The sequence below is a fragment of the Leisingera sp. ANG59 genome (genome assembly GCF_013317235.1).
In the GTDB taxonomy this organism is placed as follows: domain Bacteria; phylum Pseudomonadota; class Alphaproteobacteria; order Rhodobacterales; family Rhodobacteraceae; genus Leisingera.
Genome location: NZ_WLCM01000018.1, coordinates 1 through 53693, shown reverse-complemented (window position 1 = coordinate 53693; position 53693 = coordinate 1). Strand labels below are relative to the sequence as shown.

Below are 53693 nucleotides of genomic sequence, written 5' to 3'. Positions count from 1 at the left end.
GCAGATCCGCCGCAGAATACCCGGCATGCCCGTGCCTCACCGCACGTTGCCGCCCTGCCCGGACCGTACCGGCACTGGACCTTGCCGCCTGAAGCGCTTACCTCTGGCGCGCAAGGAGACGCCCATGACCAAGCCAGCCCTGACCCTTTACCTCGCCGCCCCGCGCGGCTTTTGCGCCGGCGTGGACCGCGCCATCAAGATTGTCGAAATGGCGATCGGCAAATGGGGCGCGCCGGTCTATGTGCGCCATGAAATCGTGCATAACAAATTCGTGGTCGACAGCCTGCGCGAAAAAGGCGCGGTGTTTGTCGAGGAGCTGGATGAGTGCCCGGATGACCGCCCGGTGATCTTCTCCGCGCACGGGGTGCCGAAATCTGTGCCCGCCGCGGCCGAAGCACGCGAGATGATTTATGTCGATGCCACCTGCCCGCTGGTCTCCAAGGTGCACATCGAAGCCCAGCGACACGCCGAGGCCGGGCTGCAGATGATCATGATCGGCCACAAAGGCCACCCCGAAACCATCGGCACCATGGGCCAGCTGCCCGAGGGCGAGGTGTTGCTGGTTGAGACCGCCGCAGACGTGGCGACGGTTGAGGTGCGTGATCCGGACCGGCTGGCTTATGTAACCCAGACCACCCTGTCGGTCGATGACACCAAGGGCATCGTTGCAGCGCTGGAGGAACGCTTTCCCAACATCATCGGCCCGCACAAGGAAGACATCTGCTATGCCACCACCAACCGCCAGGAGGCGGTGAAATCGGTGGCACCCAAAGCAGACGCGCTGCTCGTGGTCGGCGCACCGAACTCCTCCAACTCCCGCCGCCTGGTCGAGGTCGGGGCCAAGAACGGCTGCGACTACGCACAACTGGTGCAGCGCGCCGAAAACATCGACTGGCGCGCATTGGAGGGCATCCGCTCTGTCGCCATCACCGCCGGCGCCTCTGCTCCGGAACTGCTAGTCAACGAGGTGATCGACGCCTTCCGCGCGCGTTATGACGTCACGGTCGAAGTGGTGGAGACCGCGGTTGAGACCGTCGAGTTCAAGGTGCCCCGCGTGCTGCGGCAGCCTGCGTGATTGAAAGCCCGCTGAAGGCAATCCTGGTTACAGAAATTGCACCCGTTTCGGGCTAACCGTGCTACGCATGAAGTCCCGGGCATTATTTCTGGAGCCATATTAATGATCACGCTGCACTTTCTGATCACCGCCTTTATTGTCGTCCTCGCGCCCGGCACGGGTGTCATCTACACGCTCGCGCTTGGCCTCGGCCAAGGCTGGCGCGCCTCCATCTGGGCCGCGATCGGCTGCACCTTCGGCATTGTTCCGCATCTGGCCGCTGCCACGCTGGGGCTGGCGACGGTGCTGCACAGCTCCGCCCTGCTGTTCCAGATCGTCAAAGCAGCGGGCGTCGCCTATCTCCTGTACCTCGCCTGGCAGGCCCTGCGCAGCGGCGGTGTGCTGGCAGTGGATTCGAAACGCACCAGCCAGCCCGGCTGGAAAATCGCCTGGCGCGGGGCGCTGATCAACATCCTGAACCCCAAGCTGTCGGTGTTCTTCCTGGCGCTGCTGCCGCCGTTCCTGAGCGGCAATCCCGCCAGCGCCACGCTGGAGATGTCCGTTCTGGGGCTGGTGTTCATGGCGATGACCTTTGCCATCTTCGTGCTCTACGGACTGTTTGCCGCCCAGGCCCGCACCTACCTTCTGAACAGCGAGCGGGTGCTGAAATGGATGAGCCGCGGCTTTGCCGCCGTCTTTGCCGGCCTTGCCGCCCGGCTGGCCGCGGAACGCGCCTGAATGCATAGGCCGGAGAAAACCAGATGAGCGACGACAGAACCATCAGCGTCTACGACGACCGTGCCGCGGACTACGCCGAGTGCTTTACGGGCCGCGGGGATGAAGGCGAAGAAGCTGATTATCTCGCTTTCACCGCCCGGCTCCCCGGGGACGGCACATTGCTGGACCTCGGCTGCGGCCCCGGCCATTGGGCAGCGCGGTTCCGGGATGCGGGCTACCGGGTGGCGGCGCTGGACGCCTCGCCGGAAATGGCGGAAGCCGCCCGCGCTGCCTATGGGGTCGAAGTTACGGTCGCTGGGTTTGAGGCCTTGGACGCAGAGGCGGTCTTTGACGGCATCTGGGCTTACTTCAGTCTGCTGCATGTGCCGCGGGCAGAGCTGGCCATTCACCTGTCCGCCGCGCACCGGGCCCTGACTGCTGGCGGGACACTATGCCTGGCGATGAAACTGGGCGAGAGCGAGGGCCGCGATGAACTGGGCCGGTTCTATGCCTACTACAGCGAGGAAGAGCTGCGCGGAAAACTCGAAACCGCCGGTTTCACGGTCCTTGGCAGCCGCCGCGGCGAGGGCAAAGGACTGGCTGGCACTGTCCAGGCGTTCGTAGTACTGACGGCGCATGCCTGAATTATTTGCTTATACCGACGGCGCCTGCTCTGGAAACCCCGGCCCCGGCGGCTGGGGCGTTCTGCTGCGCGCCATGGACGGTGACACCATCGTCAAAGAAAAAGAACTCAGCGGCGGCGAGGCCGAGACCACCAACAACCGGATGGAACTGCTGGCCGCGATCAACGCGCTGGAGAGCCTGGCGCGGCCGTCCACGATCACCGTGGTCACTGACTCGGCCTATGTGAAGAACGGCGTTACCGGCTGGATCTTCGGCTGGAAAAAGAACGGCTGGAAGACCTCCAGCAAGAAGCCGGTCAAGAATGTCGAGCTGTGGCAGCGGCTGGATGAGGCGCAGGCCCGCCACAAGGTGACTTGGGAATGGGTCAAGGGCCACGCGGGCCACCCCGAAAACGAGCGCGCGGATGAGCTGGCCCGCGCCGGCATGGCCCCCTTCAAGAAGAAGAAAAGCGCCTGATGCGCAGGGCCTGCGAATGAGCTTTCTGACCCTGCTCGACTACGCCTCGGTGCTGGTCTTTGCCCTGACCGGGGCGCTGGTTGCCAGCCGGGCGCAGCTCGACATTGTCGGCTTTGCCTTCGTCGCCTGCCTGACGGCGGTTGGCGGCGGCACGGTCCGGGATCTGCTGCTGAACCGTGATCCGGTGTTCTGGGTCGGTGACCCCAACTACATCCTGCTGGCAGCGGGCGCCGCGGTGGCGGTTTTCTTTACCGCGCATCTGGTGGAAAGCCGGATGCGCTGGGTGATCTGGCTGGACAGTTTTGCCCTGGCGGTCGCCGTGCCCGCCGGCACCGGCGCCGCAATTGCCCTGGGAAAAGAGCCGGTGATCGTGGTGCTGATGGGCATGGCCACCGGCTCGCTGGGCGGGCTGATGCGCGATGTGGTCTGCAACGAGGTGCCGCTGGTCCTGAAACAGGGCGAGCTTTACATCACTTGCGCCATGGCCGGCGCAATCACCGCTGTGCTGGCAATCTCGGCAGGGCTGGAGCTGAGGTTTGCCCTGCTCGCCTGCGCCATGGTCTGCTGGACGCTGCGCGCGGGCTCGATCACATTCGGCTGGCACCTGCCGGTTTACAAGAGCCGCCCGCCGCGCAGCTAGACGGGGCTGCTAGCGCTGGACGTATTTCTGCCAAAGCCAGATCAGCAGCAGAGCGCCCAGCACCGCGCCCACGAAACCGGCCATGAAGCCCATCACCGTCAGCAGCGCGCGCAGCACCAGACCGCCGACCAGCGCCCCGGCCATGCCGATGCAGACCGTGGTGATGATGTCGGTTTCCAGTTTCATCAGCCGGGTTGCCAGGAAACCCGCCGCGGCGCCGATGATGATCAGGGCTATTATGGGCATCAGACCCTCCGGTTACAGGCGGCTGCCCTTCGGAACCGGAAAGCCGCGCAGGAATACATCGGGATCCTGCGCGCTTTTGCCCGCCCGTTGCAAGCGCAAGAGCTGCACCGCGCCGGCCCCGCAGGCCACGGTCAGGTTGTCATCCAGCACCTCCCCGGGCGCGCCCTGCCCCTCCGCCAGCCGTGCCGCCAGCAGCTTGACCCGCTGGCCTTCCACTTCACACCAGGCGCCGGGGAACGGGGACAATCCGCGGATCTTGCGGTCCACTTCCGCTGCCCGGCGGGTCCAGTCGACCTGCGCCTCGGCCTTGTCGATCTTTTCTGCGTAAGTGACGCCTTCTTCAGGCTGCACTTCGGCTGCCAGCTCCGGCAGACGGCTCAAGGCTTCGGCGATCAGCGCCGCACCCATTTCAGACAACCGGTCATGCAGCTGGGCGGTGGTTTCTTCCCTGCCGATGGCAGTGGCCTCGCGCAAGAGCACCGGGCCCGTGTCCAGCCCCGCCTCCATTTGCATGATGCAGACGCCGGTCTCGGCATCGCCCGCCATGACCGCGCGGTGGATCGGTGCCGCGCCGCGCCAGCGCGGCAAAAGGCTGGCGTGGATGTTAAGGCAGCCGTGCCGGGGCGCATCCAGAATGATCTGCGGCAGGATCAGCCCGTAGGCCACGACCACCGCCACATCGGCCTTCAAAGCGGCAAAAGCCTCCTGCTCCTTCGCGCCCTTCAGCGAGACCGGGTGGCGCACCTCCAGCCCCAAGGCCGCGGCGCGGGCGTGGACGGGTGTGGGACGGTCCTTCTTGCCACGGCCCGCAGGCCGCGGCGGCTGGCAATAAACAGCGGCAATCTCGTGCCCGGCCTCCACCAGCGCATCCAGCACCGGCACTGAAAAGTCAGGCGTTCCCATGAAAATGATGCGCATCAATGCCTCCGTAGGATGGGCAATCTGCCCACCATTCCCTGCCCCGATTGCCGGGCAGCCTGCTGCCAGGGCGCGAACCGGACCGCAGGCGATCCGGGAATTAAGATCAGCCTCAGCCGTTCAGCTTCTTTGCCTTGCGGATCAGCATGTCGCGTTTCACCTTGCTGAGGCGGTCGAAATACATCTTGCCGTTCAGATGGTCGATCTGGTGCTGGACCGAGGTCGCCTCGATACCGACGAAATCCTTGCGGTCCACCGCACCCTGCTCATTGATGAAGCGGACGGTCACCGCCCGCGGGCGTTTGATCTTGGCGGAGACGCCGGGCAGGTTCGGGCTGGCCTCGTCGTGCTCGCGCAGCTCGACCGAGGCATGCAGGATCTCAGGATTCGCCAGCTTCACGGCACGGCCGCGCTCGGTGGAGCCGTCCACGACGGCCAGCCGCAGCATCACGCCGATCTGGTTGGCGGCCAGACCCACACCCGGCATCGCCTCCATGGTGTCGACCATGTCGTTCCAGATGCCGCGGATCTCGTCGGTGATCTCTGTCACCTCATCAGCCTTGGTGCGCAGGCGCTTGTCGGGCCAGGGCAGGCAGGTACGGACGGTCATGTCTGGTATTCCCTCAGGCGCGGGCGCGTTCGCGCTTCAGCTTCTGCATCTTGCGGGTGATCATCTGGCGCTTCAGCGGCTTCAGGTAATCGATGAACAGCTTGCCGTTCAGATGGTCGATCTCATGCTGCACGCAGGTCGCCCACAAGCCGTCAAAGGTTTCCCGCTGCGCATTGCCGTCGCGGTCCATCCACTCGACCTCCACCACCTTGGGGCGGGTCACCTCGGCATACTGATCCGGAATCGACAGGCAGCCTTCCTCGTAGACGCTGGTCTCTTCCGAAGCGGAGATGATCTCGGGGTTGAACATCACCAGCGGGCGCGGGTCGCCGTCCTCTTCCTTGACGCAGTCGAGCACGATCAGCCGCTGCAGGATGCCGATCTGCGGCGCCGCCAGGCCGATGCCCGGCGCGGCATACATGGTTTCCAGCATGTCGTCCGCCAGAGCGCGCAAATCATCGCTCAGGTCCGGCACGGGCACGCAGACCTTTTTCAGGCGGGGATCGGGATGGATCAGGATCGGTCTTTTCATGTGCTTCATGTATGCGATCAGCAGCCCCATCGCAACGCCCCCCTTGCGCGTGCCGCCGCAACAGTTAGCTTCGCTGCCAATCATACGGGAGTTCACCACATGAATTTTGACAAACCCACTGACCGCCGCGGCACCCACAGTTCAAAATGGGACAAGATGGAGCAGCTGTTCGGCGTCTCCCCCGAGGACGGTCTGGCGATGTGGACGGCGGACTCAGACTATGAAACCGCGCCCTGCGTGATCGAGGCCGTCAAAAAGGCCGCGGAGCATGGTGTGTTCGGCTATTCCTGGCAGCATCCCGAGTATCTGCAAGCGGTGCAATGGTGGATGAAGAACCGCCACAGCTGGGAGATCGAGACCGATTGGATCCTGACATCCCAAGGCCTCGGCAACGCCATCGCGCTCTGCCTCGACGTCTGGAGCCAGCCCGGCGACGGTGTGGTGATCTTCTCGCCCGTCTACCATGAGTTTGCGCACAAGGTGAACAAATCAGGCCGCAAGGTGACCGAATGCCCGCTGGCACGGGACGGCGACACCTACAACCTAGACCTGGACGATGCGCAATCACGTCTGAACGGGACAGAGAAGCTGCTGCTGTGGTGCTCCCCCCAGAACCCTTCGGGCCGGGTCTGGACACCGGAGGAACTGCGCGCAGTGGCGGAATTTGCCAAGCGCAACGGACTGGTCCTGGTCTCGGACGAAATCCACCACGATCTGGTCTACCCGGGCAGCACCTTTGTACCGATGGACGTGGCCGCGCCCGAAGCACGCCCCTGGACCGTGTCCCTGACCGCAGCCTCCAAGACCTTCAACGTCGCAGGCCAGCGCACCGGCAACATGATCATCCCCGATCCGGATCTGCGGGCGGCCATGCGGCACAAGCAGAACACGCTGGACTATGACCCCAGTGCCCTCGGCGTCGCGATGATCACCGCCGCCTATTCACCCGAAGGCGCCGAGTGGGTCGATGCCCAGATCGCGCATCTGGAGGGCAACCGGAAACTGTTCGACGAGACTGTGAACGCGCTGCCCGGCCTGAAGTCGCTGCCGTTGCAGTCGACATATCTGGCCTGGGTCGATTTCTCCGGCACCGGCATGAGCCGCGCGGAAATCATCAAGCGGCTGCGCGAGGACGCCAAGATCGCTACCTCGCCCGGCGACGGCTTTGGCTCCGGCGGCGAATTCATGGAACGCTTCAACCTGGCCACCCAGCGGTCGCGGGTGAAGGAAGCCTGCCGCCGCCTGACCGCTGCCTTCTCGGACTTGCAATAAGGATGCAGCGCCTGCTGCGCCTCTGGGCGCTGGTTCTCCTGACCGGCGCCGCCTGGATGGCCTGGCAGGCCTTTGCCCCGCGCCCAGTGCCGCCGCCGCAATCCGCGGCGGTGGACCGGATCGACCGCATCCTGATCGAGAAATCCGCCCGCCGCCTCACCGCCAGCCGGGATGGTGAGACGGTGCTGGAGTTCCCTGTTGCGCTTGGCTTTGCCCCCGAGGGCGACAAACGGCAGGAAGGTGACGGCAAAACGCCGGAGGGCATCTTCCGGATCGACCGGCGCAATCCCAACAGTGCCTATCACCTGTCATTGGGGATCAATTACCCGCAGCCTGAGGACCGCGCCCTGGCCAGGGCCGCAGGGATCAGCCCCGGCGGCGATATCTTCATTCACGGGCAGCCGAACGCAGTGGGCAATCTGGTTACCCTGCCCGGCGACTGGACCGCCGGCTGCATCGCTGTCAGCAATGAACAGATGGAAACGCTCTGGCGCCTTGCAGAGGTCGGGACAGAGGTGGAGATCCGGCCCTAAGGCGCCGGATCAGAGTTTGCCCTGCGACTGGTCAAAGGGGATCAGCCCCGCCGGCCCGTCCGGCGACTTGTAAAAATCCAGGGGCGCCTGGTCCGCAGCCGGAGTGGAGCGCTTGAACTCATAGCGCATCTCGCCGCCCTCTTCCTCGCCAGCCACGATCAGGCATTGCGAGACGTGGCGGGCGCCATCGTAGATATCGACCAGCCCGCGCAGCATCGGCGCGGTCTCCGCCTCAACCGAGAAACCGGTCTTCCACAGCCGCAGCACCGGATACAGCTCATTATCCGCCATCACCCGCAAACGGCTCTTGCGCCGCATCCCCTGCAGGCGGGCGGTATCCAGCGCTTCCTGCACGGCTTTGGGTACGTAGGTATTCATAGCAGCGGCCTTCCAGATGCTTCGGTTTACACGGGTCCTTCTTTCAACGGTGCGTCACAAATATATAAAATCAAGTGAACATTTTCGAAAATTTGACGGCCGCGCAATTTTGTTGCTGCTGTGCAGGGGTGCAGAAGGCCTGCGCGCTGGCCTGCATAGGCGCAGGCGCCTTGCCCGCATATGTTTGCCCTGCACAGCAGCAGGAGCAGACGCGATGGGCCTTTTGATCGACGGGAAATGGCACGACCAGTGGTATGATACCGAATCCACCGGCGGCGCCTTCAAACGCAGCGAATCGCAGTTCCGCAACTGGATCACCGCCGACGGCAGCGCAGGCCCATCGGGCAAGGTCGGCTTCAATGCGGAAAGCGGGCGCTACCATCTTTATGTTTCGCTGGCCTGCCCCTGGGCGCACCGCACGCTGATCTTCCGCCAGCTGATGGGGCTGGCAGAGCATATCTCTGTCTCCGTCGTGCATCCCGACATGCTGGGGGAAGGCTGGACCTTTGAAACCGACGACCACGGCGCCACCGGCGACGCGCTGTTCGGCAGCTCCCGTCTGCACCAGATCTATACCCGCGCCGATGCGGAATACAGCGGCCGGGTGACAGTGCCGGTGCTGTTTGACAAGGCACAGAACACCATCGTCTCCAACGAAAGCGCCGAGATCATCCGGATGTTCAATTCGGCCTTCGACGGCATCACCGGCAATAGTGATGACTACTGGCCGGAAGAGCTGCGCGAGCCGGTCGAGGCGGTGAACGCCCGCATCTACAGCACCATCAACAACGGCGTCTACAAATGCGGGTTTGCTACCTCGCAGGAGGCGTACGACGCTGCGGTAGAGCCGCTTTTCGAAAGCCTGGATTGGCTGGAGGACCTGCTGTCGCAGCACCGCTACCTGCTGGGCGAGCGCATTACCGAGGCCGACTGGCGTCTGTTCACCACCCTGCTGCGCTTCGATCCGGTTTATCACACCCATTTCAAATGCAACCGCAAGCGGCTGACGGACTACCCGAACCTCTGGGCCTACACCCGCGAGCTGTACCAGTGGCCAGGGGTGGCCGACACCGTGGGGATGCAGCATATCGTGCGCCACTATCATTACAGCCACGACACCATCAACCCGCACCGGATCATCCCCATCAACCCCGAGATCAACTGGCAGGAGCCGCACGGGCGCGGCTGACGCCACACCGAGGCGTTGCCCCGCCGTAAATAGGGAGTTCACGCCCCGCGCAGCATAGGTTAATACGCGCAGTGCCTCAGATGGCATCCGGTCCAGGCCGGAATGAACTCTCACCGGTGGCGACCGCGATGCATGACCTCTCTCACGACCCCGCAGCCCAGCCCCGCGATCATGGCGGCAACCTGAGCGCCGCCATCGCCGAATTCGGCGGCGGCCGCGACGGCTGGATGGACCTGTCCACCGGCATCAACCCGCACCCCTACACTTTGCCGGAGTTCTCCGCCGGCGACTGGGGCGCGCTGCCGGATGCGGACGCGCTGGCCGATCTGGAACAAGCCGCCCGCAGCTTCTGGAACATCCCGGATCAGGCTGCGGTTCTGGCGGCGCCCGGCGCCTCGGCTCTGATTGCCGCATTGCCCGCCCTGGCCGAACCGCGCTGGGTGCAGATCACCAAACCCACCTACAATGAACACGCCGCCGCCTTCGAGGCCCGCGGCTGGATCGTCAGGGTGCATGGGCCGGCAGAAGCCAAGGTTGCGGTGCATCCCAACAACCCGGATGGCCGCATGTGGCGCGAGGATGAGCTGCAGGCGCCTCTGACGATCATCGACGAGAGCTTCTGCGATGTCTGCCCGGGTGAAAGCCTGATCCGCATGGCCGCCCGTCCCGGCGTGGTGGTACTGAAGAGCTTTGGCAAGTTCTGGGGCCTCGCCGGGCTGCGGCTGGGCTTTGCCATCGGCGACCCCAAGCTGATTGCGCAGCTGGCCACCTGGCAGGGCCCCTGGGCGGTGTCCGGCCCGGCCCTGCGCACAGGAGCGCTTGCCTTGCAGGATCACGCCTGGGCAGAGGCAACCCGCACCCGGCTGCATCAGGATGCGGCCCGGCTGGATGAGCTGCTGCTTGCCAAGGGCGCCAGCCTGGCGGGCGGCACCGATTTGTTCCGCCTTTACAATGTGGATGACGCCGCCGCCTGGCAGCGGAAGCTGGCCCGTGCCCATATCTGGAGCCGCATCTTTCCCTACTCGAAAACCTACCTGCGTCTTGGCCTGCCGCCCGCGGACGGCTGGGACCGGCTGGAGACCGCGCTATGACCACTGCCGGAATGCTTGCTGTTGCCCTGCTGCTGGATGCCGTTTTTGGCGAGCCGAAATGGCTGTGGTCGCGCCTGACCCACCCGGCGGTGCTGATGGGCAGGCTGGGCGGCTTTCTGGACCGCAAGCTCAACACCGGCCCCAGCCGCCGCATCAAGGGCGTGCTGGCGGCTGCGGCCCTGGTTCTGGCAGGGCTCATCGCGGGCAAGCTGCTGGCCCTGCCCGGCACCCTGGCGGAGATCCTGGTGGCGGCAATCCTGATCGCCCAGCGGTCCCTGACCGAACATGTCGCCGCGGTTGCCAAGGGCCTGCGCAGCGGCCTGGAGGAAGGCCGTGAAGCCGTGGCCATGATCGTAAGCCGCGACACCGGCGCGATGACCGCACCGCAGGCCGCGCGTTCCGCCATCGAAAGCGGCGCCGAGAACCTGTCGGACGGGGTCATTGCACCTGCCTTCTGGTTCCTCATCGCCGGGCTGCCGGGGCTGATCATCTACAAGATGGTCAACACCGCAGACAGCATGATCGGATACCGCAACGACCGCTACCGGGACTTTGGCTGGGCTGCCGCCCGGCTGGACGACCTGCTGAACCTGATCCCGGCGCGGATCACCGGGTTGCTCATCGCCCTGGCCGGCGGCCAGTTGAAGCACTGGCGTGCCATCGCCGGGGATGCCCGCAAGCACCGCTCGCCCAATGCCGGCTGGCCGGAGGCTGCAATGGCGCGGGCGCTGGACACCTCCTTGGCCGGACCGCGGTCTTATGACGGCGAGATGCGCGATTTCCCCTGGGTCCACGCCTCGGGCGCCAAAAGCGCCAGCGCCGAAACCATCACCCGTTCCGTTACGCTCCTTTGGCAGTCCTGGGCGCTTACGCTGGCCCTGACGGTTGCCATTGCCGTGGTTTTCTAGCACTAAGACCGTGTGGGAGCGGTAAGACCAAGGAGCGCCAGAACCATGCGCCTATTGCCCTTTGTCCTCGCAGCGGCCCTGCTGCCTGCTGCAGCGGCGGCCCAATGCGGCGGCGGTTTTCAGAACTTCGTGGAACTGATGAAGGAAGAGGCGGTGCAAGCCGGCTATGACACCGCGACGGTCAATGCCTTCTTTGCCGGCACCCGTCAGGATTCCCGCGTGCTCAAGGCCGACCGCGGCCAGGGCGTGTTCCAGAAACCTTTCATCGACTTCTCCCGCCGCCTGATCTCGCAGAACCGGCTGAAAACCGGCCGCCAGATGGCGCAGAAGCACGACGCCACCTTCCAGCGGATCGAGAGCACCTACGGCATCGACCGCGGCGTGCTGCTGGCCTTCTGGGCGTTTGAGACCGACTACGGCGGCTATCAGGGCGATTTCAACACCCGCGACGCGCTGGTCACCCTGGCCCATGATTGCCGCCGCCCGGAATTGTTCCGGCCCCAGGTCTTTGCCGCGCTGGAGCTGTTTAAACAGGGCAACTTCGACCCCAAGCGCACCACTGGCGCCTGGGCAGGCGAGATTGGCATGGTGCAGATGCTGCCGGGTGACGTCCTGCAGCACGGCGTCGACGCCGATGGCGACGGCAAGGTCAGCCTTAAGACCTCCGCCCCCGACGCACTGATGTCCGGCGCGCGGATGCTGTCGCACCTGGGATGGCAGCCGGGCCAGCCCTGGCTGCAGGAAGTCACCATCCCCGGAGATCTGGACCTGTCCCTCAGCGGCACCGCCCAGAAGAAATCCGTGGCGCAGTGGCGCAAGCTGGGTGTCTCGGCGCGGAAGGGCAACCTGCCGGACCCTGCAATGCGCGCCTCGCTGCTGCTGCCGCAAGGCCACAAAGGGCCGGCCTTCCTCGCCTATCCGAACTTTGACGTCTATTTCGAGTGGAACCAAAGCTTCACCTATGTGCTGACCGCCGCCTATTTTGCCAACCGGCTGCAGGGCGCGGACGTCTACGCGGCTGGCAAGCCCGACAGCGGGCTGACCGGCAACCAGATGAAGCAGCTGCAGCAGAAGCTTCAAGCCCGCGGCCACAACGTGGGCGATATCGACGGCATCCTTGGCGCCCGCACCCGGATCGCCGTGCAAAAGGAACAGGCCCGGCTTGGGCTGCCCGCCGATGCCTGGCCCACTCCAGCACTGCTCAAAAAGCTCTAACGCACCGGAAATCGCTGGCCCTGCTGGGTGATCAGGATGACCCGGCCGCTGTTGCGCACGTACAGGTCGCAGCGGCTGAAGCCGTTGGTGAAATCCACGCAGATGCTGCGGTCACCGGCGATCCTGTAGGTGCCCCAGGCAGTGCCGCCGCCGTTTTCAGCGGAATAGGTATAGGCATAGGCCCCGCCGCTGCCGTACTGCGACTCGCCGCCGTCAAAAAAGCGGAAGGACCGGCCCGGCAGCGCGTCCAGCTCCGCTTGAGTAAAAGGCGTGTCACCGGGGCGCAGCGGCCAGTCACCCGCCCCGGCGCTGGCTGCGATCAAGCAAAGGAAAAGGGGCATAATCCGTCTCATGCCCCCACCCTAGCGTTTGATCTTGCAGCCTGTTGTCACGATGCGGTGACAACCGGGCCTTAGTTCCAGTCGATGAATTCTTCAAAATCCTGCATCGCGCGGTTCCAGAGCCCCACCGCATCGGCAAAATCATCCGGTGCCATGCCGTCATTGCCCAAGAGCACGTCCATCTCGATCCGGGCTGAGCCTTCCTCGGAGACATAGGCACGGGCAAAACGGTTGTTGGTGTTCCATTCGTTGATCTTGGACAGGCGCACGCTGCCATCAGTCTGGTAGCCGGAGAAGAACTGGATCGCCTCGCAGTTGGTGTTGTCGCTGCAGCCGTAATAATAGACCGAGAAGTCGTTGCCGTAATATTCGACCTTGAGGTTCGGATCTCCGACGCTGTCGGTGGTCACTTCGACCTTGGCACCTTCGTCCTTGAAGAAATTGGCGACGCTGTCACCGGTCTTGGCCACCACGTTTTCCGCCATCGCGGCAGCCGGGGACATCAGCACCGCAGCAGCGGCAATTGCTTTCAGCATATTCATTTGTCACTCCACAAAACTTTGTCTTTGCAAACAGCCTCCGGCACAGATCCCCGCCGAGCCGGAACTCAAGCCACCATCGCCTCTGCTTTCTTGAGGTCAACCGAAACCAGTTGGCTGACGCCCTTTTCCTGCATAGTGACGCCAAAAAGCCGGTCCATCCGCGCCATCGTCACCGCGTGGTGGGTGATGATCAGGAAGCGCGTGTCGGTCTGGCGGCACATCTCATCGAGCAGATCGCAGAATCGGGTGACGTTGGCGTCATCCAGCGGCGCGTCGACCTCGTCCAGCACACAGATCGGCGCCGGGTTCGACAGGAACACCGCAAAGATCAGCGCCATCGCGGTCAGCGTCTGCTCGCCGCCCGACAGCAGCGACAGGGTCGACAGCTTTTTGCCCGGCGGCTGGCACATGATCTCAAGCCCCGCATCCAGCGGGTCGTCGCTCTCGACCATCACCAGATTGGCCTCGCCGCCGCCGAACAGATGGGTGAACAGCATGGCAAAGCTGCTGTTGACCTGCTCAAACGCGGTCAGCAGCCGCTCGCGGCCCTCGCGGTTGAGGCTGGCAATACCGTCGCGCAGGGTCTTCACCGCGCCTTCCAGGTCCAGTTTCTCGGCGACCAGCGTGTCATGCTCGTTCTGCACCCCGCGGGCGTCTTCCTCGGCCCGCAGGTTGACCGCACCCAGTGCATCGCGCTGGCGCTTGTAGCGGTCCACATCGTGCTCCAGATCGTCCGAGGCGGGCATCTCATCCGGCGACACGCCCAGCTTCTCCAGCAGCGCCTGCGGGGTGATCTGCTGCGCCTCGATGATGCGGCCTGCGGCCTGGGTGACGGCTTCCTTGGCCGCATCGCTGCGCGCCTCGGACCGCGCCCGCGCTTCGCGTGCTTCCGACGCCAGCCGCTCGCATTCGCGTTCCTTGTGGACAGCCTCGCGCAGTTCAGCCTCAGCCGCGATCAGCGCCTCAGTGGCTGCTGATTTCCGCGCTTCAGCCTCCGAGATCGCCTCGTTCAGCTCTTCGCGTTTCTCGGCGATTTCCGCCGGAACCGCATTGGCCTCTTCCAGCTCCTCCTGCGAGGCCTCGCGGCGCTCGGCCAGTTCCTCGATCCGCGCCTCGGCGCTTTCCAGACGGTGGCGCCAGCCGGACAGCTCCTTGGTCACCTCCTGCGCGCGCTTGGTGCGAGCCTCGCCCTCACGGCGCAGTTCATCATGGCTGGAGCGGTGGGTCAGCATGGTGATCCGCGCCGCCTCCACCGACTGCTTGATGTCCTCGACCGCGCTGCGGGCCTGGTCCAAATCGCCAAGTTCCCCCAGCGCCTTTTCGGCTTCTTTCAGCTGCAGGCTGGCGTTCAGCGCGTCTTCCTCGTGTCGCGACACCGCAATGCCCAGTGTTTCCAGCTTGCCCTCCGCCAGGTTGCGGTCGGCCTCGGCCCGGCTGAGGGCGCGGGCCGCATCCGCCACCCGCTGATCCGCCACCCGCCGCGCCTGGCGGGCGTTCTGGTCGGCCAGCGTCACTTCTTCCAGCTTGCGCAACAGCATCTCATGAGCGGCGCGGGCGCCGTCGGCTGTGGCACTGACGCGCTCCATCTCCTGCTTCAGCGCTTCCAGCTTGTTGAGCTGCTCCAGCCTTAGCGCCGCAGCACTTGGCGCATCCTCGGCCCAGGCGCGGTAGCCGTCCCAGCGCCACAGATCGCCCTCGACCGTGACCAGCCGCTGACCCGGCAACAGCTGCGCCTGCAGGCCGGCTGCCGCATCGCCGTCCACCAGGCCGATCTGCGCCACCCGGCGCGACAGCGCATCAGGGCCGGAGACAAACAATGCCAACGGCTCAACACCTTCCGGCAGCGCCGCATCGTGATCATAACCTGGCAGGGCAACCCAGCCGGTCGGCCCGTCCGCTTCCGCCAAGGGCGCGCGCAGATCATCCGCCAGCGCCGCACCCAGCGCCTTTTCATAACCCGGCGAAACGGTCAGCTCGTCCAGAACCTGGCCGCCCTCGGCAGTGTCGCGTTCCACCAGCTTTGCCAGCGCGGTCACCTCGGCGCGCAGCGCCCCCAGCTCACCCTCGGCCTCGGAGCGCTGCGAGCGCGCTTCGGCCTCGCGGCTCTGGGTTTCGGTGCGCGCCTCGTCAGCTGCCGCCAGCGCCTCCTCCGCCATTTCAGAAGCTTCGCGGGCCTCCTCCTCGGCAGCCACCGCTGCCTCGAACTTCTCTGCCGCCAGCTCCAGCGCCTCCTGCGCCTCGCCCTGTGCGGCGCGGGCTTTCTCCGCTTCACCCTCGGAGCGGCCAAGCGCACGCTGGCAATCCTCGACCGCGCGCCGCGCCGACTGGTGGCGGGCCGCCAGACGGGCCACATCCTCGGTCACCTGCGCCAGGTGATCCTCGCGCGCCTGCAGGATCGACCCCGCATCGCGCGCCAGTTCCGCGGCCTCGGCCAGCTTGCCGTCATGGCCGTCCCCGGCCTTGGACAGCTCGCGCTGCTCCCATTCCAGCCGCTCGATGGTTTCGCCCGCGTCCTTGTTCAGGCCGGTCTCGCGCTCGATATCGTTGCCCAGCTGCACGATCCGGCTGCTGAGCCGCTCGATAGTCTGACGCGCCTGCGCCTCCTGGTCGCCCAGCGAATCGCGCTGCACCACCAGCCGCTGCAGGATGGCGGCCGCGATGGCCTCTTCCTCGCGCAGCGGCGGCAGTTTTTCCTCAAACGTGCCGCGCTGCGCGGCAGCTGCACGCACCAGCGCCTCCGCCTTGGCGGCCTGCTCGACCCGCACCCGCAGCTCATCCTCGGAGGTCAGCCGCGCCTCATCCGCCTCGCGCCAGCGGCGGTAGAGCAGCATGCCCTCAGCCAGCCGCAGCTTCTCGCCGATCTCGCGGTAGCGCTGCGCCTGCCGCGCCTGTTTGGCCAGCTGCGCCAGCTGGGCGGCCAGCTGCTCGATCACGTCATCGACCCTCAGCAGGTTGGCCTCGGTGTTCTTAAGCTTCAGCTCGGCCTCGTGGCGGCGCTGATAGAGACCGGAGATCCCCGCAGCCTCTTCCAGAATGCGGCGCCGTGCCTTGGGCTTGGCGTTGATCAGCTCGGCGATCTGGCCCTGCCGCACCAGCGCCGGCGAATGCGCACCGGTGGAGGCATCGGCAAACAGCATCTGCACATCACGCGCCCGCACGTCCTTGCCGTTGGATTTATAAGCGCTGCCCACATCGCGGGTGATGCGGCGCACGATCTCCAGCCCGTCCGCATCATTGAACCCCGAGGGCGCCAGCCGCTCGGAGTTGTCGATGTTGAGGCTCACCTCGGCAAAGTTGCGCGCGGGCCGCGATGAGGTGCCGGCAAAAATCACATCCTCCATGCCGCCGCCGCGCATCGCCTTGGCGCGGGTTTCCCCCATCACCCAGCGCAATGCCTCCAGAAGATTGGATTTGCCGCAACCGTTTGGACCCACAACCCCTGTCAGCCCATCGGCAATGACCAGTTCGGTGGGATCAACAAAGCTTTTGAAGCCGTTCAGCCTGAGCTTGGAAAACCGCAAAGCTGCCCCTTCGTGATTCCGTATCGAGAAAGTTCAGCGGTTCCTACCCGTTGAGTCAACGCTCCGCACCCCCAAATCGGGGCGAATTCTGCTCAAACCACACCATATCTTGTGGATAACCCGCAAGATCCGGCGGTGTTTTGCCCAGTTTGCGGCGGCCAGGCCTCAGACGGACCGCAACAGCCGCCCCAGCCGGGCAATCCCCTCCCCGATGGCGGTGTGGTTGGAATTGGAGAAGCTCAGCCGGATCGTGTTGCCCCCGCTGCCATCGGCAAAAAATGCCTGGCCGGGAACAAAGGCCACCCGCTCCGTCTCCAGCGAGCGCGCCAGCATCTGCGCCCCGTCCATTTCTTCCGGCAGGGTCACCCAGACGAACATACCGCCCTCGGGCCGGGTCCAGTCCACGCCCTCCGGCATGTGTTCTTCCAGGGCCGACAGCATCACGTCCCGGCGGCGCTGATAGACCGCGCGCAGCTGCTCCACGTGATCATCGAAACAGGCTTCTGCAACGCCATGCACAGCCATCTGGTTGATCGACGAGGTATGCAGGTCGGCCGCCTGTTTCAGCAGCACCATCTGCGCAATCACCGGCTTGGCCGCCACCGCCCAGCCGATCCGCACACCCGGCGCCAGTGTCTTGCTGAAGGTGCCGCAATAGATCGTCCGGCAGTCCTCGATCATGCCCTTCTGCTCAATCTCCAGCGCCAGCACCGGCGGCACCGGCTCCCCGTCGTAGCGCAGCGACTGATAGGCCGCGTCCTCGATGACCGCACAGTCCAGTGTGTCCGCGATGTCCAACAGCCGCAGCCGCCCGGCGCGGTCCAGCGTCTCACCGGTTGGATTGGCGAAGTCCGGCGAGAGATAGGCGAATTTCACCGCACTGCCTGCCTCTGCCGCGCCTTCGGCATAGCTTTCCGCGGTGCGGTTCCCGTTCAGCGACAGCCGGTCATAGCGCGGCTCATAAGCGTTGAAGGCCGCCAGCGCACCCAGGTACGTCGGCCAGCCGACCAGTGCGGTATCGCCCGGCGACAGGAACAGCTTGCCCAGGTAATCCAGCGCCTGCTGGGAGCCGGAGGTGATCAGCACGTTCTCGGCCTCGCAGACAATGCCGATCTTCGCCATCTCCGCCACGATCCACTGGCGCAGCGGCAGATAGCCCTCGCTCACTGAATACTGCAGCGCCTGCGCCTGCCGCTCCGGTCTCAGCGCCGCCTTGTAGGCCTCTGCAAACTCATCGGCCGGGAACAGAGCCGGATCCGGAATTCCGCCGGCAAAGGAGATGATATCCGGCTGGTCCAGCAGTTTCAGCAGCTCGCGGATTTCCGACGCCTTCATCCGGCTGTTGCGGGTAGCAAAGATCTGGTCCAACTGCATCGCGGCGCTCCTGGCTTATTGGCTCGTCTGGCTTGTGATCTAGGGTCACGGTAGGCGGGCGCAAATTAATGTCAATAATACTGACCTATTGTTACAACCTTCGTGATGCCGCCAGCCCTTGCGGCTGAACCTCCCGCGTGGTCATATAAATTGACCAATCCGCCAGAGCGACGAAATGCCCTTCCAGAAAGTCCAGCCCGAAAAACTCTCCGCCTCCGTCGTCAAGCAGATCGAGCAGCTGATCCTGCGCGGCATCCTGTCGCCGGGCGAACGGCTGCCTGCCGAACGGGAACTGGCGGAGCGGCTCGGTGTTTCCCGCCCCTCCTTGCGCGACGCCATTGGCGAACTGCAGGCCCGCGGGCTGCTGGCCTCCAAGGCCGGCTCCGGCGTCTTTGTGGCCGATGTCCTGGGTTCCGCCTTCTCCCCCGCCTTGATCCAGCTGTTCGCCACCCATGACGAAGCGGTGTTCGACTACCTCTCCTTCCGCCGCGACATGGAGGGGCTGGCGGCAGAACGCGCCGCCCGGTTCGGGTCGGACTATGACCTGCAAGTGATCCAGGCGATCTTCGACAAGATGGAGGCAGCCGGCAATCCCGCCGTGTCCGAGGAAGCGGCCAAGCTCGACGCCCAGTTCCACTCCGCCATCATGGACGCCAGCCACAACGTGATCATGCTGCACATGATGCGCTCGATGTTCGACCTGTTGCGCGAGGGTGTGTTCTACAACCGCCGCATCATGTTCCAGCAGCACACCACCTATGAGGCGCTCCTGGAACAGCACCGCGCCATCAACGCCGCCCTGCAGGCCCGCGACCCGCAAAGAGCCCGCACCGCGGTCGAGGCGCATCTGGACTATGTGAAACAGGCCCTCACCGACCACCAGCGCGCCGAGCGCAACGCCGAAGTTGCAAAGCAGCGGCTGCAGCATGAGACCGGTAAGGGGTAAAGGAGTTATGCCTTGGCAGTCGAAAAAGAGACGTACATTTGGGCAGTAAAATGCCTAAACGGGGAAATCTCGCCCGAGATGAGAATGGTTGCGCTTCAATGGAAAGGCTCAAATGTAAAGTTCAGGTACTACCTGGACCGGGAACCAACAGACTTTATCCGCGAAAGAGCAGAGATCGTCGCAGTGAACTTTGATTCCGGACTCAGCCACCCGCTTGATACCCTTGATATCGAATTCATTTTTTCGGGAGCGCCCCTTGGAAAACTTGATTGTCTAGATGCGGTCCTTTTCCGGCGGTGGGAAAACGAAGCCGGCACCACCTCACCGGACTAATAGCCAAGTTGGCTTTTCTCTCAGCACAGCAAAAAACCCGGCCACTCGGACCGGGTTCTTTTAACTCGTCAGCGTCCGCCAGAGCTTAGTGCAGCTTGGCGTCCACATCCGCGATGGCGGCGTCGATCAGCTTATTGGCCTCGGTCGCGGTCATCTGCTTGGAGATCACCTGATCCGCAGCGGCAACAGCGATGGAGATCGCCTGGTCGCGCACTTCCTTCACAGCCGAAGCTTCTGCCGAAGCGATCTGTTCCTCGGCTGCCGCCAGACGGCGGGCGATGGAGGTTTGCAGATCGGCCTTGGCCTGCTCAGCTGCGCGGGCAGCTTCGTCACGGGCGGCAGCCACGATCTGATCGGCCTGGGCCTGAACTTCCTGCTGCTTGCGCTCATAAGACGCCAGAACGGTCTGGGCCTCTTCACGCAGGGCGCGGGCTTCGTCCAGTTCCTTCTGGATGCCTTCGGCGCGGTTGTCGAGCTGGCCAGCCAGCAGCGACGGCACCTTGGCAAACAGCAGGATGCCGATGAACAGGATGAACGCCAGCGCAACAACCAGGTTGGTGTTGGACAGGTCCATGCCGCCGCCGGCCGCAAACGCTGGCGAAGCTGCGCCAAAGGTCAGGGCAAGAGCGAGAATATTGCGCATGTCCTTATCCTTTCGTCCGCTCGGCAACTGCCGTGGCAATTGCGTCTTTGTCTGCCGAACCGCCCAGAGCAGAAACCAGCGCTTCTGCGGTATCGGTGGCCACGGCCTTCACGCTTTCCAGCGCGCCAGCCTTGATTTCGGCGATAGCCTTTTCGGATTCGGCGGCCTTGGCAGCGATCTGCTCGTCTGCTTTGGCAATGGCCTCATCCAGCCCGGCCTGAATTTCTGCGCGGGTCTCGGCAGCGATGCGCTGCGCTTCCGCACGGGCATCCGCCAGAGCTTTGTTATATGCGTTTTCGGCCTCGACAGCCTTGGCTTTCAGGTCTTCAGCCGCGGCGAGGTCGTTGGTGATGGTCCCCTGACGCTCGGCCAGCACCGCAGCGATACGGGGCAGCGCGACGCGCGACAGAATGAGGTAGATCACGACCAGGGCGACCACGAGCCAGAAGATCTGGTTCCCGAAGGTCGAGAAGTCCAGCTGCGGCATTGCGGACCCGCCGCCGTGTGCTGCCTCTTGCGTATTTGATGCCATGTCGTCCTCCCAGGAACTTGCCGTTACACCGGGCAGCGCAGGATCTGCACTGCCCGGCCGTAAGGAAATAGGTTCCTAAGGTCTTAGACGGCGAACATCAGCAGCAGAGCGACCAGGAACGAGAAGATGCCCAGTGCTTCTGCAAACGCGATGCCGATGAACAGGGTTGCGGTCTGGCCGGCTGCTGCCGACGGGTTACGCAGAGCGCCTGCCAGGAAGTTGCCAGCCACGTGGCCCACACCGATTGCGGCTGCGCCGGAACCGATTGCTGCCAGGCCTGCGCCAACGAACTGACCGAGTTGTGCGATATCGCCTTCCATGATTTCTCTCCTTACGATGGAATGTGGTGATTTCTAGGGTGGGCGGGGCCGCTCAGGGCGCCGCCCGGTAAGCTTTCAGATCCTGGCCTTAGTGGCTCGGGTGCAGTGCATCCTTCAGGTACACGCAGGTCAGGATGGTGAAGACGTAGGCCTGGATGAAGGCCACCAGAACTTCGAGTGCGTAAACTGCGGTGATGGCAAAGATCGGCAGGAAGCTGAACATGCCCAGTGCTGCGGCAAAGCCTGCGAACACTTTCAGAACCGCGTGGCCCGCCATCACGTTACCGGCAAGACGGATGGAGTGGCTGACGGGGCGCACGAAGTAGGAAATCAGTTCGATGATGGCCAGGACCGGGCGGAGCGCCAGCGGCGCGCTCGACACCCAGAACAGGCCCAGGAAGCCAACACCGTTCTTGACGAAGCCAACCACGGTCACGGTCACAAACACCAGCGCCGCCAGAACCGCGGTCACCGCGATGTGCGAGGTGGTGGTGAAGGAGCCCGGGATCAGGCCCAGAAAGTTGGCCATCACGATGAACATGAACAGGGTCATGATGTAGGGGAAGAACTTGACGCCGTCCTTGCCGGCCACATCCTCAACCATCTTGTAGATGAAACCATAAGCCAGTTCCGCAACCGACTGGGCGCGGCCCGGCACGATAGCGCGGCGCGAAGAGCCCAGAACCAGCAGCGCGAACACGGCAGCAACGGCCAGTGCCATCCACAGGGTGACGTTGGTCGGGGTGTACCAGGAGATATGATCGCCGAACAGCGCGCTCACCTGGAACTGATCCATCGGGTGGATCGCCAGCTTCGCTTCCGCCGGAGCGAAAATCAGACCCGACACGACCACCAGTGCCAGAGCTGCGTAAAAGAAAATTTTGCCCATCGGTCCGCTTCTCCTGTCGCCGGTCGCCGATCCCGTCGGATCAGTCCCGGTCTTGCGCATTTTTGTCGGCCTCATCGGCCAGTTTCTGTTCCTGGATCTCCTGCGCGGTGCGAAGCATCGTCTTCACCCCAGCCGCCAGGCCCAGCATTATGAACAGCACCATGAAGATGGGCAGGGTTCCAAACAGGTGGTCCAGCCCGTATCCGATGCCAAAGCCGATCGCGAGACCGGCCACCAATTCGATCACCATCCGCCAGGCCTGATTGGCCAGGGAATAATGCTCATCCGCGCGCGGCTTGGGCTCCTGGGCCTTACGCGCCGCCGCCAATTTCTCCTCCAGCTGCGCCATGCGCTGCTTTTGGTCGTCATCGGTCACGGGCGCCATCCTCACGCGAATTTCTATCCAGGGTGCTAAGGCCACGGGGCTTAGGAGTCAATTACAAGGATTGAAGATTCAGATTGCGCCTAACATGTTGTTTTATAACGAACTCACCCCAGTCTGCGCGCACCGCGCCGCTCTGCCGCGGCCGCAGTTAGCGCCAAACCTGTCCGGAATCCATATTCAACCGAAAGGTTGATTTTAGCGGACAGGCCGCTTTGCCAGCCGCCAGGGCACGATCCGCCCGTCGATCAGCAACAGCCCCAGCAGGATCGCCGCCATGCCCCACAGATGCTCCGCCAGCAGCGTCTCGCCCAGAATGTACGTTCCCAGAAACAGGGCCGAGACCGGCGCGATCAGTGTCGGCATGGTAATGTTGGTCGGCCCCACCTTGGGCAGCACCCAGTAGAAGGCAATGAAGGCCGCCGAAGTTAGCACAAAGCCGATCACCAGCAGCGACGCCCAGGTCTCTGCCCTGGTGATCACCGGCAGCCCTTCGCTCCACAGCGCCAGCGGCGCGATTGCCGCGGTTGACCCAGTCAGCGCAATCGCCACCAGCACCACCGGCTCCATGTCCCGGAAGCTGCGGGCTATATTGACCGAGAAGGCATAACACAGCGGCGCGCACAGGGTGATCAGCACCGCCCAGACCTCCGACGGTTGACCGCCCTGCAGCAATGGCAGCGACAACAGCACAATGCCCAGGAACCCGCAGATCACCCCCAGCGATTTCAGCACCGTCGCCCGCTCGCCGCCGGGCCAGAAATGCGAGACCACCACCGCCAGCGCCGGCGTGGTCGCGTTGACGATGCCCGCCACGCCGCTGGCTATATGCTGCTGTCCCAGCGCATAAAAGGCAAAGGGGCCGGCATAGCTGAGCGCGCCGAACCCGAACAGAGCCAGCCAGCGCCCAGCGCCTGCAGGCACCTTCTTCCGCGCCGCCAGAACATAGATCCAGCAGCCCAGCGCGCCGAACCCGACCCGCCCCATGGAAACCGACAGCGGCCCCAGCTCGCGCAGCAGGATGGCATTGAACATGAACGACATGCCCCAGCCGATGCCGAGGATGAAAATCACCAGCCAGTACTTCAATGCCATGCCATCAATCTCCGCGCCTGAAAGGCGCTACCATGACGGCTCGGGACAGATTGTCAAATCCCCGGGCTGTGGATAGGAGTGGAGGCATGAGCGACACCCTAGACACCGTCTTTGCGGCCTTGGCCGACCCGACCCGCCGGGCGATCCTGACCATGCTGCTCGAGGACGACATGGCCGTGACCGACGTGGCAGAGCCGTTCGAGATGTCGCTGGCGGCCATATCCAAGCACCTGACCATCCTGACCCGTGCGGGCCTCATCGCGCAGGAAAAGCGCGGCCGGGTCAAATGGTGCAAGCTGCAGCCCGACGCGATGCGGGCAGCCTCTGTCTGGATGCAGGGCTTCGGCCAGTTCGAGCCGGTGAACCTGGATGCTTTCGAACGTTTCCTGGAGGCGGAGCACCTGTCAGAGGATACCCCGTCCGAACCCTAAGGACCGAACCCTAGCGGACGACGAACACCGAAATTTCGGAATGCAGCACCAGGTGGCTGGCGTGGGATGAAAACACATAGTCCAGGATACCGGGCATATGCGTCGCGATCACGATCAGGTCCACCTCCAGCTCCTTCGCGGTCCGTGCCAGGATGGAGTCGATCTCTGATCCGACGTCCACGGAATGGATCGGCAGCGCTTGAACCCTTGCGCCGCTGCTCTCTGCCATCTCGCTGGCAAGTGCTGCCAGCTCCTCGCCGGACGGCCCCAGGGTATGCGCGCCTTCGACCTGCTGATCCGTCACGTGCACCAGCGTCACCCGCGAATCGTGGTTCTTGGCAAAATCCGCCGCCACATTCAGGGCCTTCTTGACCGCCGGGGGCATGTGCAGGTCGACGGGCACCATGATATGCTTGAACATCTTTCCCTCCTTCTCCTGACGCGTCCCTCGGAACCAGTATAGCGGAAAAGATGGGTTTCCGGTTGATTTGCCGCAAGTGCGCGGGGCGGTACTCAGGCGCGCACCGGCTTGGCGTCGCCTTCCAGCAGCATCACCAGCGCGGCCACCGACATCACCACCCCGACCAGCACCATGCCCGGCGGCGCGCCGCGGCCCAGCGCGATCTCCCACAGGATCACCCAGCTGGGGGTCAGGTAGGTATAAGCCATCACCTTGGCCGAGGGCAGCCGCAGGGTGGCGTATTGCAGCAGCACAAAGGTGGCAGAGCTGGCAAAGACCGCGAGGTAGACCAGACCGATCCAGACAATGCCCGGCAGCCGCATCCAATCGGTGGCCAGTATATCCTGCCAGCCGAACGCCGCCAGCAGCGCGCCGCCCGCCAGCAGCATCCCGAAGGTGAACACCACCGCAGGCTCCCCGCGGTTCAGCTTGCGCACCATCGGCGTGTAAATGGCATGCAGCAGGCAGCCCCAGAAATAGATGATCTCCCCCTGGCCGATCTGGAACGCCGCCAGCGCCTGCAGGTCGCCGCGCACGATCACCCAGACCGCGCCCGCCGCACCGATTGACAGCGCCAGCGCCATCCAGCGGGTGGTCACCTGCCGCAGCAGCAGCCAGCCAAAGGCCGCGCTCATCACCGGTACCAGCGTGAACACCGCCGCGGCACTGACCGGCGCCGCAGTCTGCAGCCCGTAGAACATCAGCACGAAATAGCCGCCGAACAGCCCGCCCAGCAGCGCGAACCGCCAGGGCGCCTGAAAATGCACCCGCTGCATCCCGGTGGTTGCCAGCGCCGCGACGCCGATCACCACCGCGGCGATGCCGAACCGCGCCGCGTTCAGCGCCGCTGGCGCAATCTCATTTGCCACCATCACGCCCAGCGAGAACGATCCCGCCACCAGTGCCGAAAACAGCAGCATCGCCAGATGCCCGCGCAGTGCCTCGTTCACAGCTGCCAGTCCTTTGCCTGTTCCTTCAGGAATTTCAGGAAGGTCTGCACCTTGGTTGTGCGGTGCAGATCCACATGGGTCACCAGCCACAGGGTGCCCGACCATTCCTCGTCCGGCGCCATCATCTCCACCAGATCCGGCTGCTGCCGCGCTTCCCAGGCCGCCATGAAGCCGATGCCCGCGCCGCTGCGCACCGCATGCTGCATCGTGAACCCGTTGGAGCAGCGGAAGGAGATCGCCTCGGCCGGCGCATTGGCCCGCAGCCAGCGCGAAAACGGCGCACGGCTGTTTTCATCGTCATTGCCGATGAAACGGTGGTTGGCCATGTCCTCCACCCCCTTCAGCACGCCGTATTTCCCCACGTACTCCTTGGACGCATACAGCCCGATCTGCTGCTTCATGAAGGGCTGCACCACATTGTCCGGCTGGTCCGGCGCATTGCCTGCACGGATTGCCACATGGGCCTCACCGTACTCCAGCCGGAACAGCCGGTCGCCGGTCAGGTAACGGATGATCAGCCCCGGGTGCACGTCCTGAAACTCCTTCAGCGCCGGCACCATCATCGGCGCAAAAGACGCCAGCGAGGTCACCACCAGCTCGCCCGAGACATCGTCGCCCTGCCCCTTCAGGCGGCCGACCAGCTGGCTGAACTGATCATCGGTCGCCTGCGCCACCCTGAGAAGATCCTGGCCGGCCTCTGTCGGCGTGTAGCCGCGGGCGTGACGCTGGAACAGCTTCACGCCCAGCCGCGCCTCGATGGCGTCAATATGGCGGATCACCGTGGCATGGTGCACGCCCAGCACCTCTGCAGCACCGCTGACCGTGCCCATCCGGGCCACCTGATAGGCGGTGCGCACCTCATCCCAATTGTCCATGGCTGCCTCCTTGCCAATCCGCGCGACATGCGCACATGCGCACAATTGGTGTTACTTTTGCAGCGTTGCGTTCACAAATGCAATAACCCAAATTCCTGTCAGCAACAAGCACAGGAACATCAAAATGACCCGCACCGTTCTGCACATCGACTCCTCCGCCCGCACCGAAGGCTCGGTGACCCGGGACCTCTCCGCACAGATCGTCAGCCGCCTTGGCGCCGGCAATGTGGTCCGCCGCGACCTGGCCGCGCCGCTGCCGCTGCTGGACGGCGCCTGGATCGGCGCCAACTTCACCCCGGCGGACCAGCGCAGCGACGAGCAGAAACAGCTGCTCGCCCTCTCCGACTCGCTGATTGCGGAGCTGAAGCAGGCCGACACCATCGTGATCGGCGCGCCGATCTACAACTTCTCGGTGCCCTCCACGCTGAAGGCCTGGATCGACCTGGTGGCCCGCGTCGGCGTCACTTTCCGCTACACGGAATCCGGCCCCATCGGCCTGCTGGAAGGCAAACGCGCCATCGTCGCGGTGGCCTCCGGCGGCACCCAGGCGGGGTCCGACATCGACTTTGCCACCACCTACCTGCGCCACGTGCTGGGCTTCATCGGCATCACCGAGGTTGAGATTGTGGCCGCAGACGCCATGTCGATCGACGCCGAGGGTGCCCTGGCCAAGGCCCAGACCCAGATCCAAGCGCTGGCGGCCTGATCCCCCTGCACCGCCCCGCGCTCCTGCCGCCAGCCCTGCCCGGGCTGGCGGTCTTTTACGTTTGGCAGCGCGGCCGGGCCTGTGCCACTCTGGCCGCACCCGCATTTCAAAGCACAGGCATTCCCATGAAGAAGATCGGCATTCTCGGCGGTGTCGGCTGGGCCTCCACCCTCGATTACTACCGCGCCATCTGCGAAGGCGCCGGACGGTTCTTTGCGGACCGCGGCGCCAGCTCGCCGCTGCCGGTGCCGCCGATCACCATCGAATCCGTGGTGCAGGCGCAGACCCGCGCCTTGCGCGGCCGCCCGGGGGATGAGGCCAGCTGGGCCGCTTTTGATGCCGTCTTCCGCGAGGCGATGCTGACGCTGGAGCGCGCCGGCTGCGATTTCGCCCTGATCGCCTCCAACACCCCGCACGCGCGGCTGCATGCGATACAGGAGGGCGTGATGATGCCGGTCCTCAGCATCTTCGACGCCACCGCCAGGGCCACCGCCGCAACCGGCGCCGCCCAGGCGCTGGTGCTGGGCACGGCGGTCACCATGCAGGCCCGCAACTATGCCAATGTGCTGGCTGAACACGGTGTCAACGCCAACGATCCCCTGCCGGAGGCTGAGATCGCCGAAATGCAGGCCATGATCGACGAGGATTTCTACGGCGGCGCGTCCAGTGGCGCGCAAGCCCGCCTGCTTCACTTCTGCACGAAACACGCCAAACCCGGCACCGCCGTCCTGCTGGCCTGCACCGAGCTGCCGCTGGCCTTCCCCGGCCATATCGACGACGTCAGCTTCGAGGCCGGCGGTTTCCTGTTCGTGAACCCCTCCGCCGCCCATGTGGCCGCCGCGCTGGATCTGGCGCTGGCGGAGGAAAAGGCGGGTTAGACCCAGTTCACCTCGACGCCAGTCTTCTCGAAGAACGCCATCACATCATCTCGCTTCATCGCCACGGTGCGGTCATTGACCAGCGGATGCATATAGATCACGTCCGCCTCCTGCGCCTGCGCGTCCATAAAGAAGGTCACGCCCTTCTCCGCGCCGGTGATCATCGCCAGCGGGCTGACCGCGCCGGGCCGGATGCCCAGGTTCTCCAGCAGCCGGTCCGCCGAGCCGAACGACAGGTTGCCTGCGCCGATCTCCGCACCCAGTCCTTTCAGGTCGATCTCCCGGTCCTGCTGCAGCGTCACCAGATAATTCCGCTTCTTCTTGTCCCGCAGGTACAGGTTCTTCAGCCGCAGCGCGTTTTCGCCCGGCACCATGAACTGCGCCTCGACGCCCTTGGCGTCCTCCACAGTTCGCAGCGGCACATGGGTGTGCAGCCGGTAGGCAATCCCCCAATCGTCCAGCTGCTTCAGCAGCGCATCCGAGGAGACGGGCAGGCTGTCCTGATAGGCCGATGACGCATCCATGATCTTACTCCGCAAGCCAGTGTCGAGTTGCTGCGCAGATCGCAGAAAACGGCTGCGGGGCGCAAGAGCTGTTCCGCCCCCTGCGCCCCGATTTGCGCCAGCTCGCCTTTACGCCTCGGCGAAATCCGCTCTTCGCGCCTCCTCGTAGTGGTCGAAATCGGTGCTGAACCATCCGGTGCCGCGGGTGGCGCTGGCCAGGGTGCTGCACAGATCGTCCTGCGCCGACATCGGCAAGAGCGTCTCGAACACGTCCCAGCCCGCGGCGCCCTCTTCCGCCTCAAAGCCCAGGATCTGTCCCTTCATGCCGCTCACCACCGGCACCAGCCCGCCGGTGAACACCGACGGCACATGGATATGCACCCGCATGATCGGCTGCAGCAGGGTCAGCCCGGCCTCGCCCAGCGCCTCCTTGACCGCGTTCTTGCCCGCGGTGCGGAACGCATAGTCGGAACTGTCGACCGAATGGTGCTTGCCGTCCTTCAGCGTCACGCAAACATCCACCACCGGATGCCCGTTCGGCCCCTGCGCCAGCGCTTCGCGCGCGCCCGCCTCGACCGAGGGGATATAGTTCTTGGGCACCGCGCCGCCCTTCACCGTTTCTTCGAACACGAACCCGCTGCCGCGCGGCAAGGGTTTCACCTCTATAACCACATCGGCAAACTGCCCGGCCCCGCCGGACTGCTTGCGGTGGCGGTGATGCACCTGCACCGGTTTCTTGATGGTCTCGCGCAGCGCCGGCGGCACCGGCGCCTCCTCCACCTCGACGCCGAATTCATCCTTCAGCGCCTGCTTGATCCGGCGCATGTGCAGCGGCCCCTGCAGGTTCAGCAACACATGGCCGCTGGCCTCGTCCTGCCCCACCACCAGCGCCGGGTCGATTTCCGCCAGCCGCTCCAGAGCGCCCGACAGCCGGGCGTCGTCCTTCTCATGCACCGGAGTGATCACCCGACGGAAGGTCGAGGGCCGCGGCTGCGCCCAGTCCGGCAGCGGCGCCGCGCCATCGCGGCCATAGGCAAAGCCGAGGTTCAGATGGTCCGACTTCACCGCTTGCCCCATGTCCCCGGGCGTCAGGCTGGTGTTTGCGGCCGATCCGACACCGGTCAGCGACCCCAGGGCCGCGCCCCCGACCGGGGTGCCATTGCCAACACTGCCGTCCAGCGCCCGCACCAGCACTGTCTTGCCCAGATGCTTCACCAGATCCGCCATGCAGCCGACCGCGACCACCTTGCCGCTCTGCGACAGCCGCTCCAGCGCAGCGCCCACATCCGGCGCCTCGTGGCGCAGTGATTTCATCAGCCGCATGATCCCGTTCTTGTGCTCCGCGGACCCCAGCAGCGCCGGAATCAGGTCGTTGTGCTGCAATACCTTGGTGGCCACCTCATAGGCCTCCTCCGCCATCACTTTCTGATCCTCGATCAGCTCCTCCAGCAGCGTGTCGTCAAAATCCGCCAGCGCCTCCAAAAGCTCGGTGCGGGCCTCCTGCTCACGCGCGTACATCGCCACCGGCAGCTCGATCAGCGCCGAGGGCTTGCCCTCCTGATACTGCCAGGCGCGTTCGGAAATCAGATCCACAGCACCCACAACCTGGCCATCCTCGCGGATCGGCACCTGCCGCAGGATGATGTTGTGGCTGCAATAGGCCTGAAGCGCGGCAACGATCTCCGCCACCCGGTCCGCCGCCTGGTCCATGCGGTTGACAAAAATAAAGGCGGGGATGCCCGCCTCCTCCAGCTTGCGCAGATACGGCGCGCTCAGCACCGCAGCGCCGGCGTCAGCCGGAACGCAGAGGACAGCAGCGTCACTGGCGGCCAAGGCCGGCCCCGCCTGCGCCAGATTGTCGGCCCCGCCCGCGATGTCGATCGCAGCCCAGTCCTCGCCCATAAATGAAAAAGGCTGCAAAGCGGCGACGCCTGCAACCTCCTGCCTCTTGCCCGCGGCACTGTCCAGATTGGCCAGCGCCGAGGCCAGAGTTGATTTGCCGGACTGCGACGGTCCCAGAATAGTGAAAACGCGCATGTTCTCAGATCCTCCCTTAGCTGATGCGGCTGCCCGCCAAGGTGCGCGGACCTTGCGGTTCGCGTGAATTGCCTGTGCTAAAGATCTGCCTCGCGGCTCATTCGAGCCGGCCCGTCCGGTGAGTGATTTACGTTGGGCCACCGTGTGATGTTGGCCAAGCGCCCCCCTTCGAGTCAAGCACGCAGAGGACGTATAAGCGCCGGCTTGCGCGCATATCTGATGCAAAGCCCGCCAAATTCCCCTGAAGGGCCGCATTCCCCAAGGTAAGCTGCCCGCATGAAAATCACCCGCAACACGCCTGAACAGCTGATCCTCGCAGATACGCCCTGGCTGATCGGCATCATGCTCGTCTTTTTCATCCTGACCTTTGCAGCCACAGGCCTCGGCATGCTCAGCCAGGGCGGCGACCTGATCTGGCCCGGCCTCCTTTGCACCCTGGCAGGCGGCGGCATGGGCACGCTGGCCTTCTGCCTTTTCGTGCGCCGGGTGCAGGTGATCCTCGACCGCCCCGGTGGCAGCATCGTGATCCGGCGCCAGTCGGTGTTCGGCTACAGCCAGGTAGAGCACCGCCTCGCCGATCTCTCCCACGCCGAGGTGGAAAGCACCACCAGCCGCAGCGAGGACGGCCCCCGCACGCTCTACCGCCCCGTGCTGGTGCTGGACGGCGGCATGAGCGTTGGCCGCCACCCGGTGGTGGAGGCCTACACCAGCGGCCGCGGCCCCCAGCGGCTGAGTGAAGCGATCAACGCATGGTTACCTGCTAGCGAACAAGAGCAGGAATACTGTCAGTAACAGCCAGGCATCTGCGCAATCCCGTTCCTCCCAAGTATTTCAATTTGAAACTCCCGCGGTTGTCGGAACTACTGATCCCAGACCGCATTGCCTCCGAAATCTCCTGAGCGACTCCCCCTCCGCCAAGCAAGGCACACCCACAGATGCAGATCACCCGTGAAACACCAGATCAATTGATTTTGGAGTATCAAGACTGGCTGGCGCCAGTTGTGACGAGCATAGTTGCACTGGTCCCAGCCTATTACTGTCTGAGGTGGGTTTGGCACGGAGATATCTCCATTGCTGCGATACTGGCAGCGGGAACGGTTGTTTTGCTCGGACTGGCAGTATTGAGCCTGGATCGAAGCCAGCTGATATTCGACCGGCAAAATAATCAAATGACCCATCGCAGAAAGACAGCTTTCCAATTCGATGAACTGAAGGTCCCATTGGCAGCGGTAGAAACCTACACCCTCGACATTGCCGCATCGGAAACGGGCAAACCGGAATACCAGCCGACTCTTCTGATCAAATCGGATGAAGGCTACTTCTTCCGCCCGCTGATCTCTCGCCCCGGCACTTCCTCTGCACATATTGAAACAGCAAACCGCGTCAATGACTGGCTGGAAGCCGCAAAGGTTGACTCCGGCCCCCAATCCGCGTAACGCCTGCCCAAACATCCGGAAGCAGTGAGTCTTCCGGTCCCTGCCCGTGCCAGGGATCGCCCCCCACCAGCGTGTTACGCCCGTGGGGGCAAACTCGTTTGGTTTGCCCCCACGAGTGACACCAGGACCGGCGGGCATTTGCGCATGGTTCGCTTGTCCCCTACATACGGGGGCGCCACACGTTGAAACCGGCATTAGGAGGCCGCAGGCATGTTTGAAAATCTATCCGAACGCCTTTCCGGCGTCTTTGACCGGCTGACCAAACAAGGCGCCCTGAACGAAGAAGACGTCAAATCCGCCCTGCGCGAAGTCCGCGTGGCGCTGCTGGAAGCCGACGTCTCGCTGCCGGTTGCCCGCGACTTCATCAAGAAAGTGCAGGACCAGGCCACCGGCCAGGCGGTCACCAAATCGGTGACCCCGGGCCAGCAGGTCGTGAAGATCGTGCATGACGCGCTGGTCGACGTGCTGCGCGGCGACGAGGATCCCGGCAAGCTCAAGGTCGACAACCCGCCTGCCCCGGTGCTGATGGTCGGCCTGCAGGGCTCCGGTAAGACCACCACCACCGGCAAGCTGGCGAAACGGCTGAAGGAAAAAGAAGGCAAGAAGGTCCTGATGGCCTCGCTCGACGTCTACCGCCCGGCGGCGATGGACCAGCTGGCCGTCCTCGGCACCCAGATCGGCGTCGACACCCTGCCCATCGTGCCGGGCCAGAAACCCGTCGACATCGCCAAGCGCGCCAAGCAGCAGGCAACGCTCGGCGGCTACGACGTCTACATGCTCGACACCGCCGGCCGCCTGCACATCGACGAGACCCTGATGCAGGAGGTCGAGGACGTCCGCAACGTGGTCTCCCCGCGCGAGACCCTGCTGGTGGTCGATGGCCTGACCGGCCAGGTTGCCGTCGAGGTGGCCGAGGAATTCGACGCCAAGATCGGCATCTCCGGCGTTGTGCTCACCCGGATGGACGGCGATGGCCGCGGCGGCGCGGCGCTTTCGATGCGCGCCGTCACCGGCAAGCCGATCCGCTTTGTCGGTCTGGGCGAGAAGATGGACGCGCTCGAAACCTTCGAGGCGGACCGGATCGCCGGCCGCATCCTGGGCATGGGCGACATCGTGGCGCTGGTCGAAAAGGCCCAGGAAACCATCGAGGCCGAACAGGCCGAGAAGATGATGAAGCGCATGATGAAGGGTCAGTTCAACATGAACGACCTGAAGATGCAGCTTGAACAGATGCTCCAGATGGGCGGCATGGAGGGCATGATGCAGATGATGCCCGGCATGGGCAAAATGGCCAAGCAGGTGCAGGACGCCGGCATGGACGACAAGGTGCTGAAGCGCCAGATCGCCATGATCCAGTCGATGACCAAGAAGGAACGCGCCAACCCCGCCCTCTTGCAGGCGTCGCGCAAGAAACGCATCGCGGCCGGCTCCGGCATGGAGGTCTCCGACCTCAACAAGCTTCTGAAGATGCACCGGCAGATGGCCGATGTGATGAAGAAGATGGGCAAGATGGGCAAAGGCAAGATGCTGAAGCAGGCCATGAAGGGCATGTTCGGCAAGGGCGGCATGCCGGATATGGGCGGCATGGACCCCAGCCAAATGGACCCCAAGGCGCTGGAAGCCGCGGCAAAGGCCATGGGCGGCAAAGGCGGCCTGCCCGGCGGCCTCCCCGGTCTTGGCGGCGGCATGGGCCTGCCCGCGGGCCTCAGCGGATTTGGCAAGAAGAAGTAAGCCATGCAGCTCCCCGCCATCCCTCAGCTTGAAACCGAACGCCTGGTCCTGCGTGGACCGGAGGCGGCGGACTTTGGGCCGGTGGCAGCGTTCTTCGCGGATGAAGCACGCTCCTGGGGATTTGGCGGGCCGCTCGACCGCAACGAGGCCTGGCGCTGGTTCACCATGTCGGTGGGCCACTGGGCGATGCGCGGCTTCGGCTTCTGGACCATCACCTGCAAGGAGACCGGCGAGGCGCTTGGCATCACCGGCATCTGGCAGCCCGAAGGCTGGCCGGAACCGGAACTGGGCTGGGTCGCGTTTCCGGCGGGCGAAGGCCGCGGCGTCATGGCCGAGGCCGCGCTGGCGGCCCGCACCCACGCCTATGATGTGATGGGCCTGCCCGCACTGTGCTCCAACATCTTCCCGGGCAACACCCGCTCGGTGGCGCTGGCCGAACGGCTGGGCGCGGTGTTTGAAGCTGAATTCGACAACCCCAAGCACGGGCGTGAGCTGGTCTACCGCCACCCTGCCCCGGCTGCGCCCTGCGACGGCGGGATGGAGGCTTACGCATGACCTCCCGTCAGTTCGCCGCTCCCCTGGGCACCGCCGCCTGCGCCGCACCCGGTTTAACGGAAAATTACGCAGTCTCATCGATACTCCTTCACCGGATGGGTGAAAAAGACACCGGGCGGCCTGCTGCCCGGGCAATGGGGTATGACATGAAAGACGCGCAACGGCGGTATCCGAGGCTGGTTTCCAAGCGGCTGATGCTGATTTCTCCGGCGGATCCGGAGTTTGACGCCCAGGCCGCTTTCCTGGCACCGGACTCCCCGCGTTTCATCAATGTTGCGGATGATGCCGATTCGCTTTGGTGGTCAATTGCCACCATCATTGGCCACTGGCATCTGCACGGCTACGGCCTGTTTGCCGTGGTGGAACGCAGCACCGGCAGCACCGTCGGCCTGGTCGGCCCCTGGTTCCCCAAGGGATGGCCGGAACCGGAACTGTCCTGGCACCTGATGGAAACCGGCGAGGGCAAGGGCTATGCCAGCGAAGCCGTGCAATGCGTGCTGGACTGGCTGTTCAACGCGGCCGGCTGGGACACCATCGTCTCCTATGTGCCGGAAGAAAACACCGCATCCATCGCGCTGGCCCGCCGCGCCGGCGCCAAGCCGGAACGGCTGGTCTCCTTCCCGCTGCAGCCGGCACCCGGCCTGCGCTGCTGGCGCCATCTGCCGCAGGGCCGCGGCACCGGCCCGCAACACGCACAGGGGCTTTTGCACTGATGCGCCCCGCTGCTTTCATATCCCGGCGCCGCCGCGCCCTTCCGCAGGAAGGAGCGCGCTGATGCCGTTTGACATTTCGGTGATCGAAACCCGCCGCCTGGAGCTGCGCGGCCCCGAAGCGCAGGATTATCCCGACTTCAAGGCCACCTTCAGCTCCTACCGCTCGCGTTTCATGGGCGGACCGCTGAACACCTACGAGGCCTGGATGCTCTATGCCGCCGAGATTGGCCACTGGCAGGTGCGCGGCTTCGGCATGTGGATGATCCACGACAAGGCAAGCGGCGAGACCTACGGCATGGCCGGCGGCTGGCAGCCTGCGGGCTGGCCCGAGCGCGAGATCGCCTGGATCATCTGGCCCGGCGCGGCCGGCAAGGGCTATGCGCTGGAGGCAGCACATGCCGCCCGCCGCCACTTTTATTCGGAACTGGGCTGGGAGACGGCGGTCAGCTATATCGACCCGAAGAATCTCGACTCGATCCGGCTCGCGGAACGGCTCGGCGCCACCAAGGACCATGGTGCCGCCACCATCGACGGCAACGACGCCGTCTACCGCCACCCCGCGCCGGACGCCCTGAAGGACAGCCAGATTGCGCATGGCATCGACATGGAAATCAGCCATTACGCCGATCCGCTCTTCAAACCGGAGGGCTGGGCCATTGACTGATATGCGCGCGATTTCCCGGATGCTGCACTGCGGCGGTGCACAGGTGGCGCACAGCCGGTGCACGCCTGGCACCCCCTTGACGACACCCCGGCCTGCTGCATTGCGGAGAACCCGATGACAACAGATATCCAAGATCCCGTTGCCCGCGCAGCCGCGCTGCTGATGGGCCACCGCGAAAGCATCGACCGCCTGGATGCGATCCTCGTCTATACCCTGGGCGAGCGGTTCAAGCACACCCAGGCGGTGGGCCGGCTCAAGGCCGAACACGACCTTCCCCCGTCCGATCCCACCCGCGAAGCGGCGCAGATCGCACGGCTCGAAGACCTGGCGCAGCAGGCCGATCTGGACCCTGAATTCGCCAAGGCATTTTTGAACTTCATCATCGATGAAGTCATCCGCCACCACAAGAAACACCAAGAATAACAACGACAACAGGAACAACCGGGGCATACCCCGGACAACGCCATCAAAGGAGATGTACCCATGGCAATGAAAATCCGTTTGGCCCGCGGCGGCTCCAAAAAACGCCCCTTCTACCGCATCGTGGCTGCTGACAGCCGCATGCCGCGCGACGGCCGCTTCATCGAGAAGCTGGGCACCTATAACCCGCTGCTGCCGAAAGACTCGGAAGACCGCGTGAAAATGGACCTGGAGCGCGTGCAGCACTGGCTGGACCACGGCGCGCAGCCGACCGACCGTATCGCCCGCATGCTGGAAGCCGCAGGCGTCCGTGCCAAGACCGAGCGCAACAACCCGAAAAAAGGCACCCCGGGCAAGAAAGCCCAGGAGCGCGCCGAAGAGAAAGCTGCTGAAGCTGCCGAAGCAGCTGCAGACGCGGAATAATTCCGTGGAGCTGCGGGGCGCTTTTCCCGAGGAGTTCCGCAGCCAGCTTGATCTGCTGATGCGGCTCCGGCGCGACGTGCGCCGGTTCCGCAGCGATCCGGTGGAGGAGGCAGTGCTGATGCGCTGCCTCTCTGCCATTCCGCTCGCCCCGTCCGTGGGCCTGAGCGAACCCTGGCGCATCCTGCGGGTGGAAAGCGAAACCGCCCGCGCCGCTGCGCTGAAGAATTTCGAAGCCGCCAATGCCCAAGCGCTGACCGGATATTCCGGTGAGAAGGCTGCGCGTTATGCGGAGCTGAAACTGTCCGGCATGCGCGAAGCCCCGGTACAGCTGGCGGTCTACTGCGACGACGAGACCCTCCAGGGCCACGGGCTGGGCGCCGCGACCATGCCGGAGATGCGCCGCTATTCGGTGGTCACGGCCATCACCCTGTTCTGGCTGGCGCTGCGCGCCGAAGGCCTGGGGCTCGGCTGGGTTTCGGTACTGGACCCGGAGCAGCTGAACCGCGACCTGAATGCACCCGAGGGCTGGCAGCTGATCGGCTATTTCTGCATCGGCTACCCGGAACGGCTGTCGGACACCCCGGAACTGGAAGAAACCGGCTGGGAAAGCCGGATGGCGGATCTGCCGCTCGAAACCCGCTGAGACCGTCATGGGACGGTTGATAAGGCTTGTGTTTTTTGTTGCAGTGGCCTTTACCGCGGGCATCTTCTTTGAACGCAACCACCAAGTGGAACTCTGCGAACAATCCGGCGGCCAATGGCTGCGCGCAGGGTTCTGTGCAAAGGACTGACACCATGAGCGATCTGATCTGCGTAGGCGCGATTGCCGGATCCTTCGGGGTGCGCGGCGAGGTGCGGCTCAAGAGCTTCTGTGCGGTCCCGGAAGAGATCGAGGATTACTCGCCGCTCAGCAATGAGGACGGATCCAGGACCTATTCCCTGACCATCACCCGCCCGATCAAGAACGGCTTTGCCGCGCTGCTGGGCGGTGTGGAGACCAAAGAGGACGCCGACGCCATCAAGGGCCTGCGCCTGTTTGCCCGCCGCGATCAGCTGCCGCAACTGCCGGACGACGAATTCTACCACGCCGATCTGATCGGGCTGGAGGTCTATGATACCGGCGGCACATTGCTGGGCTCGGTGAAATCTGTGCAGAACCACGGCGCTGCGGACCTGCTGGAAATCCACGGTCCCGGCCTCAAGGCAACCGTGCTGCTGCCCTTCACCCTGGAAGCGGTGCCAACCGTAGACCTGACCCAGGGCCGCATTGTCGCCGATCCGCCTGAAGGGCTGTTCTAGGGAGGCAGGTCAGTCTGCCTCGTCTGCCAGCAGGGCATCAAATATTTGAACAGCCCTGATCGCAACCTCTGCATTTTTTAGCTTCTGGCTTGTCGGCTTGCGGCACAATCCCGCCCAAGTTCTGAACAGGCGGTGGGCATAAAAGAAGCGGAAAACGGGATCATTCACTAGATCCGCGCCGTACCCGTCCTGAAACGCATCCCAATCGGCCTGCGCAACCAGTCCGAACCCGGGCGTGCGGCCTTCCGCGGCCAGATGGTCAGGGCAGTTTGCAAGCCAGAGATTGGCAAGATCGCGCTGCGGAAAGATGCCGTCATGATTTGAAAAATCGATAAAGGAGACGGTGGTCTCTGACATAAGGATATTGCGCAGATGCAGGTCGCCATGCTCGACCGCGGCGCGAAAGGAATACCCCCGCGCACGCCGTGCCGCGCGGTGCAGATAGGCGCAAAGCCCCAAGAACTTGTTGGGTTTCGGAACCGGCAACCTCCCGTCGCGCACAGCCTGAGCCTGGCTTGAAACCCAGGTCAGAAACGGCCTTGGCCAAAATTGCCGTTCTCCGGCGCCGGACACTCTGTGCAAGGCGGCAACCGCAAGTCCGATGCGCCGCAAAACACTGCCCCGGTCCCCGAACCCGTATTCCGTGAGCGCCATTTCACGGTGCGCCGTATCACCCTGGACAAATTCCATCAGGGCGGCGGGGCTCTGCGTGTCCCGCCAGAGGAGTTCTGGCACCGCCACGCCTGATATCGCCTTTAAGCTTTCTGCAGCAGCCTGATGCCGGTCCAGATATCTGGACTGCCGAAGCGGATTGGACGACTCGAAGTCGGCGCGCAAGACAAAACTGCGCCCGCCAGCGGTCCTCACCTCCAAGACACAGCGGCGATGCTCCACACCGCTGTTGACCTGCATTCTGCGAAAGACCGCGCCGTCTTCAGGCACCCCGGCGGCCGATGCCGCCTGAGGCCACAGTGCCTGTGTGCGGGCCTGCACTGCGTCCATCGCAGCAAACGGATCGTCTTCGGGCAACGCAGGCGGCCTCTCGGAATTCATTCAAACACCAAAGCTTTGTATTGCGTGAAAATCTGACTGAACTAAACAGCATCATTATGACAGCACCAAGCAAATCTCATGGCCGCAAGGCCATCCGCCCGACCCTGAAGCCGCGCGAGCTGATGACGCCGACCCCGGATCTGGCCGGTGTGTGGAAGGCCAAGATCATCACCCTCTTCCCCGCGGCCTTTCCCGGTGTGCTGGGCGAAAGCCTGACCGGCAAAGCCCTGCAGGAGGGGCTGTGGCAGCTCGATACCACGGACCTGCGGGAGTTTGGCGTTGGCAAGCACCGCAACGTGGATGACACGCCCGCCGGCGGCGGGGCCGGCATGGTGCTGCGCGCCGATGTGCTGGGTGAAGCAATCGAGCACACGATGGCAGATACCCGCGGCAACTGGCCGCTGATCTACCTGACGCCGCGCGGACGGCCGATGAACCAGCAGATGATGCAGACCTTTGCCCGATGCGACGGTATCACGCTGTTGTGCGGGCGCTTTGAGGGCGTCGATGAACGAGTGCTGGAGCATTACGGCATCCAGGAAGTTTCGCTGGGGGACTTCGTGATGACCGGCGGCGAGCTGGCGGCGCAGGCACTGATCGACGCCACCGTGCGGCTGATTCCGGGGGTACTGGGCAACCACGCCTCTACCGAGGAGGAGAGCTTCTCCTCCGGCCTCTTGGAGCACCCGCAATACACCCGCCCCGCCGAATGGAAGGGCCGGGAAATCCCAGAGGTGCTGATGTCCGGCCACCACGGCAAGATCGCCGAGTGGCGGCACGAGATGAGCGAAGAAATCACCAAGGCCCGCCGCCCGGACCTGTGGGAGGCCTATGTCCGCGCCAAGGACCGCGGCAAGGCGTAGCGCAAGTGGTGCACCAGCTTGGCTTTTCCCCTGGGCAGGCCGTTGCCGCAATGGAAAACCCATGCTTTACTCTTCCTGCATAAGTTAAATGACAGGAGACAGCAGGGTGGCTGGGAAATTTGAACTCTACACTGACAACGCAGGCGAATTCCGCTTCCGCTTGAAGGCAGGCAACGGCGAGAACATTCTGGCCAGCGAAGGCTACAAGCAGAAGGCCAGCGCCGAGAACGGCATTGCATCGGTCAAGAAGAACGCAGGCGATGATGCGCGCTATGAGCGCAAGGAAACCGCGGCCGGCAAGCACATGTTCAACCTCAAGGCCACCAACGGCCAGGTGATCGGCACCTCGCAAAGCTATGCCAGCGCCTCTGGCCGGGATAACGGCATCGAGTCGGTCAAGAAGAACGCGCCGGATGCAGCCATCGACGATCAGACGGCCTGATCCGCACCAGACCTTTCACCGCAAGGGCCAGTCTGTGTGAACAGGCTGGCCTTTCTGGTTTCCCGCACCCGCAAGCAGAAATCCCCGGTGTGGCATCCGGCCTTTTGAGGTCTTCTTCAATTTGGCCTTATAGCTTTGTTCGTTGTTGAAAATGTCCATTTTTTTGAATGGCATGCTGTTTCCCTCCCTGTCGAGGCACGCCCGTTGGTCGGGTTTTCCTCCTGCAACGTGAACCAATGTGTTTGGACGGTAACCGCAGACCCGCAGCCGGTTAAAAGGAAATCACCGGTTGCGATCCGGAGTGCGGCCGCAGAATTCCCTTGAAACATTGGCCCGGCAGGCCTAAAAGCCGCTCGTCTGGTGCCGGGAATCGGCCCCGGGCCGCTGGCTGTTGGATCAGCCCCGGAAATCTTCTTCGGTTTCCTTCAGGATCCAGCCCGCCAGCAGCAAGGAACAGACGGCGTGATCTCTGGCGGGCTGCCAATTGGCGGGACCCGGTGAAGACCAGGAGCTCTCATGACGGCACAAACCTCTGCGGAGTGAACCGCAGGCAATTTAGGAGAGTTGCGATGGACCTGATCGCACAGCTGGAGGCGGAACAAATCGCCGCCCTGGGGAAAGAGATCCCCGACTTCAAAGCCGGTGACACCATCCGTGTCGGCTACAAGGTGACCGAAGGCTCGCGTTCGCGCGTGCAGATGTACGAAGGCGTTTGCATCAGCCGTAAAAACGGCTCGGGCATTGCCGGTTCGTTCACCGTCCGCAAGATTTCGTTCGGCGAAGGCGTGGAGCGTGTGTTCCCGCTGTTCTCGACCAACATCGACTCGATCGAAGTGGTGCGCCGCGGCCGCGTCCGCCGCGCCAAGCTGTACTACCTGCGCTCGCGCCGCGGCAAGTCGGCCCGTATCGCAGAAGATGCGAACTACAAGCCCAAGAAAGCCTGAGGAGCGGTATCATGAAAAAAGACACCCATCCCGACTACCACTTCATCGACGTCAAAATGACCGACGGCACCATCATCAAGATGCGCTCCACCTGGGGCTCCGAGGGTGATCAGCTGGCACTGGACATCGACCCGACCGTGCACCCGGCCTGGACCGGCGGCACCTCGCGCCTGATGGATGCCGGCGGCCGCGTGTCCAAGTTCAAGAAGAAATACGAAGGCCTGGGCTTCTAAGCCGCCTGCCGTATTTTGCAGAACTCCCGAAGGCTGCCCCGGACGGGCAGCCTTCTTTCTTTTTCTCCTGACGCTGGGGCCGGATGCGCGCCCCGCGGGAAAGACAGCCCCCTCGTGAAACAAGCCCTGGCCAACGCACTGCAAGAGCGCGGATATGAAACCCTGACCCAAGTGCAGGAGGCTGTGACCCAGCCCGAGGTGGAAGGGCGCGACCTGCTGGTGTCTGCACAGACCGGATCGGGCAAGACCGTCGGCTTTGGCCTGGCTTTGGCCCAGGACCTGCTGGGTGACGATGAGGCGTTCGGCGAGGCCGCGGCGCCGCTGGCGCTGGTGATTGCCCCGACCCGCGAACTGGCGCTGCAGGTGAAACACGAGCTGGGCTGGCTCTACCGCGAGGCAGGCGCACGGATCGCCTCCTGCGTTGGCGGCATGGACATGCGCGATGAGCGCCGGGCGCTGGAACGCGGCGCTCATATCGTGGCGGCCACTCCAGGCCGTCTGCGCGACCACATCGCGCGCGGCTCCATCGACCTCAGCCAGGTGCGCGGCGTGGTGCTGGACGAGGCCGACGAGATGCTGGACCTCGGCTTCCGCGAGGATCTGGAATTCATCCTGGGCGAAGCTCCCGAAGACCGCCGCACCCTGCTGTTCTCCGCCACCGTGCCGCCGGCAATCGCCAGCCTGGCTGAGACCTTCCAGCGCGATGCGATGCGGATCAAGACCGCGGGCGAGACCAAGCAGCACGCGGATATCGAATACCGGCTGATGAGCGTCGCGCAAGCGGACGCGGAAAACGCCATCATCAACGTGCTGCGCTACTATGAGGCGCCCAGCTCCATCGTCTTTGCCAACACCCGCGCCGCGGTGAACCGTCTGGCTGCACGCCTGACCAACCGCGGGCTGCCGGTGGTGACCCTGTCGGGCGAGCTGTCCCAGACCGAACGCAGCCACGCGCTGCAGGCAATGCGTGACGGGCGCGCCCGGGTTTGCGTGGCCACCGATGTGGCGGCCCGCGGCATCGACTTGCCGGGGCTGGAGCTGGTGGTTCATGCAGAGCTGCCTTCGAACCACGAAACCCTGCTGCACCGCTCCGGCCGAACCGGCCGCGCAGGCCGCAAGGGCGTCAGCGCCCTGATTGCCCCGCCCAAGGCACGCTCCAAGGCCCTGCGCCTGCTGAAATGGGCCAAGCTGACCGCTGAGCATTGCGAAGCGCCTTCTGCCGATGACGTGCTGGCCCGCGACGAAGAGCGGATGCTGGCCGATCCGGTCTGGCAGGAGCCGGTTGCCGAAAACGAACAGGCAGGCGTGCAGACCCTGCTGGACACATTCACACCCGAACAGATCGCCGCAACCTATCTGCGCCTGTTCCGCAGCCGCCACTCGGCGCCTGAGGATCTGCGCCCGGCGGACACGCCCGAGCCGCGCAAGGAGCACAAGGAACGCAAAGCCTTCGGCCCCTCCGTCTGGTTCTCCCTGTCGGGCGGCCGCGAGGCGGGTGCCGACCCGCGCAAGGTGCTGCCGATGCTGTGCAAGGCCGGCAATATCGACCGCGACGCCATCGGCGCAATCCGGGTGCAGGATAACGAGACCTTTGCCGAAATCAGCGAAGGCGCGGTTGAGGGCTTCCTGAAGGCGCTGGACGGCAAGACCGAGCTGGAGCCGGGTGCCGTGCTGACGCAGCTGGCCGAAGCACCGGAACTGGCCCCTGCCCCGCGCCGCGGGCCCGGCGGGCCGAAGGGCGGCTTCAAGGGCGACCGCAAGCCCAAACCGCACCGAAGCAAGGACGACGCCCCTAAGCCGTACCGCGCCAAAGAGGAAAGCTCCAAACCCTACCGCGCCAAATCCGAGCGCTCCGAGGACAGCCGTCCGCCGCGCAAGGAGTGGAAAGACAAGCCGGCCCGGGAAGAGCGCCGCGAGCCGCGCAGCGACACCCGCCCGAGCAAGCCCAAGCCGGCCGTGACCGCCAAGCCAAAGGGCGCATCGGATCCCTCCAAGCGGATGACCCGCCCCGGCGCCCCGGCGGCCAAGCCGTTCAAGGCGAAAGGCCCCAAGCCGCCGGTCGGCAAGCCGAACAGCAAGAAAAACAAGGCGCGTGCTGCTGCAGCCCTGACTGCAAAGGGCGGCAAGGGCGGTGATGCCCGCCCCAAGCGCAAGCCGGCGGGTCCTGCAAAACACAGGTGATACACTAAGTTTACCAGACTGCCTGCGCGGCTTTTCTTGGCGGAATCCAGAGCCTATACAGGGTCCCAATGCGAAAGACGTGCAAGAAAGCACGAGCGAAGGGACCTGTACATGGCGCATATCATTGTCGTCGGCAACGAGAAGGGCGGCGCGGGAAAATCGACTGTTTCCATGCACGTCGCAACCACCCTTGCCCGCCTCGGCCACAAGGTGGCGGCGCTGGACCTGGATCTGAGACAGCGCTCGATGGGGCGGTATCTGGAAAACCGCAAGGAATTCTGCGTCAAATCCGGTCTGGACCTGCCGATGGTGGAAATCCACGAACTGCCGGAAATTGATCCGGCCAGCCTGCAACCAGGCGAAAACATCTATGACCACCGTTTGTCGGCGGCGGTCTCGGCGCTGGAGCCGGGCCATGACTTCATCCTGATCGACTGCCCCGGCTCGCACACGCGCCTGAGCCAGGTAGCGCATTCGCTGGCCGATACGCTGATCACGCCGCTCAATGACAGCTTTGTCGATTTCGACCTGCTGGCGCATGTGGACCAGAAGGGCGAAAGCATCACCGGGCCGTCAGTCTATTCGGAAATGGTCTGGAATGCCCGCCAGCTGCGTGCTCAGGCCGGGCTGAAGCCGATCGACTGGATCGTGATCCGCAATCGGGTCGGCACCCAGCGCATGGTCAACAAGGAAAAGATGGAGCGCGCCATCAAGATGCTGTCCAAGCGGATCGGCTTTCGCATCGCGCCGGGTTTTTCAGAACGGGTGATCTTCCGCGAGCTGTTCCCGCGCGGGCTGACGCTTCTGGATCTCAAGGACATCGGCGTCAAGCAGCTGAACATTTCCAATATCGCTGCGCGGCAGGAGCTGCGCGACATGATGAAGGAAGTGAACCTGCCGGGGGTTGAGGTCAGCCTTTGACCTGCCCCCAAGCGGTTCAGCTGTCGCAGCCGCAATTGCCGCGGTAGATCGTGTAGAGCTCCATCGGCTCTGCCACGCCGCGCAGCATGTAGCGCCCCAGAGACACCAGGTCATGATTGGTGCCTCTGGCCGCGGTTTTCACATCTTCGGACATGATGATGTTCTGGCCGACAGAGCGGTGCATGCCGGCAATCCGGGCGGTCTGGTTCACCGCCTGTCCGATCACGGTGAAGTCCAGACGGGTCTCCGCCCCGATATTGCCGTACAAAATGTCACCTGCGTGCAGCGCCAGGGTGAAGCCTGCAGTCGGCAGCCCCTGTTCCTCGCGTTCAGTGTTATAGGCGCGCACCTTGCCGCACAGCTCATTGGCGGCGGCCAGCGCTGCGTGTGCATCTTCCTCGATGCTGCCTAGGTTGAACATGGTTAGCATCCCGTCGCCCATGAACTTGAGGATGTTGCCACCGTGCGCCTGGATAGTCTCAACCGCCAGGCCGAAGTAGCCGTTCAGCATCTCGATAAGTTCTGTTCCCGGCAGCCTCTCAGCCAGCTGGGTGAAACCTTTGAGGTCGAACAGGCAGATCACAGCATCGATCTGCTGCGAGGAGCCGCGCTGGATTTCCCCGGACAGCACCCGGCGCCCGGCATCACGGCCCAGATAAACCTGCAACAGATCGCTGGCCATCTGCCGGTTGGATGAAGATTTCAGCGCCAGCCCAAGATGCGGCAAGGTGGTGCGGATCAGATCTAGTTCACGGCCGGTGAACCCGCCGGGCCGGTCAGAGGCCCAGGAGACCAGCATCCCCTCGCGCGGGTGGCGCGGATCATTGGGTTCATCATCCGGAGGCGAGAACCGCACGCCTTTGGCAAAGTAGTCGGTTGCCCCGCGCTCACGAAGTTCGGGCAGCAAGGGAAACTGCTCCGGCGCGCCGTCTTCCAGCCGCTCACGGAACTCCTCCAGATTATGTTCGAGAATGTGGAAGAACGGGCTGCGCAGCCATTCCTCGCGCGGGGACTCCTGATATTCGTAATGCTGATGGCTGATGCCGTCGGCGCGGGTCCAGTTGAAACCGATGCCGCCGAACTTCGGGTGGAACGCCCGCTGCGCCACATGAAACCGCCACAGCGGCACCCCTGCATCCACCAGACGCTGGCAATATCCCTGCAAAAGATCCTGCTGCGGCGCGCCGTGCAGGCCCTGCTCCATCAGCCAGGCAATCAGCGGCCCTGAATTGACATCAATCTGTATCATCGCTTCACCTTCAATCCCGCTGCTTTATCTGGGGTCTGGGCAGTACAATGTCTATGGTTCGATCCCTGCTAAATTGCGCAGCATATACCGCAAAATTGCAACCTCGCCGGTGGTGAAGCGGGCACAGATTTGGGTGTCAAACTCCAGCGCGTGCTCGCGCAGGTCCTTGTAGGCGGCCTCCCCTGCCGGGGTCAGCGCCAGATGTTCGGACCGGCGGTCGCTCTCATCGCGGGTGCGGGTCACGAAACGCTTCTCTGTCAGCTTGGCCACCGCGCGGCTGATCTTGGTCTTGTGGATCTTGGCGCGGCTGCCGATTTCCTTGGCTGTCATCTGTCCGTAATTACCCAGATGGAACAGCACCCGCCACTCGGTGCGCAGCATTCCGTAGCGGTTCTTGTAGTGTTTCTGGAACCCCAGCGAGCTTTCCTCTGCCGCGCGGTTCAGCAGATAGGGCAGGAAATCCTGCAAAGCGAAATCATCTTTTTCGTCCATATTCGTCCCCTTTCCCTTGTTAGTTACAAAAACAACTAATATCCCGCAAGCAGCAAGAGGAGAAACGCGCGATGAATCGGCCAGCCGATCCCCATGAAATGATCCAGGCCCCCTCTCTTCAGGGGCCGCACGAGGGCTATATGCCCGGCTTTGCAAACGACTTTGAAACCGAGGCGCTGCCCGGCGCGCTGCCGCAGGGCATGAACAGCCCGCAAAAGTGCAACTATGGCCTTTACGGCGAGCAGCTGAGCGGCACCGCCTTTACCGCCGATGTGCCGGAGCGAACCTGGTGCTACCGCATCCGCCCGTCGGTAAAACATTCGCACCGCTATGAAAAAATCGACCTGCCGCATTGGAAGTCTGCACCTTGCGTCGATCCAGACGTGATCTCGTTGGGCCAGTACCGCTGGGACCCGGTGCCGCATTCGGATGAAGGCCTCACCTGGCTCACCGGCATGCGCACCATGACCACCGCGGGCGATGTGAACACCCAGGTCGGCATGGCCAGCCATATCTATCTGGTCACCGAGTCGATGGTGGACAGCTACTTCTTCTCCGCCGACTCGGAACTGCTGGTGGTGCCGCAGGAGGGCCGTCTGCGGTTTGCAACAGAACTGGGCATCATCGACCTGGCACCGCAGGAGATCGCGATCATCCCGCGCGGGCTGGTGTACCGGGTGGAGGTGCTCGAAGGCCCCTGCCGCGGCTTTGTCTGCGAGAACTACGGCCAGAAATTCGAGCTGCCGGGCCGCGGGCCCATTGGCGCCAACTGCATGGCCAACCCGCGCGACTTCAAGGCGCCGGTGGCGGCGTTCGAGGACCGCGAGGCGCCGTCGACCGTGACAATCAAATGGTGCGGCCAGTTTCATGAGACCAAAATCGGCCACTCGCCGCTGGATGTGGTTGCCTGGCACGGCAACTACGCGCCCTATAAATACGACCTGACCACCTATTGCCCGGTCGGTGCGATCCTGTTCGACCACCCGGACCCGTCGATTTTTACCGTGCTGACCGCGCCGTCGGGCGTGCCGGGCACCGCCAACATCGACTTTGTGCTGTTCCGCGAGCGCTGGATGGTGGCTGAAAACACCTTCCGCCCGCCGTGGTACCACAAGAACATCATGTCGGAGCTGATGGGCAATATCTACGGCCAGTACGACGCCAAGCCGCAGGGCTTTGTGCCGGGCGGCATGAGCCTCCACAACATGATGCTGCCGCACGGGCCGGACAAGAACGCCTTTGAGGGCGCGTCGAATTCCAACCTGGGGCCGGAGAAGCTGGACAACACCATGTCCTTCATGTTCGAGACCCGCTTCCCGCAGCATCTGACCGCATTTGCAGCCAAGGACGCGCCGCTGCAGGATGACTACATCGACTGCTGGAGCGACATCGAAAAGAAATTCGACGGCACCCCCGGCCTGAAATGAAACGGTGAGGGGGCGCTGCCCCCTCTGGGCCGGACCGGCCCATTCACCCCCGGAGTATTTCCGGCAAAGATGAAAAGGATCTGCGGATCCGGAAATTGGAGACACGATGCCTCTGCTGAAATCCTGGGTGGCCTCGGCCAATGATGCGAACCACCCGTTCCCGCTGAACAACCTGCCTTATGGCGTGTTTTGGACACCTGAGAAAATTCAGACGCTCGAATGGGACACCCCTCGCTGTGGTGTGGCCATTGGAGACATGATCCTTGATGTGACCGCTCTCGAAGGCGAGTATTTTGAATATGGCGACCCTGTTTTCGATGCCGGGTGCTGGAACGGTTTCATGGAGTTAGGCTCGGATATCTGGGCTGAATTCCGCGACAAACTCACGGAAATGCTCAAAGAAGGTTCAGCCTATCAAGCTGAGATTGAGCCTCATCTATACCCAATCGCAGATGCTCAGATGGAACTGCCCATCGCTGTCAGCGAATACACCGACTTCTACGCGGGCAAGAACCACGCCTTTAACGTCGGCACCATGTTCCGCGGCCCGGAAAACGCGCTGCCGCCGAACTGGCTGCACATCCCGATCGGCTATAACGGGCGCGCCTCTTCGGTCGTGGTATCGGGCACCGATGTGCGCCGCCCTTGGGGTCAACTGAAGGGCCCCAATGATGACAAGCCGCGGTGGGCGCCCTGCGCGCGCTTCGATATCGAGCTTGAGATGGGCGCGATTGTCGGCACCCCATCGGACGGCCCGATCACCGTGCAGGAAGCCGACGATCACATCTTCGGCTACGTGCTGCTGAACGACTGGTCGGCGCGCGATATCCAGGCCTGGGAATACCAGCCGCTCGGCCCGTTCCAAGCCAAGGCAACCGCCACCTCTATCTCCCCCTGGATCGTGACCAAGCCGGCGCTGGAGCCGTTCCGCTGCGCCACTCCGGAACGCGAGGTGGAGCTGCTCGACCACCTGAAGGACTGCGGGCCGATGCTCTATGACATCGATCTGGAGGTCACGATGGCGCCGGAAGGCAAAGCGGCCACCACCATCGCGCGGACCAACTACAAGGAAATGTACTACTCCGCCGCGCAGCAGCTGGCGCATCACACCACCTCTGGCTGCCCGATGAACGCAGGCGACCTGCTGGGCTCCGGCACCATCTCCGGCCCGGTGAAGGAAAGCCGCGGCTCGCTGCTGGAGCTGAGCTGGGGCGGCAAGGAACCGCTGACGCTGGACAGCGGCGAGGAGCGCTCCTTCATCGCCGATGGCGACACCCTGACCCTGAAAGCCGCGGCCAAGGGCGACGGCTACACCATCGGCTTCGGCGACTGCACCGGCACCGTCCTGCCCGCGCTTGAAGACCCCTACGCAAGATAAGGAAGACCACCATGGCAAAGGCTTTTGCGTCCCAAGGGGACATGACCGAAAAGAAAATTACCTTCGATGAGATCGGCGAAGGGCTCTATGCCTTCACCGCCGAGGGCGACCCGAACTCCGGCGTGATCATCGGCGATGACAGTGTGATGATTGTCGAGGCGCAGGCCACCCCGCGGCTGGCAAACAAGGTGATCGAATGCGTGCGGTCCGTGACCGACAAGCCGATCACCCATGTGGTGCTGACCCACTACCACGCTGTGCGGGTGCTGGGCGCCTCCGCCTTCGGCGCGCAGAACATCATCATGTCGGACAAGGCGCGCTCGATGGTGGTGGAGCGCGGACAGGAGGACTGGGACAGCGAGTTCCAGCGATTCCCGCGTCTGTTCGAAGGCCATGAGAGCATTCCCGGCCTGACTTGGCCGACCACCACCTTCAGCGACTCGATGACCGTCTACCTCGGCAACCGCCGCGTCGACATCAAGCACGTTGGCCGCGCCCATACCGCAGGCGACGCGGTGATCCATGTGCCGGATCAGAACGTGATGTTCACCGGCGACATCGTCGAATACCACTCTGCCTGCTACTGCGGCGACGGGCATTTCAGCGACTGGGGCCGGACGCTGGACAACATCAAGGCCTATGACGTTGACGCCATCGCGCCGGGCCGCGGCGATGCGCTGGTGGGCAAGGAGATGGTCAACGCCGCCATCGAGAACACCCGCGACTTCGTCGAGAGCACCTACCGCCCGGCGGCCAAAGTAGCGGCCCGCAACGGCACCCTGAAAGAGGCTTGGGACGCGGTGCGCGCCGAATGCGATCCAAAGTTCGCAGACTATGCAATCTATGAGCATTGCCTGCCCTTCAACGTTGCCCGTGCGTATGACGAGGCCCGCGGCATCGACACCCCGCGGATCTGGACCGCCCAGCGCGATCTGGAGATGTGGGAGGCCCTGCAGAGCTGAGCCTCGGGCAGAAATTGCAACCGGGGCGGTTTGATCCAGATCGTATCGCCCCGGCAGAACCTGTGAGACGCTAGGCCATGCTCCCGGCTGCCCCTGCCGGGAAAGGGTTGAGCTGTGCCTGACGGCACCCGGATATTGGGAGGAGACCTGATGAACAAGATCTTTGAAGTCCCGTTGTACCCCTACGCGCACCACGCGGATCAGGATGCCCCTGCCCCCGTGCGCCGTAAGGTGGTGGTGATCGGGGCAGGCCCCATCGGCCTGGCAGCGGCCATCGACCTGGCCCAGCAGGGTACCGAAGTGGTGGTGCTGGACGACAACGACAAGGTGAGCTTCGGGTCCCGCGCGATCTGCTTTGCCAAGCGGCCGCTGGAAATCCTCGACCGGCTCGGCTGCGGCCAGCCGATGGTCGACAAGGGCGTGCAGTGGCACACCGGAAAGGTGTTCTTCGACGATCGCCAGGTCTATGAGTTCAACCTGCTGCCGGAAAAGGGCCACAAGCGCCCCGCCTTCATCAATCTGCAGCAGTATTATTTCGAAGAACACCTGGTGAACCGGGTCCGCGAACTGCAGGAGCAGGGCGCGCCGATCGAAATCCGCGGCCGCAACAAGGTCTCAGCCATCGGCACCCATCCCAGCCATGTGACGCTGGAAGTCGACACGCCCGAAGGCCCCTACAATCTGGAAGCCGACTGGCTGATCGCCTGCGACGGCGCCGGCTCCCCCACCCGGCAGATGCTGGGTCTGGATTTCGTCGGCCGGGTGTTTGAGGACAACTTCCTGATCGCCGATGTGATCATGGAGGCGGACTTCCCGACCGAGCGCTGGTTCTGGTTCGACCCGCCCTTCAACAAGGGCCAGTCGGCGCTCTTGCACAAGCAGCCTGATGGCGTTTGGCGCATCGACCTGCAGCTGGGCTGGGACATCGACAAGGAGCGCGAGAAACGCCCCGAGAACGTGATCCCGCGGCTTCAGGCGATGCTGGGAGAAGATGTGAAATTCGAGCTTGAATGGGTCTCGATCTACACTTTCCAGTGCCGCCGCATGGAAAAATTCCGCCACGGCCGGGTGATCTTTGCTGGCGATTCCGCGCATCAGGTGTCACCGTTTGGCGCCCGCGGTGCCAACTCCGGCCTGCAGGACACCGATAATCTGTGCTGGAAGCTGAAGCTGGTGATGGACGGCAAGGCGCCGGAAAGCCTGCTTGACAGCTATGACGTGGAGCGCATCCACGGCGCGGATGAAAACATCCTGAACTCCTCGCGCTCCACCGATTTCATCACCCCGAAATCGGAGATCAGCCGGGTGCTGCGCGACGCGGTGCTGGATCTGTCGGAACAGTATGAATTCGCCCGCCCGCTGGTGAACTCCGGCCGCCTGTCGGTGCCCTGCACCTATGACGGCTCGCCGCTGAACTCGGCAGATGCGCTGAACGGGCCGGAGCGCACCCGCCCCGGCTCCCCCTGCCCCGACGTGCCGCTGGCCGACGGGTTCCTGCTGGACAAGCTGGGAGACAGGTTCACCCTGCTGACCATCGACGCCGACGCCCCCGATGAGATCGAGGAATCCGGCATCAAAGTCACCCGGCTGGCGCTCTCCATCAAGGATGACAAGACGCTGGCGCTGCAGGAACGCTACCTGGGCAAGCTCGAAAGCGGCGTTTACCTGATCCGCCCGGACCAGCATGTGGCCGCCCGCCGCCCCAGCTTTGACGAAACCCAGTTCCGGCACGCAATCCGCCGGGCCATCGGCAAGGAGTGACCGCCATGACCGAGACCGATCAGCTGATCCTGACTGCCAACACCGAGCGCGCTGACGATTTCTATGCCGATCTCCTGGCCGCGCATGAAGGCCTCAGCAAGGACGAAAGCGATGCGCTGAATGCCCGTTTGGTGCTGGTGCTGGCAAATCACATTGGGAAACGCGCTATCCTGAAACAGGCGCTGGCCGCTGCCGCGCTGAAAACCGGGGAGGACTCCGCTTGAAAATCGAACAGATCCACCACGTCGCCTACCGCTGCAAGGACGCCAAGGAAACGGTGGAGTGGTACAACAAGATGCTGAAGATGGACTTTGTCCTGGCGATTGCCGAGGACCACGTGCCGTCGACGCATGAGCCGGACCCCTACATGCACATCTTCATGGATGCAGGCAACGGCAACGTCCTGGCTTTCTTCGAGCTGCCGACCAAGCCGGAGATGGACCGCGACCGCAACACGCCGGTTTGGGTGCAGCACATCGCCTTCAAGGTGAAGGACCGCGAGACGCTGATCCAATTCAAGAAGCATCTGGAAGCCAACGGCGTCGAAGTGCTGGGCGTCACCGACCACTCGATCTTCCACTCGATCTACTTCTTCGATCCGAACGGTCACCGGGTGGAACTGGCCTGCCCCGACCCGGAGGAAGAGGCGCTGCTTAAAAAGCTGGACTCGGTGAAATGGGAGATGCTGGAAGAATGGTCTAAGACCAAGAAAGCCCCCAAGCATGCCGAGTGGCTGCACGCCAAGGAATTGAACAAGGCCTGATAGACTCAAGCAGCCAAGGCAACCCGGCGGGCTGCCTTCTCAGCACGGGAGACCGCCGATGGGCAGCACGATCCTTTATGACTACTGGCGCTCATCGGCCAGCTACCGGCTGCGCATCGCGCTGAACCTGGCCGGGATCAGCTACACCTCGGTTCCGGTTGACCTGGTCAAGGGCGAACACAAGCGCCCGGAACATTTGGCCCGAAACCCGCAAGGGTTCGTGCCGGTGCTGGAGATCGACGGGCTGCGCCTGACCCAGTCGCTGGCGATCCTCGATTACCTGGATGAGACCCGCAGCCTTGGCCTGCTGCCCGCAGACCCCGGCCAGCGCGCCAGGGCACGGGCGCTGGCGCATTCCGTCGCGGTGGATGTTCATCCGGTCTGCAACCTGCAGGTTGCGAAACACGCCACAGCCCTCAGCAGCGGCGCGGACGACATGCCCAAGGCCTGGATGCAGCACTTCATCCGTCCCGGTCTGCACGCCTTTGAAACCCTGCTGGAAGGCTTCAGCCAGGCGCCTTACTGCACCGGCGACACGCCGGGGCTGGCCGACATCTGCCTGATGCCGCAGCTTTACAATGCGCGCCGCTGGGAAGCTGATTTCTCGGACCTGCCGCGGATCTGCGCAGTGGAGGCGGCCTGCGCCGCCCACCCTGCCTTTGCCGCCGCAAGCCCGGCCCCGCCAAGCTGACCGGACCGGGCGTTCTGCCGCATCACAAGGAGCGCAGCAGCACCTTGCTGGAATTCAGCGCCTGGGCGATCCGCTGGTAATGCAGCGCCACATCGTTGTTGCCCTCCGCCGAGCGCAGCAGAACCGTTGTGGTGTCTTCCAGAATTGCCAGCGCCTTGGCGTTGGTTTCAGCCACGGTTTCCTGCTTCCGGTGATTGGCCACCATGCTGTCCACCGCAGCTACCCCGGTGATATCCAGCACCACCACGCGGGCATCCTGATCCCGGATCGCATCAAGGATTTGCATTGTCAGCAAACGAGGCCGGAGGCTGTCCAGCACTCCAACCCGATCCGGCTCTATCCGGGATCACCTTGGGAGAACGGGCACAACGAGCGATTCAATGGCACTCTCCGCCACGAGGTTCTCAATGCTGAATGGTTCACAACAACCCAAAAGGCCCAGGTCGCCATCAATTGCTGGCTCAGACAATACAATCAAATCCGCCCGCATCAGGCACTTAACATGCGCCCGCCAGCGCCCGAAACTCTACTTCGAATTGGCACATGGAAATGGAGCTGGACTAGGCGTCAGGCCTTTGATCCGTCAGAACGATGGCTTCCGGCGCGGGCGGGCGATACCCCAGAACTTTGTGAGGTCGTTTGGTTTTGTAGTGTTTCCTTCATTGCTCGGCCAGGATTTGAGGGTAGTGCCCCGGGAGATGGTGTAGGAACTGGCGTCCACCTGCTTCTTCATGGCTGGTGTTGCTCGTTCACTGGGCGGCGACCATCTTCGCCGTATCGGGATCGTTGCACACGTCAGTCAGCTTTTCCACCGGCATGTAGCGGCGCGAGACGGTCCACTCATCATTTTGTTCCAGCATGAGGGCGCCGACGAGCCGGACGACAGCCGCGCGGTTCGGGAAGATCCCGACGACGTTGGTGCGCCGTTTG

General features: G+C 63.8%; 64 protein-coding genes and 1 pseudogene. 40 read left to right on the top strand and 25 right to left on the bottom strand.

Annotated elements, in window-relative coordinates; translation table 11 throughout:
* Positions 1-124: 124 nt before the first annotated feature.
* From ispH to GKC28_RS15835, 5 genes are all read left to right on the top strand, one after another.
* Positions 125-1075, top strand: coding sequence for a 4-hydroxy-3-methylbut-2-enyl diphosphate reductase (gene ispH, locus GKC28_RS15855; RefSeq protein ID WP_174147994.1), 951 nt, complete (start codon positions 125-127; stop codon positions 1073-1075).
* A 102-nt stretch (positions 1076-1177) separates the two neighbouring features.
* Positions 1178-1792 (top strand): LysE family translocator, encoded by a 615-nt coding sequence (locus GKC28_RS15850; protein WP_174147993.1) that lies wholly within the window; start codon positions 1178-1180, stop codon positions 1790-1792.
* A gap of 23 nt (positions 1793-1815) precedes the next feature.
* Complete coding sequence (locus GKC28_RS15845; RefSeq protein WP_174147992.1) at positions 1816-2415, top strand: class I SAM-dependent methyltransferase; 600 nt, start codon at positions 1816-1818, stop codon at positions 2413-2415.
* Positions 2408-2872, top strand: coding sequence for a ribonuclease HI (gene rnhA, locus GKC28_RS15840; RefSeq protein ID WP_174147991.1), 465 nt, complete (start codon positions 2408-2410; stop codon positions 2870-2872). The genes GKC28_RS15845 and rnhA overlap by 8 nt, the downstream gene beginning before the upstream one ends.
* A 16-nt stretch (positions 2873-2888) precedes the next feature.
* On the top strand, positions 2889-3512 hold the full coding sequence (locus GKC28_RS15835; RefSeq protein WP_174147990.1) for a trimeric intracellular cation channel family protein: 624 nt from the start codon (positions 2889-2891) through the stop codon (positions 3510-3512).
* A 9-nt stretch (positions 3513-3521) separates the two neighbouring features.
* On the opposite strand, the gene GKC28_RS15830 is transcribed toward GKC28_RS15835, so the two are convergent.
* The 4 genes from GKC28_RS15830 to def (GKC28_RS15815) all read right to left on the bottom strand — a co-directional run bounded on the left by GKC28_RS15830 (position 3522) and on the right by def (GKC28_RS15815) (position 5818).
* Complete coding sequence (locus GKC28_RS15830; protein ID WP_174147989.1) at positions 3522-3758, bottom strand: GlsB/YeaQ/YmgE family stress response membrane protein; 237 nt, start codon at positions 3756-3758, stop codon at positions 3522-3524.
* A 12-nt stretch (positions 3759-3770) separates the two neighbouring features.
* Positions 3771-4676 carry a methionyl-tRNA formyltransferase gene (gene fmt / locus GKC28_RS15825; protein ID WP_174147988.1) on the bottom strand — a complete coding sequence of 302 codons (906 nt, stop codon included), beginning with the start codon at positions 4674-4676 and terminating at the stop codon, positions 3771-3773.
* Positions 4677-4788: 112 nt separating this feature from the next.
* Entirely contained in the window at positions 4789-5286 is a 498-nt protein-coding gene (def, locus tag GKC28_RS15820; protein ID WP_174147987.1) for a peptide deformylase, read from the bottom strand.
* 13 nt (positions 5287-5299) lie between these two features.
* Entirely contained in the window at positions 5300-5818 is a 519-nt protein-coding gene (gene def / locus GKC28_RS15815; protein ID WP_174147986.1) for a peptide deformylase, read from the bottom strand.
* 99 nt (positions 5819-5917) lie between these two features.
* On the opposite strand from def (GKC28_RS15815), the gene GKC28_RS15810 reads away from it, so the two are divergent.
* Complete coding sequence (locus tag GKC28_RS15810; protein ID WP_174147985.1) at positions 5918-7090, top strand: MalY/PatB family protein; 1173 nt, start codon at positions 5918-5920, stop codon at positions 7088-7090.
* A 2-nt stretch (positions 7091-7092) separates the two neighbouring features.
* Positions 7093-7623, top strand: coding sequence for a murein L,D-transpeptidase family protein (locus GKC28_RS15805; protein WP_174147984.1), 531 nt, complete (start codon positions 7093-7095; stop codon positions 7621-7623).
* Positions 7624-7632: 9 nt separating this feature from the next.
* Here GKC28_RS15805 and GKC28_RS15800 read toward each other — a convergent pair whose 3' ends face one another.
* Positions 7633-8001 (bottom strand): hypothetical protein, encoded by a 369-nt coding sequence (locus GKC28_RS15800; protein WP_174147983.1) that lies wholly within the window; start codon positions 7999-8001, stop codon positions 7633-7635.
* A 214-nt stretch (positions 8002-8215) separates the two neighbouring features.
* On the opposite strand from GKC28_RS15800, the gene GKC28_RS15795 reads away from it, so the two are divergent.
* From GKC28_RS15795 to GKC28_RS15780, 4 genes are all read left to right on the top strand, one after another.
* Complete coding sequence (locus tag GKC28_RS15795) at positions 8216-9190, top strand: glutathione S-transferase family protein (protein ID WP_174147982.1); 975 nt, start codon at positions 8216-8218, stop codon at positions 9188-9190.
* A gap of 128 nt (positions 9191-9318) precedes the next feature.
* A complete protein-coding gene (locus tag GKC28_RS15790) occupies positions 9319-10281 on the top strand; it encodes a threonine-phosphate decarboxylase (RefSeq protein ID WP_174147981.1) in 963 nt (320 codons plus the stop codon).
* The gene (gene cbiB / locus GKC28_RS15785; RefSeq protein WP_174147980.1) at positions 10278-11189 is read left to right on the top strand and encodes an adenosylcobinamide-phosphate synthase CbiB; all 912 of its coding nucleotides are present in this window, start codon (positions 10278-10280) and stop codon (positions 11187-11189) included. The genes GKC28_RS15790 and cbiB overlap by 4 nt, the downstream gene beginning before the upstream one ends.
* 45 nt (positions 11190-11234) lie before the next feature.
* Positions 11235-12404 carry a lytic murein transglycosylase gene (locus tag GKC28_RS15780; RefSeq protein ID WP_174147979.1) on the top strand — a complete coding sequence of 390 codons (1170 nt, stop codon included), beginning with the start codon at positions 11235-11237 and terminating at the stop codon, positions 12402-12404.
* Here the strand turns inward: GKC28_RS15780 and GKC28_RS15775 are convergent.
* The 4 genes from GKC28_RS15775 to GKC28_RS15760 all read right to left on the bottom strand — a co-directional run bounded on the left by GKC28_RS15775 (position 12401) and on the right by GKC28_RS15760 (position 18182).
* The gene (locus GKC28_RS15775; protein WP_368041132.1) at positions 12401-12745 is read right to left on the bottom strand and encodes a hypothetical protein; all 345 of its coding nucleotides are present in this window, start codon (positions 12743-12745) and stop codon (positions 12401-12403) included. The genes GKC28_RS15780 and GKC28_RS15775 overlap by 4 nt on opposite strands.
* 71 nt (positions 12746-12816) lie before the next feature.
* Positions 12817-13287: a YbjN domain-containing protein gene (locus GKC28_RS15770; protein ID WP_174147977.1), complete on the bottom strand. Its 471-nt coding sequence runs from the start codon at positions 13285-13287 to the stop codon at positions 12817-12819.
* 65 nt (positions 13288-13352) lie between these two features.
* Entirely contained in the window at positions 13353-16808 is a 3456-nt protein-coding gene (locus tag GKC28_RS15765) for a chromosome segregation SMC family protein (RefSeq protein ID WP_174147976.1), read from the bottom strand.
* Between the two features lie 165 nt (positions 16809-16973).
* Positions 16974-18182 (bottom strand): PLP-dependent aminotransferase family protein, encoded by a 1209-nt coding sequence (locus tag GKC28_RS15760; RefSeq protein WP_174147975.1) that lies wholly within the window; start codon positions 18180-18182, stop codon positions 16974-16976.
* 175 nt (positions 18183-18357) lie between these two features.
* On the opposite strand from GKC28_RS15760, the gene GKC28_RS15755 reads away from it, so the two are divergent.
* Entirely contained in the window at positions 18358-19128 is a 771-nt protein-coding gene (locus GKC28_RS15755) for a FadR/GntR family transcriptional regulator (protein ID WP_174147974.1), read from the top strand.
* A 12-nt stretch (positions 19129-19140) separates the two neighbouring features.
* Positions 19141-19461: a hypothetical protein gene (locus GKC28_RS15750; RefSeq protein ID WP_174147973.1), complete on the top strand. Its 321-nt coding sequence runs from the start codon at positions 19141-19143 to the stop codon at positions 19459-19461.
* Between the two features lie 85 nt (positions 19462-19546).
* Here GKC28_RS15750 and GKC28_RS15745 read toward each other — a convergent pair whose 3' ends face one another.
* From GKC28_RS15745 to GKC28_RS15720, 6 genes are all read right to left on the bottom strand, one after another.
* Positions 19547-20104 carry a F0F1 ATP synthase subunit B gene (locus GKC28_RS15745; RefSeq protein ID WP_174147972.1) on the bottom strand — a complete coding sequence of 186 codons (558 nt, stop codon included), beginning with the start codon at positions 20102-20104 and terminating at the stop codon, positions 19547-19549.
* A gap of 4 nt (positions 20105-20108) precedes the next feature.
* Positions 20109-20636, bottom strand: coding sequence for a F0F1 ATP synthase subunit B' (locus GKC28_RS15740; protein WP_174147971.1), 528 nt, complete (start codon positions 20634-20636; stop codon positions 20109-20111).
* Positions 20637-20719: 83 nt separating this feature from the next.
* Positions 20720-20956, bottom strand: a complete 237-nt coding sequence (locus GKC28_RS15735) for a F0F1 ATP synthase subunit C (protein WP_008553903.1) — start codon at positions 20954-20956, stop codon at positions 20720-20722.
* An 88-nt stretch (positions 20957-21044) separates the two neighbouring features.
* On the bottom strand, positions 21045-21845 hold the full coding sequence (locus GKC28_RS15730) for a F0F1 ATP synthase subunit A (protein ID WP_174147970.1): 801 nt from the start codon (positions 21843-21845) through the stop codon (positions 21045-21047).
* Between the two features lie 40 nt (positions 21846-21885).
* Positions 21886-22221: an AtpZ/AtpI family protein gene (locus GKC28_RS15725; protein ID WP_174147969.1), complete on the bottom strand. Its 336-nt coding sequence runs from the start codon at positions 22219-22221 to the stop codon at positions 21886-21888.
* A 204-nt stretch (positions 22222-22425) separates the two neighbouring features.
* Entirely contained in the window at positions 22426-23322 is an 897-nt protein-coding gene (locus GKC28_RS15720) for a DMT family transporter (RefSeq protein WP_174147968.1), read from the bottom strand.
* 86 nt (positions 23323-23408) lie between these two features.
* Here GKC28_RS15720 and GKC28_RS15715 point away from each other — a divergent pair, with 86 nt between their 5' ends.
* The gene (locus GKC28_RS15715; protein WP_174147967.1) at positions 23409-23753 is read left to right on the top strand and encodes a helix-turn-helix transcriptional regulator; all 345 of its coding nucleotides are present in this window, start codon (positions 23409-23411) and stop codon (positions 23751-23753) included.
* A gap of 10 nt (positions 23754-23763) precedes the next feature.
* On the opposite strand, the gene GKC28_RS15710 is transcribed toward GKC28_RS15715, so the two are convergent.
* The 3 genes from GKC28_RS15710 to GKC28_RS15700 form a co-directional block, all read right to left on the bottom strand.
* Positions 23764-24174: a universal stress protein gene (locus GKC28_RS15710; RefSeq protein WP_174147966.1), complete on the bottom strand. Its 411-nt coding sequence runs from the start codon at positions 24172-24174 to the stop codon at positions 23764-23766.
* 92 nt (positions 24175-24266) lie between these two features.
* Positions 24267-25163, bottom strand: a complete 897-nt coding sequence (locus GKC28_RS15705) for a DMT family transporter (RefSeq protein ID WP_368041131.1) — start codon at positions 25161-25163, stop codon at positions 24267-24269.
* Positions 25160-26038, bottom strand: a complete 879-nt coding sequence (locus GKC28_RS15700) for a LysR family transcriptional regulator (protein WP_174147965.1) — start codon at positions 26036-26038, stop codon at positions 25160-25162. The genes GKC28_RS15705 and GKC28_RS15700 overlap by 4 nt, the downstream gene beginning before the upstream one ends.
* 124 nt (positions 26039-26162) lie before the next feature.
* Between GKC28_RS15700 and GKC28_RS15695 the strand changes: the two genes are divergently transcribed.
* Positions 26163-26744 carry an FMN-dependent NADH-azoreductase gene (locus GKC28_RS15695; RefSeq protein WP_174147964.1) on the top strand — a complete coding sequence of 194 codons (582 nt, stop codon included), beginning with the start codon at positions 26163-26165 and terminating at the stop codon, positions 26742-26744.
* A gap of 125 nt (positions 26745-26869) precedes the next feature.
* On the top strand, positions 26870-27622 hold the full coding sequence (locus GKC28_RS15690; RefSeq protein ID WP_174147963.1) for an aspartate/glutamate racemase family protein: 753 nt from the start codon (positions 26870-26872) through the stop codon (positions 27620-27622).
* Here GKC28_RS15690 and GKC28_RS15685 read toward each other — a convergent pair.
* The gene (locus GKC28_RS15685) at positions 27619-28146 is read right to left on the bottom strand and encodes a prolyl-tRNA synthetase associated domain-containing protein (protein WP_174147962.1); all 528 of its coding nucleotides are present in this window, start codon (positions 28144-28146) and stop codon (positions 27619-27621) included. The two genes, GKC28_RS15690 and GKC28_RS15685, sit on opposite strands and share 4 nt — an antisense overlap.
* A 108-nt stretch (positions 28147-28254) precedes the next feature.
* Positions 28255-30162 (bottom strand): elongation factor G, encoded by a 1908-nt coding sequence (locus GKC28_RS15680; protein WP_174147961.1) that lies wholly within the window; start codon positions 30160-30162, stop codon positions 28255-28257.
* A gap of 276 nt (positions 30163-30438) precedes the next feature.
* Between GKC28_RS15680 and GKC28_RS15675 the strand changes: the two genes are divergently transcribed.
* The 10 genes from GKC28_RS15675 (at position 30439) to rimM (ending at position 37403) form a co-directional block, all read left to right on the top strand.
* Positions 30439-30954, top strand: a complete 516-nt coding sequence (locus GKC28_RS15675) for a hypothetical protein (protein WP_174147960.1) — start codon at positions 30439-30441, stop codon at positions 30952-30954.
* A gap of 143 nt (positions 30955-31097) precedes the next feature.
* The gene (locus GKC28_RS15670; RefSeq protein ID WP_174147959.1) at positions 31098-31598 is read left to right on the top strand and encodes a hypothetical protein; all 501 of its coding nucleotides are present in this window, start codon (positions 31098-31100) and stop codon (positions 31596-31598) included.
* A gap of 210 nt (positions 31599-31808) precedes the next feature.
* On the top strand, positions 31809-33329 hold the full coding sequence (gene ffh, locus GKC28_RS15665; protein ID WP_174147958.1) for a signal recognition particle protein: 1521 nt from the start codon (positions 31809-31811) through the stop codon (positions 33327-33329).
* 3 nt (positions 33330-33332) lie between these two features.
* Positions 33333-33884: a GNAT family N-acetyltransferase gene (locus tag GKC28_RS15660; RefSeq protein ID WP_174147957.1), complete on the top strand. Its 552-nt coding sequence runs from the start codon at positions 33333-33335 to the stop codon at positions 33882-33884.
* A gap of 146 nt (positions 33885-34030) precedes the next feature.
* Complete coding sequence (locus tag GKC28_RS15655; RefSeq protein ID WP_254604265.1) at positions 34031-34597, top strand: GNAT family N-acetyltransferase; 567 nt, start codon at positions 34031-34033, stop codon at positions 34595-34597.
* A gap of 61 nt (positions 34598-34658) precedes the next feature.
* Complete coding sequence (locus GKC28_RS15650; RefSeq protein ID WP_174147956.1) at positions 34659-35261, top strand: GNAT family N-acetyltransferase; 603 nt, start codon at positions 34659-34661, stop codon at positions 35259-35261.
* Between the two features lie 114 nt (positions 35262-35375).
* The gene (locus tag GKC28_RS15645) at positions 35376-35684 is read left to right on the top strand and encodes a chorismate mutase (protein WP_174147955.1); all 309 of its coding nucleotides are present in this window, start codon (positions 35376-35378) and stop codon (positions 35682-35684) included.
* A 60-nt stretch (positions 35685-35744) separates the two neighbouring features.
* On the top strand, positions 35745-36104 hold the full coding sequence (gene rpsP, locus GKC28_RS15640; RefSeq protein ID WP_174147954.1) for a 30S ribosomal protein S16: 360 nt from the start codon (positions 35745-35747) through the stop codon (positions 36102-36104).
* Between the two features lie 4 nt (positions 36105-36108).
* Complete coding sequence (gene bluB, locus GKC28_RS15635; protein WP_174147953.1) at positions 36109-36747, top strand: 5,6-dimethylbenzimidazole synthase; 639 nt, start codon at positions 36109-36111, stop codon at positions 36745-36747.
* Positions 36748-36899: 152 nt separating this feature from the next.
* Positions 36900-37403 (top strand): ribosome maturation factor RimM, encoded by a 504-nt coding sequence (gene rimM, locus GKC28_RS15630; protein ID WP_174147952.1) that lies wholly within the window; start codon positions 36900-36902, stop codon positions 37401-37403.
* Between the two features lie 9 nt (positions 37404-37412).
* On the opposite strand, the gene GKC28_RS15625 is transcribed toward rimM, so the two are convergent.
* Positions 37413-38432, bottom strand: a complete 1020-nt coding sequence (locus GKC28_RS15625) for an aminoglycoside phosphotransferase family protein (RefSeq protein WP_254604264.1) — start codon at positions 38430-38432, stop codon at positions 37413-37415.
* An 80-nt stretch (positions 38433-38512) separates the two neighbouring features.
* Here GKC28_RS15625 and trmD point away from each other — a divergent pair, with 80 nt between their 5' ends.
* The 6 genes from trmD to GKC28_RS15595 all read left to right on the top strand — a co-directional run bounded on the left by trmD (position 38513) and on the right by GKC28_RS15595 (position 44040).
* Complete coding sequence (trmD, locus tag GKC28_RS15620) at positions 38513-39319, top strand: tRNA (guanosine(37)-N1)-methyltransferase TrmD (RefSeq protein ID WP_174147950.1); 807 nt, start codon at positions 38513-38515, stop codon at positions 39317-39319.
* Positions 39320-39425: 106 nt separating this feature from the next.
* Positions 39426-39761 (top strand): YegP family protein, encoded by a 336-nt coding sequence (locus tag GKC28_RS15615; RefSeq protein ID WP_174147949.1) that lies wholly within the window; start codon positions 39426-39428, stop codon positions 39759-39761.
* A 569-nt stretch (positions 39762-40330) separates the two neighbouring features.
* A complete protein-coding gene (gene rplS / locus GKC28_RS15610) occupies positions 40331-40705 on the top strand; it encodes a 50S ribosomal protein L19 (RefSeq protein WP_174147948.1) in 375 nt (124 codons plus the stop codon).
* Between the two features lie 11 nt (positions 40706-40716).
* Entirely contained in the window at positions 40717-40938 is a 222-nt protein-coding gene (gene rpmE / locus GKC28_RS15605) for a 50S ribosomal protein L31 (protein WP_027235636.1), read from the top strand.
* A gap of 114 nt (positions 40939-41052) precedes the next feature.
* Positions 41053-43119, top strand: coding sequence for a DEAD/DEAH box helicase (locus GKC28_RS15600; protein WP_174147947.1), 2067 nt, complete (start codon positions 41053-41055; stop codon positions 43117-43119).
* 111 nt (positions 43120-43230) lie between these two features.
* Positions 43231-44040: a division plane positioning ATPase MipZ gene (locus GKC28_RS15595; protein WP_174147946.1), complete on the top strand. Its 810-nt coding sequence runs from the start codon at positions 43231-43233 to the stop codon at positions 44038-44040.
* Between the two features lie 16 nt (positions 44041-44056).
* On the opposite strand, the gene GKC28_RS15590 is transcribed toward GKC28_RS15595, so the two are convergent.
* Both GKC28_RS15590 and GKC28_RS15585 read right to left on the bottom strand, forming a co-directional pair.
* Positions 44057-45289 carry an adenylate/guanylate cyclase domain-containing protein gene (locus tag GKC28_RS15590; RefSeq protein WP_174147945.1) on the bottom strand — a complete coding sequence of 411 codons (1233 nt, stop codon included), beginning with the start codon at positions 45287-45289 and terminating at the stop codon, positions 44057-44059.
* A 51-nt stretch (positions 45290-45340) separates the two neighbouring features.
* Complete coding sequence (locus GKC28_RS15585) at positions 45341-45781, bottom strand: MarR family winged helix-turn-helix transcriptional regulator (RefSeq protein ID WP_174147944.1); 441 nt, start codon at positions 45779-45781, stop codon at positions 45341-45343.
* 71 nt (positions 45782-45852) lie between these two features.
* Here GKC28_RS15585 and hmgA point away from each other — a divergent pair, with 71 nt between their 5' ends.
* From hmgA to maiA, 7 genes are all read left to right on the top strand, one after another.
* Positions 45853-47208 carry a homogentisate 1,2-dioxygenase gene (gene hmgA / locus GKC28_RS15580; protein ID WP_039190879.1) on the top strand — a complete coding sequence of 452 codons (1356 nt, stop codon included), beginning with the start codon at positions 45853-45855 and terminating at the stop codon, positions 47206-47208.
* Between the two features lie 106 nt (positions 47209-47314).
* Positions 47315-48586 (top strand): fumarylacetoacetase, encoded by a 1272-nt coding sequence (fahA, locus tag GKC28_RS15575; RefSeq protein ID WP_174147943.1) that lies wholly within the window; start codon positions 47315-47317, stop codon positions 48584-48586.
* A gap of 11 nt (positions 48587-48597) precedes the next feature.
* A complete protein-coding gene (locus GKC28_RS15570) occupies positions 48598-49548 on the top strand; it encodes an MBL fold metallo-hydrolase (protein ID WP_174147942.1) in 951 nt (316 codons plus the stop codon).
* Between the two features lie 150 nt (positions 49549-49698).
* The gene (locus GKC28_RS15565) at positions 49699-51309 is read left to right on the top strand and encodes an FAD-dependent oxidoreductase (protein WP_174147941.1); all 1611 of its coding nucleotides are present in this window, start codon (positions 49699-49701) and stop codon (positions 51307-51309) included.
* A gap of 5 nt (positions 51310-51314) precedes the next feature.
* On the top strand, positions 51315-51533 hold the full coding sequence (locus GKC28_RS15560) for a DUF2783 domain-containing protein (RefSeq protein WP_174147940.1): 219 nt from the start codon (positions 51315-51317) through the stop codon (positions 51531-51533).
* On the top strand, positions 51530-52072 hold the full coding sequence (locus GKC28_RS15555) for a VOC family protein (protein WP_174147939.1): 543 nt from the start codon (positions 51530-51532) through the stop codon (positions 52070-52072). Before GKC28_RS15560 ends, GKC28_RS15555 begins: the two co-directional genes overlap by 4 nt.
* 58 nt (positions 52073-52130) lie before the next feature.
* A complete protein-coding gene (maiA, locus tag GKC28_RS15550) occupies positions 52131-52763 on the top strand; it encodes a maleylacetoacetate isomerase (RefSeq protein ID WP_174147938.1) in 633 nt (210 codons plus the stop codon).
* A 22-nt stretch (positions 52764-52785) separates the two neighbouring features.
* Here the strand turns inward: maiA and GKC28_RS15545 are convergent, their stop codons facing one another.
* Positions 52786-53049, bottom strand: coding sequence for a hypothetical protein (locus GKC28_RS15545; RefSeq protein ID WP_174147937.1), 264 nt, complete (start codon positions 53047-53049; stop codon positions 52786-52788).
* Here GKC28_RS15545 and GKC28_RS26855 point away from each other — a divergent pair.
* A pseudogene (locus GKC28_RS26855) lies at positions 52954-53265 on the top strand (transposase); the annotation flags it as partial. The gene GKC28_RS15545 and the pseudogene GKC28_RS26855 sit on opposite strands and share 96 nt — an antisense overlap.
* Before the next feature lie 247 nt (positions 53266-53512).
* Here the strand turns inward: GKC28_RS26855 and GKC28_RS15535 are convergent.
* A partial coding sequence (locus tag GKC28_RS15535) for a transposase (RefSeq protein WP_174147936.1) occupies positions 53513-53693 on the bottom strand: 181 nt, incomplete at its 5' end.

Excerpts from the sequence above, each read along its gene's own strand:
- ispH (WP_174147994.1), top strand. The coding sequence starts at position 125 with ATGACCAAGCCAGCCCTGACCCTTTACCTCGCCGCCCCGCGCGGCTTT.
- GKC28_RS15850 (WP_174147993.1), top strand. The coding sequence starts at position 1,178 with ATGATCACGCTGCACTTTCTGATCACCGCCTTTATTGTCGTCCTCGCG.
- GKC28_RS15845 (WP_174147992.1), top strand. The coding sequence starts at position 1,816 with ATGAGCGACGACAGAACCATCAGCGTCTACGACGACCGTGCCGCGGAC.
- rnhA (WP_174147991.1), top strand. The coding sequence starts at position 2,408 with ATGCCTGAATTATTTGCTTATACCGACGGCGCCTGCTCTGGAAACCCC.
- GKC28_RS15835 (WP_174147990.1), top strand. The coding sequence starts at position 2,889 with ATGAGCTTTCTGACCCTGCTCGACTACGCCTCGGTGCTGGTCTTTGCC.
- GKC28_RS15830 (WP_174147989.1), bottom strand. The coding sequence starts at position 3,758 with ATGCCCATAATAGCCCTGATCATCATCGGCGCCGCGGCGGGTTTCCTG.
- fmt (WP_174147988.1), bottom strand. The coding sequence starts at position 4,676 with ATGCGCATCATTTTCATGGGAACGCCTGACTTTTCAGTGCCGGTGCTG.
- def (WP_174147987.1), bottom strand. The coding sequence starts at position 5,286 with ATGACCGTCCGTACCTGCCTGCCCTGGCCCGACAAGCGCCTGCGCACC.
- def (WP_174147986.1), bottom strand. The coding sequence starts at position 5,818 with ATGAAAAGACCGATCCTGATCCATCCCGATCCCCGCCTGAAAAAGGTC.
- GKC28_RS15810 (WP_174147985.1), top strand. The coding sequence starts at position 5,918 with ATGAATTTTGACAAACCCACTGACCGCCGCGGCACCCACAGTTCAAAA.
- GKC28_RS15805 (WP_174147984.1), top strand. The coding sequence starts at position 7,093 with ATGCAGCGCCTGCTGCGCCTCTGGGCGCTGGTTCTCCTGACCGGCGCC.
- GKC28_RS15800 (WP_174147983.1), bottom strand. The coding sequence starts at position 8,001 with ATGAATACCTACGTACCCAAAGCCGTGCAGGAAGCGCTGGATACCGCC.
- GKC28_RS15795 (WP_174147982.1), top strand. The coding sequence starts at position 8,216 with ATGGGCCTTTTGATCGACGGGAAATGGCACGACCAGTGGTATGATACC.
- GKC28_RS15790 (WP_174147981.1), top strand. The coding sequence starts at position 9,319 with ATGCATGACCTCTCTCACGACCCCGCAGCCCAGCCCCGCGATCATGGC.
- cbiB (WP_174147980.1), top strand. The coding sequence starts at position 10,278 with ATGACCACTGCCGGAATGCTTGCTGTTGCCCTGCTGCTGGATGCCGTT.
- GKC28_RS15780 (WP_174147979.1), top strand. The coding sequence starts at position 11,235 with ATGCGCCTATTGCCCTTTGTCCTCGCAGCGGCCCTGCTGCCTGCTGCA.
- GKC28_RS15775 (WP_368041132.1), bottom strand. The coding sequence starts at position 12,745 with ATGCCCCTTTTCCTTTGCTTGATCGCAGCCAGCGCCGGGGCGGGTGAC.
- GKC28_RS15770 (WP_174147977.1), bottom strand. The coding sequence starts at position 13,287 with ATGAATATGCTGAAAGCAATTGCCGCTGCTGCGGTGCTGATGTCCCCG.
- GKC28_RS15760 (WP_174147975.1), bottom strand. The coding sequence starts at position 18,182 with ATGCAGTTGGACCAGATCTTTGCTACCCGCAACAGCCGGATGAAGGCG.
- GKC28_RS15755 (WP_174147974.1), top strand. The coding sequence starts at position 18,358 with ATGCCCTTCCAGAAAGTCCAGCCCGAAAAACTCTCCGCCTCCGTCGTC.
- GKC28_RS15745 (WP_174147972.1), bottom strand. The coding sequence starts at position 20,104 with ATGCGCAATATTCTCGCTCTTGCCCTGACCTTTGGCGCAGCTTCGCCA.
- GKC28_RS15740 (WP_174147971.1), bottom strand. The coding sequence starts at position 20,636 with ATGGCATCAAATACGCAAGAGGCAGCACACGGCGGCGGGTCCGCAATG.
- GKC28_RS15735 (WP_008553903.1), bottom strand. The coding sequence starts at position 20,956 with ATGGAAGGCGATATCGCACAACTCGGTCAGTTCGTTGGCGCAGGCCTG.
- GKC28_RS15730 (WP_174147970.1), bottom strand. The coding sequence starts at position 21,845 with ATGGGCAAAATTTTCTTTTACGCAGCTCTGGCACTGGTGGTCGTGTCG.
- GKC28_RS15720 (WP_174147968.1), bottom strand. The coding sequence starts at position 23,322 with ATGGCATTGAAGTACTGGCTGGTGATTTTCATCCTCGGCATCGGCTGG.
- GKC28_RS15715 (WP_174147967.1), top strand. The coding sequence starts at position 23,409 with ATGAGCGACACCCTAGACACCGTCTTTGCGGCCTTGGCCGACCCGACC.
- GKC28_RS15710 (WP_174147966.1), bottom strand. The coding sequence starts at position 24,174 with ATGTTCAAGCATATCATGGTGCCCGTCGACCTGCACATGCCCCCGGCG.
- GKC28_RS15700 (WP_174147965.1), bottom strand. The coding sequence starts at position 26,038 with ATGGACAATTGGGATGAGGTGCGCACCGCCTATCAGGTGGCCCGGATG.
- GKC28_RS15695 (WP_174147964.1), top strand. The coding sequence starts at position 26,163 with ATGACCCGCACCGTTCTGCACATCGACTCCTCCGCCCGCACCGAAGGC.
- GKC28_RS15690 (WP_174147963.1), top strand. The coding sequence starts at position 26,870 with ATGAAGAAGATCGGCATTCTCGGCGGTGTCGGCTGGGCCTCCACCCTC.
- GKC28_RS15685 (WP_174147962.1), bottom strand. The coding sequence starts at position 28,146 with ATGGATGCGTCATCGGCCTATCAGGACAGCCTGCCCGTCTCCTCGGAT.
- GKC28_RS15680 (WP_174147961.1), bottom strand. The coding sequence starts at position 30,162 with ATGCGCGTTTTCACTATTCTGGGACCGTCGCAGTCCGGCAAATCAACT.
- GKC28_RS15675 (WP_174147960.1), top strand. The coding sequence starts at position 30,439 with ATGAAAATCACCCGCAACACGCCTGAACAGCTGATCCTCGCAGATACG.
- GKC28_RS15670 (WP_174147959.1), top strand. The coding sequence starts at position 31,098 with ATGCAGATCACCCGTGAAACACCAGATCAATTGATTTTGGAGTATCAA.
- ffh (WP_174147958.1), top strand. The coding sequence starts at position 31,809 with ATGTTTGAAAATCTATCCGAACGCCTTTCCGGCGTCTTTGACCGGCTG.
- GKC28_RS15660 (WP_174147957.1), top strand. The coding sequence starts at position 33,333 with ATGCAGCTCCCCGCCATCCCTCAGCTTGAAACCGAACGCCTGGTCCTG.
- GKC28_RS15655 (WP_254604265.1), top strand. The coding sequence starts at position 34,031 with ATGAAAGACGCGCAACGGCGGTATCCGAGGCTGGTTTCCAAGCGGCTG.
- GKC28_RS15650 (WP_174147956.1), top strand. The coding sequence starts at position 34,659 with ATGCCGTTTGACATTTCGGTGATCGAAACCCGCCGCCTGGAGCTGCGC.
- GKC28_RS15645 (WP_174147955.1), top strand. The coding sequence starts at position 35,376 with ATGACAACAGATATCCAAGATCCCGTTGCCCGCGCAGCCGCGCTGCTG.
- rpsP (WP_174147954.1), top strand. The coding sequence starts at position 35,745 with ATGGCAATGAAAATCCGTTTGGCCCGCGGCGGCTCCAAAAAACGCCCC.
- rimM (WP_174147952.1), top strand. The coding sequence starts at position 36,900 with ATGAGCGATCTGATCTGCGTAGGCGCGATTGCCGGATCCTTCGGGGTG.
- trmD (WP_174147950.1), top strand. The coding sequence starts at position 38,513 with ATGACAGCACCAAGCAAATCTCATGGCCGCAAGGCCATCCGCCCGACC.
- rplS (WP_174147948.1), top strand. The coding sequence starts at position 40,331 with ATGGACCTGATCGCACAGCTGGAGGCGGAACAAATCGCCGCCCTGGGG.
- rpmE (WP_027235636.1), top strand. The coding sequence starts at position 40,717 with ATGAAAAAAGACACCCATCCCGACTACCACTTCATCGACGTCAAAATG.
- GKC28_RS15595 (WP_174147946.1), top strand. The coding sequence starts at position 43,231 with ATGGCGCATATCATTGTCGTCGGCAACGAGAAGGGCGGCGCGGGAAAA.
- GKC28_RS15590 (WP_174147945.1), bottom strand. The coding sequence starts at position 45,289 with ATGATACAGATTGATGTCAATTCAGGGCCGCTGATTGCCTGGCTGATG.
- GKC28_RS15585 (WP_174147944.1), bottom strand. The coding sequence starts at position 45,781 with ATGGACGAAAAAGATGATTTCGCTTTGCAGGATTTCCTGCCCTATCTG.
- hmgA (WP_039190879.1), top strand. The coding sequence starts at position 45,853 with ATGAATCGGCCAGCCGATCCCCATGAAATGATCCAGGCCCCCTCTCTT.
- fahA (WP_174147943.1), top strand. The coding sequence starts at position 47,315 with ATGCCTCTGCTGAAATCCTGGGTGGCCTCGGCCAATGATGCGAACCAC.
- GKC28_RS15570 (WP_174147942.1), top strand. The coding sequence starts at position 48,598 with ATGGCAAAGGCTTTTGCGTCCCAAGGGGACATGACCGAAAAGAAAATT.
- GKC28_RS15565 (WP_174147941.1), top strand. The coding sequence starts at position 49,699 with ATGAACAAGATCTTTGAAGTCCCGTTGTACCCCTACGCGCACCACGCG.
- GKC28_RS15560 (WP_174147940.1), top strand. The coding sequence starts at position 51,315 with ATGACCGAGACCGATCAGCTGATCCTGACTGCCAACACCGAGCGCGCT.
- maiA (WP_174147938.1), top strand. The coding sequence starts at position 52,131 with ATGGGCAGCACGATCCTTTATGACTACTGGCGCTCATCGGCCAGCTAC.
- GKC28_RS15545 (WP_174147937.1), bottom strand. The coding sequence starts at position 53,049 with ATGCAAATCCTTGATGCGATCCGGGATCAGGATGCCCGCGTGGTGGTG.